Origin of the sequence: Synechocystis sp. FACHB-383, from assembly GCF_014698605.1 — a bacterium.
Lineage (GTDB): Bacteria > Cyanobacteriota > Cyanobacteriia > Cyanobacteriales > Microcystaceae > Synechocystis > Synechocystis salina.
In genome coordinates this window covers 1-41,351 of the sequence record NZ_JACJTJ010000064.1, presented here as the reverse complement: position 1 = coordinate 41,351, position 41,351 = coordinate 1, and the positions used below count along the sequence as shown (strand labels likewise).

The following is a 41,351-nucleotide window of genomic DNA, read 5'->3' as shown; positions in this document are numbered from 1 at the left end:
GAATCTGTTGAAAAGTTAGCAGAAATTGGTGTTATGCTGAATTCTGCTACAACTAGACAGAACTATTTTACTCATTGTTGTTACTGTGCCAGCTAGATGCGGAATCCGCCGTATCACAAAGCGACCAGGACGTTGTTGAACCCAGAATAACAAGTTATTGTCCGTCGCAATCTGCATCAGTTGGTTGTCATCAATCCCTTGAATATAGCCACTGAAAATAGTCTTAATTGGACAGGAAAATTGATCAAAATCGGTAGGAATAGCAGCTAGACTCTTCTCCTGTGGTTGGTTTAATGTGCTCCGTCCAATTTTTTCAGGAAAGAGCCGATCAATCGCAACATCAAGATCATTTCCCACTTGTTTAATGACCTGATTGACCTGAATCGATGAGGCTGAATGATGAATAAAATAAATCAATACACCAACGCTAGCGATCGCCAAAGCAATGCCGATGGTTACTGCTAGGTGGGGGACAAACTCATCTTTTTCTACCCCATTAACTGTTCGTAGCACCATCAAGCTGTATACAAAAGTAGAAATGAAAGTTCCCAATACAATTTGGTTGCCCGTGTCTTGCATGAAGTTCCGCAGCAAGCGCGGCCCAAACTGGGAAGAGGCTAGCTGAAGTGCCACAATCGTAATAGAAAAGGCAGTGGTGGCCACAGTCACCATTGAACCGGCGATCGTAGAAAGAATAGCCCGTGAACCACTAGGCCCTAGAGAATAAGCCCAGTCTATTTTTTCGACAATAGTGACTTTTTGGTTATGGTCAATCCAGATAGTAATAAACGAAAGTGCGATCGCCAGCATCACCATCAGGGTTGGCACAAACCAGAAGCTGGAATGTAATGAGTCCCACAGTTTAGCGAACTTAGGGTATTTCATCGATGGTAATGTCAATAAGTGAATTGATTTAGCGTTGCCATATTAGTCATTCTCAAGCATTATCTTTACCTTTGAAAGCTCTTGATGTTGCTCTTGGCTAAGCGTCGGATACTTGAGATTCAGTTCCTTTAACTGGGTGTAAATGATGCTCGCCACAACTAGACAAGTAAACCATTTGTGATCGGCGGGGATAACTTAGATTTTTATTGGGAGCGCACTAAGATGTGTTTGCCCTAAGATTGTGTCCGAGGTATTTGAACAATTATTAATCGCCCTTGCCAAAAAAGATTCAAAAAATCTAACAAGTGGTTCTCATTTAACAAGTAGTTCCCATTTTTCGTAGCCAACGATAATGGGATAATAATCCTGACCAGAAAGAAGCATGTTGGTTATATTTTACTCCATATTCTCGACAGGTCTTCTCCACGACTTTAGATAGTTCAGGATAGTTAATATGGCAGATATTGGGAAATAAATGATGCTCGACTTGGAAATTCAATCCACCCAGTAGCCATGTCATCAAATGGTTATGCCGAGAGAAGTTTACCGTCGTTTCAATCTGATGCACTGCCCACTCTTTCTCAATGAGACTTGCTCCGGCAATTGGTAATGGAAAATCGGCTTCTTCGACCACATGGGCTAGTTGAAATACGACGCTCAGCACTACTCCCAAGGTAACAGCGACTAATCCATAGCTCCCTAAAACTTGCCATAGCCCATGAAATTGTAACGGAATCGCAAAGGCAAGTGAAAAAAATACCAGTTTGCCACCAAAAAATATGACTAGATTACTGGACTTAGGACGTAGATAGCGACGATCGCCAATTTTGCCAGTGATTAGACAATGAAAATCATCATAAAAATGCCACTTAATCGCTAGTAATCCATACAATAACCACAAATAATAATGTTGCCAATGATGGAAGGCTAATTGTGGATGAGAAGGAGAAAGTCGCCCAAAAACCCCCACGTCCACATCCATGTCATAACCAGCAATATTGGTATAAGTATGATGGAAAAAATTGTGCTTCCAATGCCAAATATAAGAACTGCCGCCAATCAAATCTAAGCTCATCGCCATAAGCTTATTAACCCATAGCGAATCGGAATATGCGTGATGTGCGCCGTCATGTTGAATACCAAAACCAATGCCTGCGGTAACGACACCGAGCATGATGCACAAGGGAATTACCTGCCACCACGTTTGAGCCACAAAAACTAATAGAGAATATAATCCGAAAAAGCTAAGCAACAAGATAATGGTTTTCGCATACATTTGTGGACAATCACGAGCCTTGCGACTAGGATCTTGAAAAAGTTCGTCAACCCTTCGTCTCAGTTCCGTCTTAAACCCACTATTCTTAGCAAACTTTAATTTTTTTGCTGTCTCTTTTTCAAGAACCATAGACTGATGAGATTCATTGACTTGCATCCTTTTGTCCCATACTTAACACTCAATCTTGGGTAACCGATCAAGAAGCTCTTTTGTAGTAAATCTAAATCAGTTGTGAGAAAAGCTGTATTCAAAGCCCCACTTTATTAAGGGGGGGGATCTCATTTAAAGTTGTTATTCTTCCATTTTATCAATATTTCAACACCATTTCAATATCGTTTTTTTCAGAAATAAATTAAACCTACTTGTTCTAATACATTTAAACGTACAAATATATGCGTCGTAACAACATGGCATTAATTGAAACAATAACCGTCGAAATACCCATTTCTGGACAGACATAATCTAGTGAAGGGTGATCACCTAAAAATCACAACTAACAAAGTCGGAGACCGTCATTTCCCCACGATGCACCTTATCAGTTTATTTGTCTTAAACTTCGTTGGCGATCGCCGCAAATTCATTACTTAGCTTGTTCTTTAAAAACCTAAACTTAAGTTGTAGCTAACTGCGGGGAAAGCTGAGGTTTACTGGAGCTACAGCGGAGTGCGTAACAGTATGGGAAAAGTTTAACTCCAAAAATCTCCGCTGGTGGAAGATTAACTATCCAACATAGTCTCACAATCCACTGTAATCCCAAAAAACGATCGCACTCGCACTCATTTAAAGTCAACAATTTAGTTGTGTTCCTAGGCATTGATCTATAAAATAATCAAGAGTTGCTGTTGTGGTGAATAACCTACTGTTATGACAATTTCACTAGTCTGAAAGGCAGTTTTCGGGGAGTTTTACATCATATCCGTTACTTTGATCAATCATAGCTTGGGTACATTCTTTTTGCTTAAAGTAATACTCCATTTCGGAAACAATTGCCGGATCAACATCAACACGGTCAGGTTTATAAGTTTGACGCCAAAGAATCAATGAGAATGTGATCATGCTAAGAATAATTGCAATAATATAGAGTTTTTTCATAGTTTTTAAATGGATACAGCGGAGTGGATAACAGTATGGGACAGGTTTAACTCCAAAAATCCCCGCTAGTGGAAGATTAACTATCCAACATAGTCTCACAATCCGCTGTAATTAGTTGAGCAACTCGATAGGCGGAATCAATTGCCCCTCCATGCAAGCCATCACCAAGATAGGCTCCCGCGTGGTAAGTATTATTTTCGCCATTCGTTTCAATCACTTCATTACGGTATCGAAAAGACTCAGTAGTATAAAAAGGCGTGTGATGTTCCTGTGTATGAATGATGCGATCTTTTGCGATCAATTCTTCCAATTGGAACGATAAAAAATGATGTTGGTAGGACGAAGAAATCGCGCAAAGTTGATTCAAATAGCCGTTATAACCCCAGCCATTTTTTGTCTGAAAAAAATCAAATTCTGAAGGTGTCTTAACATCATGGGGAGCATACATAGAACTATCGCGATGAACAATACTGGTTATATAATTTGCTTTCCATGCAGAAAATCGTTTCGCTTCCGCCTCAGATGGGTCTGCTAATAAAGCCATTACTTGGTCTGGCGGTGTCGCAAATACGACTTTATCAAATTCCTGCATTTCACCTGTCGTTCGTACCACTTTCACCGCATCCAAACTTCTGGAAATATGAGCAATCTCTGCATTCAGTAAAATCTCACCTTTAAATCGTGCCAAGATTTTTTCGATGTAAGTATATACACCGCCTTTAACCCTGATCCAATCGACTGAAATGTAATCGAGTAACATCGGAATTGCTAACTCTGCGGGGAAATCATCAATCAGTTCAAACGGCATAGAGTAGCTGTACATAACCATTAATTTCAGCCAAGTATTGCGGCTGCAAGGACGTCTTAAGTAAGCCGATAGCGGTTGATCATGGAAATCTCGTGTCTTAGCAAATCGCACTTTTAACCAGACTCCAGCAGAACGGGCGTAGATAGTATCAAGGCGTAAATGTTCGATTAGGGCGTGGAAACCTGAAAAATTCTTATCGATCGCCACTCCCGATAAAAAGTGGTTACCATCTTTGCGAAACATGCCAGAACCAGTCCTGACAGGTTCTAGATCCACCTCTAGCTCTTCCATCAACGTCATAAAGCTATGAAATGCCGTTGGAAATTCAAGCACTCCACTTTCTAAAACTTCATCGCAATCGGCTTGGTTCGGCTTCAGATTTTTGTTCAGTGTCCGAATATGTCCTCCCAATATCGGCTGCCTCTCAAACACAGTAACCTTATGTCCTTCTTTATCGAGTAAATAGGCTGTAGCCATGCCACTAGCTCCGCCACCAATTATCGCGATTTTCATAACTGACCTCCAAATTAATAATAAAATAATTCACAAATACTTATCTGTTTTAATGTTGCTATTTAGCGATCGCCTAAGATTTGATCGTCAGATAATCGTTGATAGAGCAATGCGCCTGTCCAGACTGTGGGAGCAAAACCCGGATAGCCAGATGAGGCATTACAAAAATAGAACTGTTTGAGGGATGTTTCGTAATTTAATCGCCCCAACCCCATATTTTTGGGAGTTAACTTAGAGCCGTAGGAATTGCCACTAGGACTCCAACAAAAACGCTCATTTGTAGTGGGGCTGCCCGTGATACCAAAAACCATGTATTTTCTGAAATTTGGCACATAGTTTTTTTCTACAACATCAAGAATAGAATCCAAGATTTCTTGTTTTTTTTGCCGATAAGCTTTGGGATCGCTATCCCCTAATTGATTAAAGTAATCATAATTTGCTACAGTCAAAAATTCTACAATCTGGCAATCTTCAGGGCAGTCCCGACTCGCTTTGGTCAATAAAGTGGGCGTTGTAATCGCAAAACTAGGATTAGAAAAATCATGGCGATCGTACATTTGGGCGAAGGCTGCATTTAGATCCTGATGCCCCGTATGAAAGAGATTCCACTTGCCAAAACCGTAGTCCCGCAGATCAAGATCTTTCACAACGCAGTACGCCATAAAGTTTGATGCCGAATATTCATAGTCCAGTTTGCGACGCACAGTTTTCGAGAACTTTTCGATCCCAATCATCTTGGCGGCTCTTTTGGGATCAATATTGCAAATCACAGTTTCACCCGTAAATTCATTGGTTTGGTGGGTGGTGAGATTGATTGCCTTAACGCCAGTCACCGTTTTATCTGTAATTCTAAAATTCGTGACTTCATGGTTGAGCAGCACCGCGCCCCCGTGGGATTCGATCACTGTAACCAACGCATTGATCACACTTTCAAACTGTTGGGTGGGATAAAAAGCCCCTGCTTGATAACCTCGGAATAAGGCGACCCACGCATAAAATGAGAGTTGATTTGGTGGCAGTAAAAAATCTGGCCATTGTAGAGCTAATAAGGTTTGGGCAGCTTGGGGCAACTGAAACTTATCAAATACATCTTGAAGAGTGCTATGGAGATACTGGACAGCACACAATACCTCACTTGGATGTTGGAGTAGCTCCACGGGCTTGATTGGCGGCGATAACTTTTTTAAACCTGCACCAGTTTTTTCTACATCATTGATGAATTTGCGCAGGCGATCGCCATGGTCAGGGAACAGTGTAGACAATCGTTGGATTAGTTCTTCTGGTTCCGAGGGAATGTCCAAGGCATAACCCGGCATTCGCATATGGTCAAAGCCCTTGGGGTCGTACCGCTCAAAGGTTATTTCTTGATCCAAGCCCAGTTTTTTGAGGACTTTGTTAACCGTTTGCCCTGCGCCGCAATCCCAGACATAGTGAAATTGCGCGTTAAACGTATATTTCTTCGCCATCGTAAAGGTATGTCCATAACCCCCTGGATGCTCATGGGCTTCGAGAATTTGCACAGTTTTGCCAGAGTTTGCCATCAAAGCCCCAAAGGTCAATGCTGATAAACCACTGCCGACAATTAGATAATCTGGTTTCATCTCTCGATTTCCTCAAATAAATATTAACTAGCTAGATGGCCAATCTTTAGCAATAAATTGTGATTTTATTTGCCCAAACATCATTGGCGATCGCCACTAATCCATTGCTTAGCTTGTTCTAGTTCCCCATTCGGAAACAATTTAAATTTAGTGGGAATTAGCCATTTAAAAGCCCAGGTCATGGCGCGCAACCAACCTACATCGGTGACCACCGCAATTTTTTCCCATTTATTCCAATGCGCTAACCCAAATTTGCCATCATCCCAAAGCGCCATCATCGAAAAGTTACTGAATTTATTGCCAACATGATAGAGAATACGTATTTTTCATATTTGGTGATCTTTTCTTCCACCATCGGTATATGTCGGATGTGCTGGTGAATCGTCTCGTCGTAAAGGTTGTCATTCCCCAATGTACTGGCCAAAATCTGGCGTGGTGACCAGCATTCTTGCAGTGTCTATTAGTCTTGGACATACATAGCGGGTTGCTCCACTCTGTAAGGTCTTCACGATGCTATTCAATTGGCAAAGTGTTGACGAATCATTGCTACGAGTTGAGGCTCGGTCAGATTATCAACCGTTTCAACCCCAACAATCTTTGCGCCGATGTGATTTTTTTCCAGACGCTTTTGCAGTTCATGCTTAGCGACACCTGGCCCTACGATCAAAATCGAACTTGCATCACGAATATATCGAATGATCTCGTCGTAGTAAGTATTGAGTTCTGCGGTCAGCACCTTCTGACGGCTGTAATCTGCGGGTACTTGAAGGGCTTCATAGGAGCCTTTCAGGGGTGAATCCCCAGTCCGTTGGAGCTGTTTTTCCGCATCTGCGAGGATCTCGCTGATCTTTTCTCCTTGCTCTGTAACCGTCACGATAGTCGCCTTGTTTTGGTCGATCCATAGTCCTATTTTTGTATTCATTTGAGACAGAGGTGGGTCAGTCCGATGACTCGCTTCGTGCTCTAGTCGCCCCAGGGTGTGCTCGATCACGTGGGCTAATTTCTCGGCAGCCCCGTCAACAGCATGGTCTAGGGTCTCTGCCTGATGGCTTGCCGCGAGGGGTTGGTGTCCTGTGAGACGGGCTTCGATCATGCAGCGCATATTGTCATGGCCGTCCTTCTTGTCGCTGTTCTCATCGCTTAGGTGAACATCAACGTTAGTCAGGCGATCGCCGAATTGGCTTAGACTCTCTTCCACCACACCAGTGAAATGAGTGGCCAGTGCTTCGTGACTTTCGATGTTATGGCCGGTATGAATTTGGATTTTCATGATATTCTCCCGCTTGAATTTTGATTGGCTTAATATTCAGAGTGAGTGATGCGATCGCCATTTTTTTTATAAAAAGAAACTGAAATCAAATTATCTCAAACCCAGTCAACGCTTCGACATTTTGTCGGAAAGCGATTAAGGCATGATTAGATTGATACTCGACCAGACCGGAGAAGATATCCTCGGAGACTTCCCGGGACACAACGGTTTTGATTTCAAAATTAGTGTTATAGCTGACCATATCTCCCCGACGGCTGCCATGGCGACCTACGCCCTGAGCTTGGGAGATAGTATAACCAGTTACTTCTAAGTCTTTCAGCAGATTGATAATACGACCTTGCAAGACGTTTTCACCAATGATGATAACCAATACAGCAGTTTCAATGGATGGGGATGAGGCGGACATAGGTAATTCTCCAAAATAAAGATTTAATTTCGTCACCGAAGTGGCTTTCAATAGCGCAAGATAGCAGCGATCGCCTCTTGCGTAGATAAACCAGCTTCCAAGTCGGCTTCTGGTTCAGATGGAATTTCAAAGCCATGATTCAACACTGTTACCTCCATATTTCAATCCGTCACCGAAACGCCTTAACCCGTCAAATTTCACCTTCATGGATTTGTCCTATCGCAGCTTATTTTTCTGTAATTCCCACAGCGGCTTCAGCATCGAGTCGGGCGGCGATCGCCGCTAAGGTTGCTTCTTCGGCTTCATCCATCGCCGCCATTGCCAAGAAGGTCATGGTAGCGGCATAGTCTTCAGCTTTATCGGCCCGATGTTCGAGTTTCTCCGCTTCACGATTAGCTTTCCATTCTTCAATATTCGACATCAGCTCAGATTCTTTTTCTTCCAACTGAGTTTTGAGCTTTGCCCGGTAATCATCAAATTCTTGTTTTTTTTCATCCAGATTTATCTTTGCCTTATCGAGGGTAGATTGAATCTCAGTTTGAGTTTTTTTCGGTAAAGATTGAATATTTTTCTTTAGTGAATTCAGGCGATCTTCCACCGCTTCTAAATTGTCATGGAGTTGCTTGGTAAAGTTGTCAATTGCAGTACTCATGATGTTTCCTTTAGTATGTTAAATCGATCAAAATAGCGGATTTCTTTGGCTTGTTTTAGGTCAGTACAGGCATTTTTCCTCGCAAAGGTTTGGCTGGCAATGTTGAATCTGGACTCCATTTCCAGTTACGAATTTCTGGCAAGTCTTGGCCATTCTGGTTAATGTATTGCCTGTGGTGGATTAGTTTGGCCTCCATCATTTGCTTTAGTTCAGCGCCTTTAAAGGCTAATTGCGGCAGGCGATCAATCACGTCCATGACCAAATGAAAGCGATCAAGGTCGTTGAGCACCGTCATATCAAAGGGCGTGGTGATTGTGCCTTCTTCCTTATAGCCCCGCACATGGATGTTGCCGTGGTTGGTGCGGCGGTAGGTCAATCGGTGAATTAACCAAGGGTAGGCATGGAAGGCGAAAATCACGGGTTTATCTTGGGTGAAAAGCGCGTCAAAATCCTCATCACTCAACCCGTGGGGATGTTCCCTTTCCGGTTGTAGTCGCATCAAATCAACAACATTCACCACACGGATTTTTAGGTCGGGCAAATGCTCCCACAGAATCGAAACGGCGGCAAGGGTTTCTAGGGTCGGCACATCGCCACAGCAAGCCATGACCACATCGGGTTCACCGTCGGTACTAGCCCAGTCCCAAATGCCAATGCCTGCGGTGCAATGTTTAACAGCTTCCTCCATCGTTAGCCATTGGGGAGCTTGATATTTGCCTGCAATTACCACATTGACGTAGTGGCGACTGCGCAAACAGTGATCCCACACCGACAACAAGCAGTTGGCATCGGGCGGTAGATAAACACGCACGACGGAAGCTTTTTTATTGACCACATGATCGATAAAGCCGGGGTCTTGGTGGGTGAAGCCGTTGTGCATTTGTTGCCAAACATGGGAAGCCAGTAGGTAGTTTAAAGAGGCGATCGGTCGTCGCCATGGTAGTTCTGCCGTTACTTTCAGCCATTTGGCGTGCTGGTTAAACATCGAGTCGATGATATGGATAAATGCCTCGTAGCAGTTGAATAGCCCGTGTCGCCCTGTGAGCAGGTAGCCTTCTAGCCAGCCTTCACATTGATGCTCGCTCAACATTTCCATCACTCGACCATCGGCAGCCAGAAATTCATCGTTAGCTTGGGTTTCGGCATCCCACTGGCGATCGGTCACTTCAAATACCGCGTTCAATCGGTTGGAGAGGGTTTCGTCGGGACCAAAAATTCTAAAATTGCGCTGCTCTTGGTTGAGCTTGGTTACGTCTCGCAGGAATACACCCAGTTCATGGGCATCGGCAGCTTGAACCGATCCGGGGGCCGGTACATTCACCGCGTAGTCCCGAAAGTCTGGCACGATCAGGTCGCGTAGCAGCATGCCCCCGTTGGCTTGGGGATTTGCACCCATACGGCGATCGCCTTTCGGAGCAAGTTCAGCCAGTTCCGGTTTCAGTTGCCCTGATTCGTCGAAAAGTTCTTCGGGTCGGTAACTCCTGAGCCAGTCTTCTAATAGTTTGAGATGTTCGGGATGCGATCGCGGATCGGAGAGCGGTACTTGATGGGAACGGAATGTGTCTTCGATCTGAACGCCATCCACCCATTTTGGCCCCGTCCAACCTTTAGGCGATCGCAGCACAATCATCGGCCAGCGGGGGCGTTTGGTATTGCCGTTGTCACGAGCTTCATGCTGGATCTGTTTGATGTCGGCGATCGCCTGATCAAGGATTGCCGCCATCGCTTCGTGCATTAATTCTGGCTCATGGCCTTCGACGTAATAAGGAATCCAGCCATTTCCCCGCAGCAACTGGTCTAATTCTTCTGGCTCAATGCGAGCGAGGATGGTTGGATTAGCAATCTTGTAGCCGTTGAGGTGCAGGATCGGCAGTACCGCGCCATCGGTGGCAGGGTTGAGAAACTTGTTGGAATGCCATGCCGTCGCCAGCGGGCCAGTTTCTGCCTCACCATCGCCCACAACACAGGCCACCACCAGATCGGGATTATCAAACACCGCCCCAAAAGCATGACTGAGAGAATAGCCCAACTCGCCGCCTTCGTGAATTGAGCCGGGGCATTCCGGTGAGGCATGGCTAGGAATACCGCCGGGAAAGGAAAATTGTAAAAAGAGCTTTTGCAGTCCCTCTGCATCCTGACTAATGTTGGGATAGATCTCGCTGTAAGTGCTTTCCAAATAGGTGTTCGCCACAACCGCCGGGCCACCGTGTCCGGGACCAGAGACATAGATCATATCGAGGTCATACTTTTTGATCACCCGATTCAGGTGGACATAGATAAAATTCTGCCCCGGCGTAGTGCCCCAGTGACCCAGCAGCATCGGTTTAATATCTGCCAACGTAAGCGGACGTTTGAGTAAAGGATTGTCAAACAGATAAATTTGCCCCACCGATAGATAGTTGGCAGCCCGCCAGTAGGCATCCATTTTGCTCAGAAGTTGTGGCGTAAGGGTTCTGGTTTTTATCTGTTGCATAACTTAGGGAGGAGTTAAAGAGAGATAACTAATCAAATGGCATTCGGGACATTAAATTGTATTTGTACAGTTTGAATCGAGCGTTCACAACATAAAAATTTGCTACACGGGATTATTTTTGAACAGTAAGAGATCGCCATTCTTCAACTACAGCAGGAGAAACATTGAGGACTATCTCTTGTTGGTCTAGGGTCAATCTGGCAAAGGTTGGGCAGTTTCCTCTTGCATATCTCCAGGGACATCAACGTACATTTCTGTCTCGACTGCATAGTTATTGAGTAAGCCTTCTTTATCCACCGTATAACCATGGCTTACTTCACTCAATTCACCATCGGCTGTGACATGGGAGGTATGGCCAAAGTCTTTACCTTCTCGATGCTGACGTGCGGCGGATTCAGCCGGAATAATATGGGCATCATATTGGGGGATCGGATCTTGGGAATTACTTTGGTTATTCACTGCAATAGTCCTTTATAGTTTTTATTCAATTAAGTAGGGGCTTTCAATCTAGAAAAGTTATGACAAAACCCTTGATACATGGAAATTTCAGGGTGCTAAAAAGTACTCACTGTAGGGATGTAGTCCAATTGCCAAAAAATCCCCTCATTGGGCGATTAGGAAAAAGAAATGCCAGTAGAAGTATAAATATTAATGACTGTATCCATGCCAGTTGTAAGGTGATTTCATGTGGCAAAAGTGACAGCGTGAGCTTGGTTTAGGCTGCCAATAATACCGACAATGAAAATGAAAGACGTTGCAACAACGACCATAGATTTGGTCAATCAAGAAATCATATTAAAGACCCTAAAAAGAATGACTTAGCTAATACATATATTTTATTTTGTTTAATTGATTTTGTCTGCATGATTACGCACTTAGTCTAAATAAAACCTAAAAGATCTTGTTCTATTATCTGCAACTTGCTCAGCTTTATTTATTATATTTTTATATAAACGAGGTAATTTATAAAGGCTGTAAAGCTTTGCTTATAAGGGTTTTGCTATATTTCGCACAACCAAAAATTGCTATAGTTTTTATTCAATATTTTGAGGGATGATCTTAATTGACGCTTCTAAAACTCATAACATGCTCCATGAATAAAATGAGAAGATTTCTTGTAAATTAATCACTCTGGCCTTCTCCGTTATCTGTAGCGACTCGGAATCATCGGTATTTTGGGACCAAATTAAATGAAACTATAAATTTTAGAGGCTGGAACCCAGTTACTGACTTACATTGGCAATCCAGCACTCAGCATTGCTCGAGAGTGATCTAAATTTTGTATAAAGAGGAAAATTTAGATCACTCACTTTGTAATTGACGCTTAATAGCATCTTAATGACTTCGGGATGCACGTCATCATTAAGATGAACAGCTATAGTGCGACACGCCACCAGTGTTAAAAAATGTCTTAGGCCTTAGAGAATAGTATTTATCTTCTATTTCTTCTGACTGCTCATCATATGGACGGCTAAGTACTTCTTGCAACTCTCTAACCAAGGTGTAGTCACCTTGCATTGCTTGTTGGTAAGCAGGGACAATCAACCACTCCCGCCATGTATATTTGGGATTGACTTGTTTCATTTTCGCTGATATTTCAGCCAAATCATTATCCTTAGTGACGAGGTCACGCCAGCTTTTTAGCCAAGATTGCCATTGCTCTTCAAGTTGTTCTGAATTTTCTACGTAGAAGCTCTTTTTCAATAGTGAAATATGGTCTGGTATATGAGATAATTCTCGGAAGAAAATAGTGTAATCTACCTGTGATTTAGTCATCAACTCCATTAGTTTTTTAAACAGATTTGGGTTATATTCAGTCAAGCCAAGTTTTGCTTTCCACATTTTTTGAACTTGCTCTTGCATTGTTTCTGCAAAGCCATGACGTAGTTGATCAAAAGATTCTAAAGCCTTAGCATCTTCTGTGAGTAGTAGCCTAACTGATTTCCAAAACATATGATAATTCGCCTCTGCTGCAACTGGCTGATTGAAGAATGAAAAGTGTTGTCCGCCCCCAGTCCAAGGCTGAAACCCAGGGTTAAACATTTCACAAAACCCAAATGGTCCATAATCGAGGGTAAAGCCACCAGCAGCGCAGTTGTCACTATTAAAATTACCCTGACAGTAACCAATCCGTAGCCAATTGGCCACCAGGGTCGTGAGACGCTGCCGAAATAGCTTAGTTAACTCAACCAATTGATCTGCAAAACTAAGACTTTGATTAATATCGCTTTTGTATTCTCGCTCAATTAAATGAGACACTATCATGCGTAATTCTTCTAATGCTTTTGGATGAGCATTGTTGCGAGCGCGGCGGGCGAATAATTCCAGTTGACCAACGCGCAAAAAGGATGGTGCAACACGAGTTGAAATGGCTACAGGATTGTCTACTAAAATATCAGGGTCAATGGAGCAGGAATCTTGGGAATACCAAGGCCGGGTAACGGTCTCACATTTAGAAACATAAAGTGTCAAAGAGCGTGATGTTGGAACACCCAAAGCCTGCATATATTCTTGTGCTAAAAACTCACGCACACTTGAACGTAATACTGCTCGACCGTCCGCACCACGGCAATAAGGCGTTGGCCCGCCACCTTTCAATTGCATTTCCCAGCGCTGGCCATTGATTATTCCTTCAAATACAGATATCGCTCGACCATCTCCATAACCATTACCAGTACCGAATGGACATTGTTGAATATATTCAGTGCCATAAATCGACAGTGCATAACCAGTCGCCCAGCCAACCTGACGCATAGGCTCATGGGCAACAGAAATATCACCAGAAAATATATGGCGAAATTTGTCGTCAAGTGCCAGTCTATCGTTTAACCCAAGTTCCTTAAAAAAAGTGCTGCTATGGGTTACATATTCTGGTTCCGCAAGCGGTGTGGGTGTTACCGGTACGAAATGACCAGAAAAAACCTGCCGGGCACGGCGATCGTCTCCATCTCCCATGGCATCGGGATCAGCATTTAAGGTGTCCATCAGAGAGTAATCAGCTAATCGCACAAACTCATCAAAGGTCGTTATGGAGCGCTCAGCAGATGGTTGAGATGGATATGACATTCTTGCACCCATATTGTTTGGAAAGATTCAAGTTTAATTGAGGACTTTATAGAGGCTAGCATCTCATTACGGGGACAAAAGTTGAAGAGCCTGGTCAAGCTCATAAGGACGTAATGACTGTTCTTATCTATTTGTGGGTTCATCCCAACAGTAGGCGATCACGGGGAGTCAATAATCCCACCGTAAAAAGGTCATGTAATTCCTGCCCTGTTAATACCTTTGTTTGGCCCTGACGGTTAATTTTCATTCAATCATTCCTAAAAAAAATGTTGAATAGCTCTCACAAACCTAATTGTATCGTGGAATTTTTCCAACTCTCCATCGCTCAACACAAATTATTACTAATTATTATCAATTAATAAATTCTGAAAATTACCACCATGTCCCAAATCGTCTGATACGGGGCTTTGCTGAAGAAAATGATTAGCTATCCTAAAAAGTCAGATATAAAGATTACAGACGATTCTCAAGAGTGTAATTTGTACTGTATTGCGATTCATCTTCAAAGATTGGGAAAAAAGTCACTTTGCCCAGTAATCCCAGCAATCCCCCCACTAGGGCAAAGAGGATGCCAATAATCCAGCCTGTCAGACTGCCAACTCTGGTTTCAATGGAGTCAAGGCGTTTGCCTGTGTCGGTCACCTTCTAGTCAATGGTGGCGATCGCCGTTTTCATTTCAGCTTGACCAGCTTCCAACCGTTCTAAGCGGGAATCTACCTTCTCCAGGATTTTGACTGGATCTACTTCAAAGGTTGCCATGGTGTAAAAGGAGAAGGATTTCTCCTCTAGGGTAATCTAAATTGCTTCGACGTTGAATTGGCGATCTTTTCGTTCTGGGTTAGGAGATCTAGCCCGTTTTATGCTCCCCAACATTTAATGGAATATTGCCACTCGGTTAAAAAGCTATCATCTGGGTGATGACCAAAAGCAAGAGTTTGTTGTGAGCTGGGGGTAGTGGATGGCTAATTTAATTGTCCGCAATATTGATGAGGCAGTGGTGGTAGCCCTGAAAAAGCGGGCGGGGCAACATGGCATCAGTGCCGAAGCAGAGCACCGCAGAATCCTAGAGCAGGCCCTATTGCAACTTCCTCGAAAGCCCTTTGCGGAGGTGCTTCGCCAGATTCTCGATGTGGGCAATGACTCAGATTTTGAGCGAATACAGGATGACAGAGCCAGTCAAATATTTGATTGATACCAACGTTATTACCTACATTCCGCACGTAGTACACCTTCGTCTAAAATCGAGTACGACGGCAAGCCTATTTCGGGGTTTGCCTCTTGACTCCCAGTCAATTAATACTAGAAAACTACGCTATCTGTAGTGTTTTTCCGAAAATTTAGTAACTATTGGTAGAGCCTGCGGAATGTAGGTTATTAGTGAGCTACGGAAGCAAGATAGGGCTGACCCCGGCGTACTAGCATTTTTTCAGCAAGCTCAGCATCTCTATTTGAGTATGATTACCATTGCAGAATTGCGGCGGCGTGTGGAATTAATCAGGCATCGAGGGAATAATCAACAAGCTAATTTACTGGAGGAGTGGTTGGAAATTGTAATTGCAGATTACGCTGACCAGATCCTAGATTTCACCATCTTTGAAGCTCAGATTTGGGGAAAATTAGGAGTCCCTAATCCCCATAACGCCCTAGATAAAAAAATTGCTGCTACTGCTCTCAGTTATGGACTGACCCTAGTTAGCCGTAATGTTAAAGACTTTGTTGGCACTGGGGTTTGTTTGCTCAATCCTTTCGTGGGCGATCAATAATCAGCAATTGCCCATGGCAGCAGAAACAGCAAAAAGTTGACCTCCACATTAGTCAAGATTAGGGAAAGATCGCCAGCTTAGAAACCCCTAGTAAAAGTTACTGGGGTCTATTCCCTTCGCTAAAATTCCCTACTTAGATTGGTAAATATCGTTACATTTCACAATTAATTTAAACGGCATCCCCAATAATCAACTCAGCAGTTAAACAGAGTTGACAGAGCATTAGTGGACAAATTAAGAAAGCTTTAAAGAAAGTTAAATTTTTTAATCTTTGTGGTTATCTTTCTTTTATATACAAAATTTGTTCAGTTCCACTGAGCAATGTTTCAAAGCTTTAGTTAAGCAAGCTATAGATAGCTAGAATAATTTCAATTACAATCAAAATAACAATATACCATTCAACTCTATGACTACTATCTCTTTGTAGAATTGCTAGGGCTGTTTCCATTGTTCTACTAATTAAGGTTAGTTTTTTTTCCAACGCTAGCCAACGTTCTCGCAACTCGTATTCATCTTCTAGGCGCAAGTAGAGGCGGTCTAATTCGGGAAAATCCCAAATAGGATCAGGTTTTTCTCCCACTTCAACAATACCAAAAACTTTTTGCTCAATTAACAATAAACCACCAATATAGCCCAATAATTCTTTTTCTTTTGGAGGACGGGGATTTTTACCTTGAATGGCTGTTGTGAAAGGTTTAATTTTGTCAAATAAGCTAGAAACTTCGCGCTCATAATAATCTAAAACAATACTTTTTCCTAATGCTTCAGCAATAATTTGCAAACGTTCTGTGGTGCATTCTTGGAGTGACAAATATCCAGATTCTAGCCGTTCTTTAACATTTGGACGGATAATCATTGGCAAGACTTCTAAAAGTTTTTCGGGAAAAGATTCTTGAACATGAGGATTAATTTGATGTAGAAATTCTAATTCTTCCGACTCAGTACAATTAAATATCACCACAACACCGTAGCGCAACAAAACGGCACATCCATCTGCCCCAGTCCGAAGGATTAGAGGATTAGTAGCTAGGGGGTCTTGCACTTCAATGTTTTTGATGGCAATGCGTTCGCCAATCAGATAGGCTCGGGTCAGAATTGACTCCTTGCTTGTCCAGTCAAGGTCTGTTGAGGAAATAAGAGTTTGTGATTCAGTATTAATCGGCATCAAATCAGGAGATAAAGTCATTATTATTGAATAATATATAAACTAGAGATGGGCAAAACTAGGTTTTATTAAAGAATGATACTAACGCTTTTAATTAGATTTTAGGTTATCAGCTTCATGCATGTCTTCTTTATTTTACGCATTTTTGAGTTCACAACGAGCATTTTGCAATCTTTGACAGATCTTCATTTGCTGATATAAAGGACGCCAATTCCACAGAGCATTGGCTAAGGCTTCCCAAATTGTGAGCCAGCTAAATACAGTCACGCCTTGATTAACCAAGGAAAAAGCAATTTTGATATCTTGGGGTACAGTCTGTGATTCTAATAAAATAGATAGAGCTAAAGTTCCTGTCCCAGCAAATCCGAGTAAAATAGCGTCACGGGCTAGTTGTTGTAGGTTTTGCCAGCGAATATTTTCTAGATAAGAAAAATAACGATGAATGACAATACATAAAATTTTTTCAGAAAAATTTGTTTCAGGAGGAGATTGCTCGGCGAGAGTAAACTGGAGAATAAACTCATCATTTTCAAATTCTGTTAGGCAGCTAAAAAGATAGTTAACAAGGTCCTTATCAAGATTAAACACCAAGGAGTTTATTTCATCATAATTATAATTTGTTGGGAACCGCTCAAAAGGCATCAATAAGTCCGTTGGTGAATCAAGGTGCAAACGAATAATGGTATCTCCGTCAAGAGAACGGGAAAAATGTTCCAGTCCTGGTGTTCGTTGAATAAATGTCCGTCGCCAAGGAAATAATTGAATAACCCGTTTCATAATTTAATAATTAATATTAGAAATCGGAAGTTAGACACGACAAATTTAATGGTAAATAAGGCCATATATGACAAAAAATTTAACTATGAAGAATAAGCATAGACACTAATCAGTAATAGCGTTATGGCGACTAGCAGATCAGTGTGAGACAGCAGTTGACATCCTCCAACCCGGCTAAAGCCGGGGGATTCCTAGACCTCACAATCTAGGTTTTCTGCTTCATAGCCAGTTGACTAGACCCTGTTACCAGAATCCCCGTCACCTCAACTCCACAGACATTTTCTATTCCCCGTTGCCCACGGGTACAAATTACTTGGGCGGCGGCAATATCCCTTGGTTTAATCGAGCCACATTCAGGACAGTGGTGTATTCTCACACTCAAGTCCTTTGAGACCCTAGCCCCACAATCAGGACATTGTTGACTTGTCCCTTTGGGGTCTACCTTGCCGTAAAAGACTCCTCTTTGAAAACAGACCCAAGGCAAAATCTGATTAACAAATTGTCCTAGTCCAGCATCGAGAGTGTGCTTTCCCAGCATTCCTTTAGCCGTGATGCGGAAGTCTAAATCTTCTACAAAAATGGAGTCTCCCTGGTCACACAACTGGTGAGCTAACTTAAAATGCCAATCCTTACGGGTATCAGCAATTCTTTCATGAAGTCTTGCTATTTTTCGACGGAGTTTAGCCTCATTGGCACTCCCCCTTTGCTTAGTTTTGAGCCTTCGTTGTAGCAATTTAAGCTGACGTTGAAGTTCACCGAAGAAACGGGGACGTTTTACCTGTACACCGTCGGATGTGGACAGGAAATATTCCAATCCCACATCAACACCGATGGGATGGCCGTGGAAAGGCACATCAGGAATACTTACATCCAATTGCAGAGTAAGCATCACAAAATAGCCCGATGCTTTTCTGACCACCCTTGCCTGTTTCACCCCAAAACCTTCAGGAATAGGACGGGAATAGTACCACCCCACTATGCCAATTTTCGGAAGTTTGATCCCTTCTGCGGACACCGGATTTTTCCCTAACTGAGGGAAGACAAATGAACGCAGATTGTGCCGCTTTTTAAAGCGAGGAAAACCAAAACCTCTTTTGTGCATATCATCCCAAGCCCGATCCAACTGCCTCAAGGTTTGTTGAAGTATTTGGGAATGGGTGTTAGCTAATTCAGGAATGTGTTTTCTTGCCTCTGTCAAGCGTTTTGCTTGGATATGGTAATCAGGAAAGGGCTCGTCGGCAGAGAGGATATATTCACCTCGAATCGAGCAAGCATTAACCGGAGACTTACGAGAAGCACACCAATCCTTGCGTTCTCGCAGGGCATAGTTCCACACCTTGCGACAGACATTGAGGTTTTCCTCTATGTCTAACACTTGTTGTGGAGTTGGTTTCAGCTTGTAGGCGTAGGTCATAGTTAACATACTTAAATTTTAGCTTACACAAGATATTTTGTATGTAAAACTTGCACCTGCCAATTAAAGCCTTCCTGAAGGACGGCGTTTTAAACCCATTTTTCAGATAGGCAGTATGACAGACGGGAGCATCTCAATTTGGCATTAAATACAAATGTTTGTAAGCAGGGGGTGCTGATAGATTTGTGATTCTGTTGCCAAGCCTGAGCCTGTAACCCAAAATTGAGTTGTAACGCTGTTTCAATACCGCCTCGATAAGCAACCTTGAAGTCTGTGACGGGATCGTTTTTAATGTCGCCAAGAAAAAATGTGAATACTAAAAAGACATTTCTGGAACTGGAGGATCTGGGCATTGTCATCATCTACAAACCCATCAAAAACGTTCGTCTAACCGTACACCCCCCCGACGGTGAGGTGCGGGTGTCAGCCCCCTTGACCATGAACCCAGATATTGTTCGTGCTTTTGTTTTTTCCAAACTGAGTTGGATCAAGCGACAACGGCAGAAAATACTAGCCCGAGACAGAGAAGCACCTAGGCAATACATTAACGGAGAAAACCACTTCTTCTGTGGACAAAGCTACCTATTGAAGGTCATAGAACACCAAGGTCCACCGGAGGTCAACTTGACTCCCCAGATTCTAAAGCTTTACGTTCGTCCCCATACTTCCCAGAACAAGCGCCACCACCTAATCAGTGAATGGTACCGCCAACAGTTGAAGTTAATCATTCCAGCCCTTATCGCCAAGTACGAACCTATTATGGGGGTTGAGGTGCGTGAGTTTGGCGTTAAACGTATGAAGACCCGCTGGGGTACCTGTAACTCTAGAGCTCAGCGTATTTGGCTCAACCTAGAGTTAGCAAAAAAGCCGCTAGCGTGCTTGGAGTACGTGGTAGTCCATGAAATGACCCACTTGCTGGAACATAGGCATAATGACCGCTTCTGGGGATTGATAGATACTTTTTACCCACAGTGGCGGCAGCATCGAGAAGAGCTTAATCGCTTACCCTTGGGCTAACTAGGACAAGAAATGGCTACCAATCAGATTTAAAGCTCTATAGTCCATGAAGATTCGCCTTTATCAGGAAGTTGATCAGGCTGCACTGCTGACGGTGTGGTATCGAGCAGCGGCGATCGCCCATTATTTCCTACCAGCCAACTACTTCCAGCAAGAGCGATCCGACATTGTCGATCTTTATCTGCCAATGGCCGAAACCTGGGTTTACGAACATCAGGGAGAAGTGGTGGGCTTCATTTCCCTGCTAGGGCAAACCGTCGGCGGATTCTTTGTGGATCCAGAAATGCAGGACAAAGGAGTGGGGCGATCGCTGATGGATCATGCAGTACAACTCCGAGGCGCTCTGAACGTGGAAGTGTTTGAGCAGAACGAGGTCGGGCGACGATTCTACAGCCGCTACGGTTTTGTTCCAGTGAGCAGTTCTCACCACAATGCGACGGGGCAGCCCCTAATCTTAATGAAGTTTGTGCCGAGGCGCTGACTTATCGACAGAGAGATCTGAGGTGGACACTTTAGCCTTGTTCAGGTAACGATTATGGTAATTCCAGATCTTTCCTACATCTGTCATCAAGACCCATATAATGAAAGTTTCTGCCCAGTTATTTCCTATCTAATTACATTTACTTTGCTATGCTTCCTGAATGGATAAAGTTGAGTTTAACAAAAATGTTGCTTCCGATAAATTATTTTCTTTCAGCCAATCAAAAGAGTTAACGGCTGATTATATTTGTGTTTTTCGGATTTATTTATTTACTATTGTTCACTATTAGAAAAAATGAGTACTTACTTAGTCACAGGGGCAAATCGAGGCATCGGTTTAGAATATTGTCGTCAACTAAAAAAGCGAGGGGATCACGTCATTGCTGTCTGTCGCTCGACTTCGGACGAATTAAAGAATTTGGAAGTGTCAGTCGAAACAGATGTTGAGCTTACCTCAGAAACAGATATTGCCGGCTTAGTGGAGCGACTTGATGGCCAATCGATTGATGTTTTGATTAATAACGCTGGTATTGCAGAAAGCTTTGGGTTAGACAATTTAAATATTGATAGTATTCGTCGGCAATTTGAAGTGAATGCCCTTGCTCCTTTAAGATTAACCCGTGCGTTAGTACCTAATTTAAAAGCAGGTTCTAAGATTATTATCATGACCAGTCGCATGGGGTCAATTGAAGATAATACTTCAGGTGATTCCTATGGTTATCGAATGTCAAAAGTTGCACTTTCAATGGCAGGTAAATCTTTATCTATTGACTTAAAACATCGTCAGATTGCGGTGGCGATTCTTCATCCTGGCTTAGTCAAGACTCGTATGACAAATTTTAATACACAGGGAATTACACCCGAAGAATCTGTTAAAGGACTACTTAGTCGTATTGAGCAATTAAATCTAGAAAATACGGGAACGTTTTGGCATTCTAATGGAGAAATTTTGCCTTGGTAATCTATGAATTTTTAAAAATCAAATCATCAAATCGTTCCTGTGTACTATTCAAGAGATTTGTTGCTTGTTGTGAGTGAAATATTTGCAAAACAATTTACCAATACTTTTTCGATGTGCTTGGATAACCATGGTCATAAACCCCAATATGTAAGCTGCTGGGTTTACCGCAGCGTTTTTGAAAACATTGGGAGACTCTGGCATTAGTTGCAATGTAGTGGCTGGTGCTCATCATGATCATGTTTTTGATCGCTGATGAGAAACAAAGTCCGCCCAGCTTTCTGTGGGATGTATATTTGATAGCATCGTGGATTACCATCGTGCATTGAGGATGTAGGCGATCGCCAAAAAAGTGGGGGGGAATTTTATCAGGCTTGAAGAACAGACCGTTGTAACAAAAAGAAAAAAGGCTGGGGGATGAGCTTATAATCCATCAAACCAAATACGGAATTATCGTCAATTTTCTTAAAAGAATCATTAATTGGTAAATAATCGTAAATCATAGTGGCGGTAACTACACCACGATTTTCCATCATTCGCAAACGTGCTTGGCTAACTTCAGTTTTAAAGAAACGATTAAACCAACGCAGACCTGGAGCTACCCATGGATAACGATTGATATGAAAATTTAGGGAGAGTGCCATTACAGTGGGATCTGGCTTCAGTTTGAAAATTTCTCCCTCGGTATTTTGAAACAACAAAGGATGAACAGTTTCTGAATCAATAAACTCCTTACCATACCAACAAATCATTTCCAATATGCCATCCATAGGATGATTAGTGGAAATTCCCTTGCCCTGCCAACGCCCTGTCATAAAAGCCAAATTCACAGGTTCCAAGGAATCATAAACAGACAATGCTTCGGCAGTAGTCATTGTGGGAGCTGACAAGAGAGATTGTAAATCGGTTTTAGCTATCATCCTGGCTCCTAATCAAAATAAAGAGGATTTTCAACTCAACTGGGGGGATAAACTTTAAAATCAGAAAGACGACAATAAAGATATGGTTCCAGCTCTTTATTGTCGTAGTCCCTTCCATTTTTACTGCCTCCCCACCCCTGCTGGACAAAGGCTAACTAGTTCAGGCCCAAGGTTTGACCCTGACCAGAGGCCCCCTGAGTGGAAGCAAAAAAATCAGCAGAGGTTGGAGGAGTCTAATGATGTTAGCTTGTACACCCCCTTTGTAATATTAACTGTTATGGATAAGCTCTTTTTCTCTCTATTTATCAGCATCTTTTACGCTGTTGGGTTTGGTCTGCTTTGGTCTGGTATCAACTCTGCCAAGCAATCAGTCGAAGCATCTAATTGGCCATCTGTAACCGGCACAATTACCAATCTGTCTCTTCGCGAGAACTCAGACAGCGATGGCACAACTTATGGGGTAGAGGTGGAGTATCGTTATTCTGTCATGGGCCGGACATATACCAGTTCCAGATTGGCATTTGGATATGCTTCCAGTAGCGGCAGACAGGCACACCAAGATATTCTCAATAAATTAGAGCACGCTTCATCAGTAAAGGTTCGATATAATCCAGAAAATCCTGCAACATCTACTCTTTCATTTGGGATTCATCGCTCAGTAAAATTTGTCTTAGCTTTTGCTATTACATGGTTAGCATTTGTTTTTGGTTTTACCTTAATTTGGTGGATAGCATCTCAACCAGATGATGTTCTGCTCAAAAATATGGAAGTAACCTTAAAGCGATAATTTTACTAATTGTTTCATCCACAGAAATGAAGGATTTGACCCTGACTGAGCTTAATTTGCAATCCACACTGATGAAAGATATTGCCTCTACCTATGCTAGTTTAGGCAACTATGACCAAGCCATTGCCATAGTCAATGACATCACTGACTCTGAATTCCAGTCCTTAGCAATGGTAGATATTGCCTCTGCTTATGCTGCTGCGGATAAGGATTATCAGTCTCTTTTCGACATGATTAGCAATCCCCAAGCGAAGTTGTTGACTAAGATTAATTTTTATTTGCTGAAAGCAAGATAAATGGCTTCTCTTTAAGCGGTCAGGTTTGTTTGAAAATTCAAAAAATGCTGTACCATCAAACCAAACTTACAACAGCTTCATTACCACACGAGTGATTAACGATTGCGATGTAAACTATTGCCAATCTTAATGTGTCATTATTTTTACCACAGTCATTTTTCATCAACTAGACTTGAAGGTTATTTACTCTGCCGTTGGGGAGCACCACATTCTTTACAGTGGGGTAAATGTTGATAGGTAAGAGCATGACAACTTAGGCATTCAACATATTGATAATAACCACAGTGGGGACAATGGGAATCCTGGGGGCGAATTCGCTTCGCACATTTTACACAACTGGATTTTTGAAACCGTTTAGCTGCTTGACCTTTAGGATTAAAAACAAATCTTTGGAAAAATTTAATAACGCCAAATCCCACCAAAGGAATAAACAAAATATATAGATAACTAATGGCAAAAATTAATCCACCAAAAACAGCTTCAATAAAATTAAAGACGAGATCAAAAATAAGACCAAATTGTAGAAATTCAAAGACCTTTAAAATTAGGGGAATAAGAAAAATAACTAGCAAGTGCCAGCTAATCAAAGCCACTAATCCATAGCCTTTTTTGACTGCAAAACTATGAACCCAAAGGGCAGTTACAATTAAAGGTATTAAAAATAGACTTTGGAAAAGAAACCGAATAGTCGGATACCAAAATATCGCATTGAGATAACTCTGATTTAAGTCCGCCCAGACCTCTTTTTGATTAATAAAATTAAGAAAATTGACGCTTTCTGGTTTTGCCAAAAGTTGTTGTTCTAGGCGGGTAATTTCCTGCTTTAAACTGGCAATTTTAGCAATATTTTGATTTAATTGTTGCTTGGCTTTTTCTGGAGGGGTTTGATTAATTGAATTTTCCTTCCCTTGACCAGCAATTTTTTCTAATAATGTCGAGTCATACTGGGAGCGGATGGTATTATTGGATTCTTCTAGATCATTAATTTGAGCTACGGTCTGATTAATCTTAATAATAAGATTTTGATTATCGGTGGTTTGAATTTTATCGTGATACTGGGCATAGGTTAAACAGACTTCACTAACTTGCCCAAGATGCCCATTTTCTGACTCTCTAAAACTTTGCTCTAAATTGTATTGCTCGATAGGGTCAGTGGCAATAGCTTCCTGAATAATTTGAAAATTTTTGCCAGCAGTTGTTTGGGTTTGATAATTTTGCCAAGCAGCATGGCAAGGATAGACTAAATTTGGTTGAAGATACCATTGGCCAATGTCTTCTATGCCGGTAAAAACATTGACAAGAATAAAAATGTCAATAAAAATAATTACAATTAAGCTGACCTTGTTTAGGGGTTCATTCTTAACTGTTCTAGATTTATTCCAAAACTGGTCAAATAGCCGGCGTATAGAAGTAAACATTTAGATAATAAATTTTTACGTTAAGGTTTTAAATTAAACACCGAAAGCTCTGATCCAATATCAAAAATAAAAATTAACAATACCTTAGTAATATTATTGAACAAAGTGGGAATAGAGGCCTTAATTTTTGCCCCGTTGCAATTGCTAAAACTAATTATTTTGTTAATTATGCCATTTAACTTGTTGGCATTGTCTGCTTAGGGAGTGAGAGCTAGAATTGTTACGCAGTATAAGGTTGAAAAAAATGAACTGTATCTATTGTGAAAGTGAACGGGTAGTGAAAAATGGAAGAAAGAAGCTGAAGACGAGACAGATAGTGCAAAGTTATTTGTGTAATGAATGTGGTCGTCGATTCAACGAGCGTAGTGGAACCCCCATGGCTCGATTGAGAACACCAGGGTCACAGGTAGAGATGGCGCTCAGGGTAAGAGGGGAAGGACTCGGAATCAGAGCCACCGCCAGAGTTCTAGGGAAATCGCCCAGCAGTATTACAACCTGGGAAAAACGCTTATCAAATCAGCTAGGAAAATGGTCACCTAAAGCCCCAGAGGGAGGGGAAATAACGATAGAAGGAGATGAACTCTACACCAGAGTGGGTGAAAACCTTCCCCCCCGAAAAATCAGAAGGTTGGACAATTAGTTTCATGGAGAGAGAAAGTCGATACTGGTTAGAAGCCAAAGCCGGAATCAAGGATAGGAGGTTGTTCGAGCAGGGAGTAAAGACTGCTTGGGGGTGGGGAGAACCGAGTCAGTGGATGCGGTGGTTCACCGATGGTGAAAGACGATATGGGAAGGAATTATGGAAATTAGCGAGTATTTATTTGCCCGGTAAGATGACCACAGATGCTTACCCCTACAAGAAGGTATGGCGTGAAGGGGTAGAAGTGGCGATGAAGATTAAGGGGTCTCAGGGCAAACCAAGGGTCGAATGGGTATTTCGAGAGCATCCGTTTACGGCAATTAGTCCATCATCAGAAGTACATGCCAATCATTTAGAGGCATTAAACAGCGCCCTGAGACGTCGGGGGACCGCCTACCGCCGGCGACAAAACCACTATGCCAAGGAACTAGAGGGATTGCAGAGAGCCCTTAACGTGCAGAGGTTACTACACAACTGGTTCCGTCCTCATGGAAGTCTGGGAAAAAATACCACTCCGGCTATGGCCATGGGCTTCATTGACCGCCCTGTCGAAATTGCAGAAATACTTACCTGTAGAGGCTTTTGCCACTTCACTCCTTAAAAGGACAGTGCCAAGAGTTAGTTGGCGATCGCCTAACGCTGGATTTACTCTTATGAAGTTACATTTTCGTGAAGATTGTTTGCGGGTTAAACCGGGAGAGAAAACTAGAGCTAAATTCATAGCAGCATCGCCCACTCGTTTTGAATTCTAATCTTCCAAATTATCCACAACCCGATTGATTGCCTTAAGTGATTCATCACACCATGCTACCCAGTCCTCTTGATAGCGAATTGCCCGACGGATGACGAGGTGCATATACAGATCTTTAAGTTCGAGCAAATCCAAATTTTTGGCAAAGTGTTCGTCCATTTTTTTCAAATGCTGCGCCATTTCGCGATGCAGTTTTTGTCTGCGTTCAATTTCGCGAACAACCATCTGACTAGGCACGAGATGCCCCGCTAATCCTATAACACCCAGATCCTCACGGATGGCAGTGGGTTCCGTGGGTTGGGTTAACCAGTCAATCAGTTCTTCTTGCCCTTTGGCAGTGATGGAATAGATTTTTTTATCTAAGCGTCCGGGCTGGGGAATCGCCTCATAGATGACGCGATCTTGTTTCTCTAATTTGCTCAATTCGGCATACACCTGTTGCTGACTCGCCTTCCAAAAGCAACCCCCAAATCCTTCAGCAAATTCTTTTGCGACTTCATAGCCACTCAGGGGTTGTCGCGATAGAAATGCCAGGATCGTATGTTTGAGAGCCATAAATGCCAGTTCTAGAAAAAATGGGACTAAAAATCGCTTGACGGATTTCGTGATCTGAGTATATCTTAGTTCTTGTACTCAAAAAATTGAACACAAAAACATGAGTTAGCATGGGAAATTTGCAAAAGCGACTAAAGACCCGATATGGTCCTTGGGCTGTCGTCACAGGCGCATCCTCCGGCATTGGTCGAGAAATGGCACTGAGGTTGGCTCAGTCGGAATTGAATCTTGTTTTGGTGGCGCGGAGGCAAACGATTTTAAAGCAGATGGCTCAGGATTTAAGCGATCGCTATGGGATTGAGGTGCGCTTGGTAATTCAGGATTTATCGGTGGAGACGAGCATGGAAATCCTTGCGGCGCAAACTCACGATTTAGATGTCGGTTTACTGGTGGCAGCGGCAGGTTTTGGGACATCGGGGGCGTTTCTCAATTCCCAACTGGAACAAGAGATGGAGATGCTGAATGTTAACTGCCGATCACTCTTGGGGCTAACCTGGCACTTTTCACAGCGGTTTGCCAAGCAACGACGAGGCGGCATCGTATTGATGAGTTCGATCGTGGGGTTTCAGGGAACACCATTTGCCGCTCACTACGCAGCGACCAAGGCTTATGTGCAAACACTGGCTGAAGCCCTGTATGTGGAACTTGCACCTATTGGTGTTGACGTCATTGCCTCTGCCCCAGGCCCCACTAACAGCGGTTTTAGCGATCGCGCCGGGATGAAGATGGGAAAAGCTCTCAGTGCTGGCGAGGTTGCCGAAGGGACTTTGAAGGCATTGGGGCGAAAGTCCACAGTGCTGCCGGGATTTTTATCAAAACTCCTCACTTATTCCCTTGTACCTTTGCCACGATGGGCGCGGGTGCGAATCATGGGCGGTGTGATGAAAAGTATGACGAAACAATGAACATGCCGATATCTTGGCTGCCTTCCCCAAGACCAAAACCTTGATTAACTTTGTTTGTTGGATGAATCAAGAGAATGCCTCGTGGCGATCGCCAGAAAAGGCTTCAACTGCCTAATGCTTCAAGCACCTCATCACACCAATCCACCCAACTCTCCTCAAAACGAATTCCCCGTAACAAGGTTAGATAGCGGTACCGATCTCGGGCTGAAGGGGGATCATCCTTAAACTGCCCATGCTCTAAATAATGCGCCTGCTTTTCCCGAAAATGTTGCAAATGCTGTTGGTGTAAAAGCTTACGTCGTTGGATCTCCCCCAGAATAACGTCAGATTTCACATAGGGAAAATCCATAATTCGGACCAATAAATCCTCCCGAATCGGCGTTGGTTCCGTCGGCTGTAAACACCAGTGCAATAAAATTTGCTTGCCTTCTGGGGTGATCGAATAAATTTTTTTATCCGGTTTTCCCTTCTGGGGCACCGTATGCTTAGACACCCAACCAGCCCCTTCCATTTTGCCTAGTTCTCGATAAATCTGTTGTTGACTAGCTTGCCAAAAACAACTGATACCGTCTTCAAAACGTTTGCCAATGTCGTAACCACTGGCGGGCAACTCAATCAAAATCGACAGGATGGTGTGGGCAAGGGCCATAGCAATAAAAAACCCAGAACGGGCGATTGACATATCCAATTAGTTGAGTATAGACTGACGGCAGCTACTCAACAAATTGTCTAAACTTTGTTGTTAAAAAAGAGTTTTGTATGACTGTTGATCCCCGTGTTACCGCTTCCCTTGTCCCATCTCCGACAGTGATTGTTGAAGCAACTCCGTTCATGATCGCCGAACCGCCTCAGCAGAGAAATACCGGCGGACGTTGGCGGCGGTTACTTCTCTGGGTGGCGATCGCCATAGCTGCGGGGGGAGTGGGCTGGTGGTGGTTGGGGCAAGAACAAAGTACCTCCAATGTCACGGCCATGGCCTCGGCGGTAAGCGAAAAAGCGCCTTTGCCCGTTACGGTGAGTCCCGTTGAGCCGGTTAGGGGTTATCAGGTAAAACGCACCTATACTGGCGAAATTGTTCCCCGCAAGCAAAGCGACTTAGGGTTTGAACAGGGGGGAACTTTGGCGGAGTTGCTGGTGGATAAAGGGGCGGAAGTCATGGAGGGTCAACCTTTAGCGCGGCTAGATACTCGGACGTTAAAAGCGCAAAAAGCAGAATTAGAAGCCCAGCGCTTAGAACTACAAGCGGGATTGGCAGAGTTGAACAATGGCTCCCGTTGGGAAGATATTGCGGCGGGGCAGGGGGCAGTGGCAGAATTAGAAGAACAGTTGACCTTGGCAAGCTTGAAAACCCAACGGCGGGAACAGCTTTATGCGGAAGGGGCAATTTCCTTGGAGCAGTTGGATGAGGAACGGGTGGCAGAGGCTTCCCTCAAACGTCGTTTAGAAATCGCCCAAAGCAATTTAGACAAACTCAATAACGGTAGCCGTCCCGAACCGATCGCCGGCCAACAGGCTCGTATTCAAGGGTTAGACGCACAAATTCGCCAAATTGAGATTCAAATCTCTAAAGCGCAACTTCTAGCGCCCTTCTCTGGCACCATTGGCGATCGCCTGGTTGATCCGGGCATGGTGGTGGGGGCGGGCAGTCCAGTGTTTCGTTTAGTGGCGGCGGGCATGCCGGAAGCTCACATTGGTATTCCCCCCAATCTGTCCGGCCAAATGCGGGCAGGACAAACCTATTCAGTTAACGTCCGGGGTCAAGGTTACAGCGGTACGGTAACAGCTCTCTTGCCTGCGCTCAATAGTAGTACCCGCACCACCACCGCCATTCTGCAGTTAAACGATGCCCCAACCCGACTGCGGGCGGGGGAAACGGCCCAGTTAGACGTTACTGAAACCCAGCCTTTAGAGGGATTTTGGGTTACTTCCACTGCCTTGGTGCCGGGGGAACAGGGTTTATGGTCGGTCTATGTTTTGGGAGCAAAACAGCCCCAACCCCATCAGTACATTGTGTCTCGCCAAGATGTAGAAGTGCTCCACACCCAAGGAGATCGCAGTTTGGTGCGGGGGCTATTACAACCTGGCGATCGCCTGATTAGCAGTGGTAGTCATCGCCTGGTGACGGGGCAAACAGTAACGGTGCAGTAGGGAAAATGCCCATGTTTAGTCTTTTTTATCGCAATGGCCGGCTGTTACTATTGACCCTGATTCTGGTGCTGGTATGGGGCGTTACTGCTTTGTTTACCCTGCCCCGCATGGAAGACCCGGAACTGGTACAGCGTTTTGGTACCGTTACCACCAGTTTGCCCGGTGCAACCCCGGAACGGGTGGAAGCGCTGATTACCGAAAAAATTGAAGATAAGCTCCTGGAACTTGAAGAAATTTCCGTCATCGAATCTACGTCGAGTCGAGGCTTATCCATCATTGAAATTGAATTGGACGAGGCCATTCAAAATGTTGACCCAGTCTGGTCAAAGGTGCGTAGCGAGTTAAACGATGTGGTGCCCTTGCTGCCGTCAGACGCCAGTGAACCAGAATACGAGGCGGGTGACCCCGTTGCCAATGCCTTAATTGTGGGCTTGACCTGGGAACTGGACAGTCCCGCCAATTTTAATCTTCTTCAACGGGTCGGCGATCGCCTAGTGCAGCAACTCCGGGAGTTACCGGGGACAAAGCAAGTGGAAATGGTGGGGGATGTGCCGGAAGAAATTCAAGTAGAAATACAACCGGCGGATCTGGTTCGTTTAGGCCTGACTCCCAGGGCCTTAGCCCAGCAAATTGCTGCCAGTGATGCCAAAGTGTCCGCCGGACAACTTCGTAGTCATCAAACCAATTTGTTAATTGAAATCGATAGTAATTTGCAAACCCTAGAGCAAATTCGCCAAATTCCGATCAAAGTTGCTACTAACGGCGAAAGCCAACGGTTGGGTCACATCGCCCAAGTCAGTAAAGGGGTACAAGCTCCTCCCTCCTCCTTGGCCTTGATTGGTGGCAAACCGGCGATCGCCATTGCGGCTACGGTGGAATCTTCAGTCCGGGTGGATCAATGGGCCAAGCAGGCCCAAAAAGTGTTAATGACCTTTGAACAGGATCTGGGAGCAGGGCTGGGGCTGACGGTGGTGTTAGACCAAAGCCAGTATGTACAGCAACGGCTCAATGGGGTCTGGCAAAACTTGCTGGTCAGTTCCGGGTTAGTGATTGTCGTGTCACTGGCAATGTTGGGACTTAAAGCGGCCTTGGTGGTGGGAACGGCGTTACCCCTAGCTACGTTGATGGTGTTTGGGGCCATGGGGGCGTTGAACATCCCCCTACACCAAATGTCTGTCACCGGCTTGATCATTGCCTTGGGGTTATTGATTGATAATGCCATTGTGGTGGTAGATGAAGTACAGCACCACCTCCAGCAGGGGATGCCACCGGAAAAAGCTGTTGCCGACACAGTGCAACACCTCTGGATTCCTCTTCTGGCTTCCACATTAACCACAGTCTTGGCCTTTGTGCCCATTGCCTTTTCCCCCGGTGCCACAGGGGAATTTATCGGGGCGATCGGGGCAACCGTCATCCTCGCCCTGGTCAGTTCTCTACTGTTATCCCTCACGGTGATTGTCACCTTTGCCGGCAAAATGGCACCGTGGCAACCCTTTCAGCGCTACCCATGGCTACAAACCGGGGTGAGCCATGCCGCTTTGGCCCGTGCTTACCGTTGGAGCTTGGGGGGGCTTTTTCGACGACCTTGGTTAACCATTGGTCTCTGTTTAGTTTTACCTCTAGGGGGATTTTGGCAATTTTCCCAGCTAGAGCAGCAATTTTTTCCCCCCACCAACCGCGACCAGTTTCAAATCCAATGGACGTTACCCGCCGCCACTGCCATTACTGCTACCCAAGCCCAAGTTCAACAGGCCCGGGACTTAATCCTGGAATATCCTGATGTAGCTGATGTTCACTGGTTTCTGGGGGAAAGCGCCCCCGCCTTTTTTTATAACGTTATTCCCGACCGAGAAAATGCGGCCAACTATGCCCAAGGTATTGTCCAACTCCGCTCTAAGGACAATCTCCGCAACCTTATCCAAAACCTTCAACAGGCCCTAACCCAAGCTTTTCCCGAAGCGCAGGTACTGGTGCGACAGTTAGAACAGGGCCCGCCCCTGGCCGCTCCCATTGAATTGCGGTTATCTGGGTCAAATTTACGGGAATTGAGGTTACTCGGCGATCAGTTACGGCGGGAATTAAGCACGATAGAAAATGTGATTCACACCCAAGCGAATCTCTCGGAAGCTTTGCCGAAACTCGCGTTACAGGTGGATGAAGTCCAAGCCCGTTTGGTGGGGTTAGATCACCAGGCGATCGCCAATCAATTACAGGCCACGCTAGAAGGGGTAACTGGGGGATCTGTTTTGGAAGCTACCGAAGATATTCCGGTTCGTGTCCGGGTCAATTCTTCTACCCGTCAAGATCTCGCTCAGATTCGTTCCTTGGATCTACTCACCCCCAACGGTGAACTGCTCCCTCTCACGGCGATCGCCGATATGACGCTAGTGCCAGGCGTGGCGCAAATCAATCGCTATAACGGTAAACGAATTAATACCGTGCAAGGCTTTTTAACCGCTGGAGCTTTACCTTCTAATACTTTGGCGCAATTGCAGGAACAACTGCAAGCTCAAAATTTCTTGTTACCGCCAGGGTACGACCTAGCTTATGGCGGCGAAGCCGATGCCCAGGGGACAGCGGTGGCTAATCTTTTGGGCTTGGTAGGAATTTTAGTGGTGACCATGGCTGCGACGTTAATCCTATCCTTCAATTCCTTCCGCTTAGCCGCCCTGATTGGCTCGGTAGCCCTATGGTCAGTGGGTTTAGCCGCCCTTGCCCTGTGGCTGTTCCAAGCACTTTTTGGCTTTACCGCCATTTTAGGAACGTTGGGCTTAATCGGCTTAGCTATTAACGATTCCATTGTGGTTCTGGCTGCGTTGCAGGAAAACCCCTTAGCTCGCGTGGGCCATGCCCAAGCCACCTCCACCGTTGTCTTGAAAGCCACCCGTCATGTCCTTGCTACCACCTTTACCACCATTATTGGCTTCACTCCACTGCTGTTGGATGAAACTGGATTTTGGCCTCCCTTGGCGATCGCCTTAGCGGGGGGATTGGGGGGCGCAACTTTACTGGCATTGTACTATGTGCCTGCGGCCCATCTTTTGCTGATGAGAAGCCATCATCCACTTAACAAACCATTGTCAAATTAGGACTACCATGTGCATCTTGAACAAAACCTACAATTACAGAAAATTTATTTTCCAAAATCCTTACAGGATAAGCATTTCAAGGGTTGATTTTTTGAGCAAAGAAATTTTTAGAGGCTGGAATCCAGTAATCAGTATTTGGACATTCCCCTTAGTTTTCGACCCTTCCGGATTGTCCACTTTTTCACTCAGGTTCACTTTTTGATAAAAAACAATGTCTCCCCTATCTTGGCTTTCATTTTTTCAGACCCCTGGTCGCCTAACCTCTGCGTATCAACACCTGATGGCACTTCATTGGAGTATGTCGTGGTGTTACTTCTGTTTATTTCCCACAGGGTTGATTATGGCGGATTTGTCACGGGAGGTTCCCATTCGCTCTGGTCTATATGATTTTCATAAAGGATTGGGAGTTTTTGTCATCGGTTTACTGCTCTGGCGCATTCTAGTTTTGTTGCGAGTCTGGTGGAAAAAGTATTCCCGTCGCACTCCTCGTTTCTCAACGGCATGGTGGCGCAAGGTGACCCTACATTCTCTGTTGTATTTATTCATGCTGGCTGTTCCCCTCAGTGGCTTATTTTTTTCCAACTCTTTCAAAAGCAGTAATGTTTTTTTTCTGGGAATGACCGTTCCCGATTTATTTTCAGAAAATGAAGCTCGTGTTGACCTCGGGCGATCACTCCATTTTTGGTTGTCCTATCTCTTCCTCACCGTTGTCGTTTTACACGTTTTTCAGCAACGGAAAGTCGTCAGAGCAATTTGGCGGCGGTGGACAGAATTTTTAACCCATATTCGCGCTTAGACGAAAGGACTAGAAGTGGACTTTTGGAGGCCATCTCATAGCACCGAAAACATCTATTTAGTTTATTGACCTCAACTCATTGGTAAATATTTTTTATGACTTCTTTACTTGACATCTATCAGCTTGGTGATCTCTCCCTGAAAAATCGGGTGGTATTGGCTCCTATGACTAGAGCTAGAACCGGGGATGATCGGGTTCCCACGTCCCTAATGGTGAAATATTATTGCCAACGGGCCAATGCGGGTTTGATAATTACCGAAGCTACGGTAGTTTCTGAAATTGGCATCGGTTGGAATAACACCCCTGGTATTTATAATGATGCCCAGGTTCAAGCTTGGAAGGCGATTGTACAGGGAATTCACCACGCAGGATCGAAAGTCTTTCTGCAACTCTGGCACTGTGGCCGGGCTTCCCATCAATCTTTTCATCCCCATTTGGGTTTACCCGTTGCTCCCTCGGCGATCGCCATCAACGGTGACTATATCCACACCCCGGATGGAAAACAGGCTCATCAGACACCCCGGCCATTAACTGTCCAAGAGATTACTGCCACAGTAGAAGATTATCGCCAAGCCGCTGTGCGAGCTAAGGAAGCCGGCTTTGATGGGGTGGAAATCCACGGAGCCAACGGCTATTTAATTGATGAATTTTTGCAGTCTAAAACCAATCAACGTAATGATGCTTATGGGGGTAGTTTAGAAAATCGGTTCCGTTTTTTACAAGAAGTGACTGAAGCTGTTTTAACGGTGTTTCCGTCCCAACGGGTGGGGGTTCGTCTATCTCCCAATGGGGTTTTTAATGATATGGGATCCCCCGATTATCGAGAAGCTTTTCCCTATTTTGCACAACGCTTAAACGTCTACAATCTGGGCTATTTGCATATCGTAGATGGTCTAGCATTTGGCTTCCATAACCTGGGAGAACCATTAACTTTGGCTGATTTTCGAGCAGTTTATTCCGGAACCTTGATGGGGAATTGTGGTTATACCCAAGCTACTGCAGAAACGGCAATTGTCGAAGGAAGCGCTGATCTAATTGCCTTTGGTCGTCCCTATATTTCAAATCCAGATCTGGTACAACGCTTTGCCAATGGCTGGGCTTTAGCTCCAGACCCTGATCCCAAAGTTTGGAATGGGACAGAGGGAAATTATTCAGCAGGATACACGGATTTTCCAACCTATCTTAGCCAAAGCTGATCACGACCGCTGCTCTGAATAGGCTAGTTTTTGCTGGCCACTAATGGGAACTGGAGTCCGCCCGGCTAAAGCTGGGCTTTCTGTGGGGTTCAAATTTGATGACACCGTGGATTACCACCGTGCATTGAGGATGTGGGGAATCTATCCATACTCAATCCTATATTTCAAAGACTCAATGAAAATATTTTGAACGCATTCTTATACCCATTATAAAAAATGTGTTTAAAATGTTTTGCCCAATCCCTTGCTCAGCAAGCATTTGAGCATATTTTTAGTTTTATTTAACCCAAAGAAAAAAGAATTAATTTTGATAAAAAAATAAACTTTAATATCAGGAAGGCAAAAATAAAGATGTGATTCCCGGCACCTTATCGCCGTCTTCCCTCCCTTTTTTTACTGCCTCCCCACCCCCCCGCCGGACGAAGGCTAACGACCCATACCCAAGGTACTGACCGGCGGACCCCCAATGTGGGAGCATAAGAACCGACTTTACTTAAGGGTTATCTAGGGGTTTAAAGGCGATCGGCATCATTGACCAGAAAGTGACCGATACCGGAAAACGACTCGACTCCATTGAAGCCAGGATTGACAGTTTAACAGGTTGGACAAGTTTTACAATTCCTAAATCACGATCGCCTAATTTCAAAATTCCCGACTAAACTCTAAACATCCGGGGTATTTCAACGATACCAAAAGGATTCTAAAGTAATCACCTTTTTCTCTCTGTCGCGTCCTATGTCTCTACCCTCTGAGGATATTGAACTCATCCTAGAAACCCGCAAGATTGCTCTGGATGCCCTCAATCATCGCAATTTTGACCAAGTTAAACCCTATCTCCATCCCGATTTCACCATTACCACCGTAGATAATCAGGTGTTTCATGGCGTGGAGGATTTTCAACGTTATTGGGAAAATCAATTTCAGACGAACATTAAGAGCATCACCATGACTCTGGATGAACACACTGATCGCATCCTGCTCGCTCCCAATTTAGAAGTAGCCTATGGGGCCGCCACCTCGACCTTTAACTTCAAAGACGGGAAAAACAATGATATGCCTCTGCGTTGGACGGCGGTTCTGCAAAAAGCAAATCACCGATGGCTAATTCAAAGTTTGCATTTTTCCGCTAATCTCCTCGATAATCCGGTACTGGCGGTAACCCAAAGTGCAATGCGATGGAGTGCTTTAGTGGCAGGGGTTGTTGGCATTATTGTTGGGGCGGCGGTTATCTGGTTTTGGAAACCCTAACCCTCAGGCCTGGCCTTTCAGAACCTTTTTAATTATGAACCCGAACTTCAGGTGCGATCGCCGTCTCCCGTTCACACTGATGGTGCTGTCCGTCTGGGCCTTTGTGAGCTTGCTCCATTGGCAACCCTGGAGTAATGTCCTGTTCTTTGGTGTTGTAGCGATCTTTGCCCTCTATGGCGGACGACTGATGAGAGCGCAAATCCCCACCCCAGCCGTAAGCGACCCCACCAACCTGCCCCCCTTCACCGTCTCGATTTTAATTCCAGCACGCAATGAAGCCAATGTACTTAATCGCATCGTAACAAGTATTTTTGCCTCTGATTATCCCGCCTCCCAACTAGAAGTATGGGTCATTGACGATGGCAGTCAAGATCAAACACCGCAACGGTTAGAACAATTAACGACCCAATTTCCCCACTTAAAAGTACTGCGTCGCGCCAAGAGCAGTGGCGGTAAATCGGGGGCATTAAATGCCGTTTTTCCCCAGACCACTGGCGAAATTATCGGAGTTTTTGATGCGGATGCCTGGCTTGAGCCTAACGTGATCCGCCGCGCTGTACTCCCCTTTCATCAGCCAGAGGTGGGAGGCGTTCAACTGCGAAAAAAATTGCTCAATGCTGGCATGAACGATTTAACCCAATTTCAACAGTGGGAACAGAGTTTTGATGCCGCTTTACAGTGCCAACGATCAGCCGCAGGGGCCTGGGTTGATTTGCGTGGAAATGGCACATTTATTCTTCGCCAAAGCCTACAGCAGTGCGGTGGCTGGAATGAAGACACCCTCGCAGATGACCTAGACTTGACTTTTCAGCTTTACTTGGCAAGGTTTAAGATTGTTTTTCTGCCTGATACTTCTGTTTACGAAGAAGGGACAACAAATTGGCGGCAATTTTGGCAACAACGCTGTCGCTGGACAGAAGGTGGTTATCAGCGTTATATAGATTACTTTGCCCCGCTTTGCCAGATTCGAGGGTATGCGGCCATTGATTTATGGATGTTTTTGATATTGCAGTTTTTGCTACCGCTAGGACTATTAGCCGATGGCGCGTGGTCACTAACAACGGAACAATTACCTGTTTTGTGGCCATTGCAAACCATTTTAGGGCTGATTTTAATGGTAGAGATGGGGCGGGGATTAATTAAATTTGAGAACCGACGCGGCTGGGGATTACTCAATAGTACGGTGGGGGGATTATTGTATATGGGGCATTGGATTCCAGTGATGCTGGTAACGGTATTGAAGCTCTGTATTGTGCGTCAATCGCTAGTGTGGCATCGGGTGGAACATGGGCAAATGGTGGGAGGAGGTGAAAACTAATGTGGGATCTGGTCATTCAAAATGGACTCGTTTTTGATGGAAATGGGTCACCTCCTATCTTGCAAGATGTTGCTGTTGCCCAGGGCAAAATTGTCGCCCTGGCCCCCCAGTTAAACCTACCAGCGAAAAAAGTAATTGATGCCCACGATCACTGGGTTACACCTGGCTTTTTAGATATTCATACCCACTACGATCTGGAATTAGAAGTCGCACCTGGGTTAACAGAATCAGTGCGGCATGGGGTCACGACGGTTATTATTGGGAATTGTAGTTTATCCATTGCAATTGGTGAGCCAGTCATGTTGGCTGCCATGTTTCAACGAGTAGAAACCCTACCCCATCGTTTTCTGCAAAAATGGCTAGAAAAGGCGATCACTTGGGATAGTCCTGGGGAGTATTTAGCCCATCTCCAAACCTTACCCCTCGGCCCTAATGTAGCCCCTCTCCTCGGTCATAGCGGTCTCCGTGCTCACGTTATGGGACTAGAACGTAGTTTAACTGACCAACCAACCCCCCTCGAATTGAAAACCATGGGAAATATCCTACAAAATGCCTTAGAAGCAGGTTTTTTAGGGTTTTCTATTGATATGTTTCCCTGGCATTGGATGAGTGGTCAATGGTCGGCCCATACCATCCCTTCTCAACACGCCCAATTTCCAGAATATGACTATTTAGCGAATCTGTGTCGTCAAGCCAATCGCGTTTTACAAGTAACTCCCAATCCCCAAAATTTAGCTTCTTTCTGGCACGTTTTTTGTTTAGGCATGGGACTGGGCCAAAAGCCCTTAAAAATGACTGTGCTATCAGCTTTGGATTTTGTTCATGCACGGCAATTATGGCGAGGGTTTGCTCCTTTATTGGCTCTATGGAATAATTTATTAGGCGGTAACGTGCGGTTTCAAACCTTAACAGAACCCTTTACGGTCTATGGAGAAGGGCCAATGACTCCCTTATTTGAAGAGTTTGCAACGGGGGCCAAGTTAAATAGTTGTACAAGCCGAGTCGAGCGGCAAAATCTGTGGCGATCGCCCCTTTTTCGAGAGCAGTTTCGTAACGATTGGGAACGAAGTAAAAACAAATCTTTTCATCGTCAATTAGAGCAAATGATCATTACCCGTAGTCCGATTGCGGACTGGGAGGGACGAAACATTGCTGAGGTGGCAGCCAAGGAAAACCGAGATCCCCTAGGCTTTTTTATAGAAGCCCTAGTTGAATACGATACCGATCTACACTGGTTGACCACTGCCGCCAATGATCGTCTCCAACCTCGACTAGAGCTAATGAAACATCCCTATATTTTCCCTGGGTTTACCGATGCAGGGGCGCATATGCGTAATTTAGGCTATTACGATGGCGCACTGTCATTATTAAAACAAGCTATGACCACTGGATTTTTAACTCCTGAAGCTGCAATCCATCGCGTTACAGGTGAACCAGCCCAATGGCTTGGATTAAATACGGGTGTTCTTAAAATTGGTTCTCAAGCTGATTTACTCATCCTTAATCCCCAAGCATTGCACGCAGAAATTAGTCCGATGGAGGCGATCGCCGATCCCAATTTAGATGGTGAATTACGGATAGTCAAACGCGGTTCGGAAACGATTATTGATGCTGTTTACATCAACGGAGAGTTAGTTGTTCAAAGAGGGGAAGTAAGCAATCAATTAGGAAAGCAAGCCTATGGCTCTTTATTGTTTCCCCATACTCATTCTTAACCAGTCAATGCTCAGGAAATCAATTACTTTAGAGTCTCAATTAGCCAACAACTAATTTTAATATGCCCTCTCCTAGTCAAAGAAACAAAATTAACACTCATATTCTTGATCATCCTTTTACGGACTATTGGGATATTTTTGTTTTAAAGCACCAAAATCCTCTCAATATCGCGTTGCATTTAGTGGGTATTGTCATCTTCTATGGACTTCTATTAAGTGCTTGGCAATTACACCAACCTTTACTCTTATTTGCATTGCCCTTAAGTCAGTTAACAGGATTACTGGGACATTTTTTCTTTGAAAAAAGTCATATTGACTTACAAGATGCCATTTTTTCTTGGCGAGCTTCATTTTGCCTTGGTCGCTTATTTTGGCAAGTGCTCACTGGCAAATATATCCACACTATCGAAAGTCATTTAGAAGAATTGAGTAAGATTTATCCTATTCAAAATAATACGTTAAGGCTTAATGCTCAAAGCCCACCTTCGGAGGAGATCGTAAGATTTAGCACGTTATCGCATCCTATGGATGTCAGATAGGTCAAAAATAATAAAGACAAGTCACGGACATTTTCTTTTGCTTATCGTCTGTTTTTTCCCTTTTGTTACTGGCTGACTACCCACACCCAAGGTTACTGACCGGCAGACCCCCGAAGGCATAACAATTAACTTCACTTAAGGCTTATCTAGAAGATTAATGGCGCAGGCTGCGTGACGGATCTATAGGCGATCGCCCCATCAACTAAAGGTAGGCTGTCTGAGCTATTCACCATCCTATGAAAGAAATCCAGAAAATTAGTCAGCTAACTCCCGCCCAGGAAGACCAGCTCACCGATTACCGGAAGAAGTGGCGAAAATTGACGTTTTCCACCGACGCTTCGGCTGAGGCAGCAATTCAAGTATCAGTCGGTAAAGCTTACAGCTACCTGAATCTGCCGACACCTGAGATTTTCGTCGTTGAAAGTCTATTTGATATTCCAGATTCTTTCTGGGTAAGTTCTCACTGGCAAAATCCAGGCAATGCGGTTTTCTTACACGACAAGCTGTTGCAGCCTTTAATCGCAACAGTCTCTAGCCAGGTTGCCGGCCAGCTCTGGGGAAAATTATGGAATATTGCACCACCATTAGACTATAGCTTTATTACCCCGCTTTACCAAAGGGGATGGAGCCGGGATGACTGTGAGAAGATGCAGATTGATGCTTTCTTCAAAAGCTTATATGGGCTGCGCCACTGCGGTCGTATTGACTTTTGCCAAGGGGCTTTGGGCTGCACCCTGGACGTTGATGCCTGGGAGGCGCTGTATGGCTTGGTTCAACTGGGGTGCTGGCTGTTTCCCTACGAGCATCTCTGCCTCGCAGTCCAAAAGCGCCTGATTCGTTCCATCAGTGGTCCGTTCGGAGCTGAGAATAAAGCTCTTGTTGATAGCTTGACTCAGCCTAGCTCTCAAGTCCTTGCGAGTTTGCAATTAGCTGCTCTTGAAGCAGTTGAGGGTCATCCGAAACGTGCATACGAGCGTTGGCTCGATACGATTTCTATCGCTCAAGACCAACTGTCGGAAACAACGCGAGACCGCGTTTTCTTGACCATTGTTCAACAAGCGAAGCCGATTACAACCTATACCGACAAGGATGAATATCCGTTCCGTGATGCGTGTTCACCCTTCGCATCTGAGATTTGGGACAGATGTCAGCAGATTGTTCAACTCATAGAGACACCGGAATTACAAATCCAGGCTCAGTCGATGCTTCCAGCAACCTAACAATCGTGGTGCAGCGGGTTGAAGCAAGCTGCTGATGCTGAGTTTGAGGGCGTTAGCAACCGCTGACCTGAGGTGGCCCCCAAAAACTGGACAGGGGAGAAAGCTCTAAACTAAAACCGAAATAGAGGAAAGTTTATGAGCCAAACAAAAAAACGATATAGCCCCCAATTCAAGGCCAAAGTAGCCTTGGAAGC

The 41,351-nt window shown here is 44.4% G+C and carries 37 protein-coding genes; 18 read left to right on the top strand and 19 right to left on the bottom strand.

The genetic code is table 11. From position 1 onward, the window contains the following. Nucleotides 1-15: 15 nt before the first annotated feature. From H6G45_RS18790 to H6G45_RS18730, 12 genes are all read right to left on the bottom strand, one after another. Nucleotides 16-885 carry a DUF2254 domain-containing protein gene (locus H6G45_RS18790; RefSeq protein WP_199309868.1) on the bottom strand — a complete coding sequence of 290 codons (870 nt, stop codon included), beginning with the start codon at nucleotides 883-885 and terminating at the stop codon, nucleotides 16-18. Nucleotides 886-1,201: 316 nt separating this feature from the next. Next, nucleotides 1,202-2,317, bottom strand: a complete 1,116-nt coding sequence (locus tag H6G45_RS18785; protein ID WP_190599899.1) for an acyl-CoA desaturase — start codon at nucleotides 2,315-2,317, stop codon at nucleotides 1,202-1,204. Between the two features lie 720 nt (nucleotides 2,318-3,037). Then, the gene (locus H6G45_RS18780; protein WP_190599898.1) at nucleotides 3,038-3,253 is read right to left on the bottom strand and encodes a hypothetical protein; all 216 of its coding nucleotides are present in this window, start codon (nucleotides 3,251-3,253) and stop codon (nucleotides 3,038-3,040) included. 76 nt (nucleotides 3,254-3,329) lie between these two features. Next, nucleotides 3,330-4,574: an FAD-dependent oxidoreductase gene (locus H6G45_RS18775; protein ID WP_190599897.1), complete on the bottom strand. Its 1,245-nt coding sequence runs from the start codon at nucleotides 4,572-4,574 to the stop codon at nucleotides 3,330-3,332. Nucleotides 4,575-4,636: 62 nt separating this feature from the next. Beyond that, on the bottom strand, nucleotides 4,637-6,175 hold the full coding sequence (locus H6G45_RS18770; protein ID WP_190599896.1) for an NAD(P)/FAD-dependent oxidoreductase: 1,539 nt from the start codon (nucleotides 6,173-6,175) through the stop codon (nucleotides 4,637-4,639). An 80-nt stretch (nucleotides 6,176-6,255) separates the two neighbouring features. Beyond that, on the bottom strand, nucleotides 6,256-6,492 hold the full coding sequence (locus tag H6G45_RS18765; protein ID WP_338116568.1) for an STAS/SEC14 domain-containing protein: 237 nt from the start codon (nucleotides 6,490-6,492) through the stop codon (nucleotides 6,256-6,258). 200 nt (nucleotides 6,493-6,692) lie between these two features. After that, entirely contained in the window at nucleotides 6,693-7,445 is a 753-nt protein-coding gene (locus H6G45_RS19710; protein ID WP_242018262.1) for an HPF/RaiA family ribosome-associated protein, read from the bottom strand. An 85-nt stretch (nucleotides 7,446-7,530) separates the two neighbouring features. Continuing rightward, the gene (locus H6G45_RS18750) at nucleotides 7,531-7,851 is read right to left on the bottom strand and encodes a hypothetical protein (RefSeq protein WP_190599894.1); all 321 of its coding nucleotides are present in this window, start codon (nucleotides 7,849-7,851) and stop codon (nucleotides 7,531-7,533) included. 226 nt (nucleotides 7,852-8,077) lie between these two features. Continuing rightward, nucleotides 8,078-8,503, bottom strand: a complete 426-nt coding sequence (locus tag H6G45_RS18745; protein WP_190599893.1) for a hypothetical protein — start codon at nucleotides 8,501-8,503, stop codon at nucleotides 8,078-8,080. A gap of 55 nt (nucleotides 8,504-8,558) precedes the next feature. Further along, the gene (locus H6G45_RS18740) at nucleotides 8,559-10,976 is read right to left on the bottom strand and encodes a phosphoketolase family protein (protein WP_190599892.1); all 2,418 of its coding nucleotides are present in this window, start codon (nucleotides 10,974-10,976) and stop codon (nucleotides 8,559-8,561) included. Nucleotides 10,977-11,168: 192 nt separating this feature from the next. After that, a complete protein-coding gene (locus tag H6G45_RS18735) occupies nucleotides 11,169-11,435 on the bottom strand; it encodes a hypothetical protein (protein WP_190599904.1) in 267 nt (88 codons plus the stop codon). A gap of 903 nt (nucleotides 11,436-12,338) precedes the next feature. Then, on the bottom strand, nucleotides 12,339-14,042 hold the full coding sequence (locus tag H6G45_RS18730; RefSeq protein ID WP_190599902.1) for a protein adenylyltransferase SelO family protein: 1,704 nt from the start codon (nucleotides 14,040-14,042) through the stop codon (nucleotides 12,339-12,341). Nucleotides 14,043-15,000: 958 nt separating this feature from the next. On the opposite strand from H6G45_RS18730, the gene H6G45_RS18720 reads away from it, so the two are divergent. Together H6G45_RS18720 and H6G45_RS18715 are read left to right on the top strand one after the other, a co-directional pair. After that, complete coding sequence (locus H6G45_RS18720; RefSeq protein ID WP_190599891.1) at nucleotides 15,001-15,234, top strand: DNA-binding protein; 234 nt, start codon at nucleotides 15,001-15,003, stop codon at nucleotides 15,232-15,234. Between the two features lie 181 nt (nucleotides 15,235-15,415). Then, entirely contained in the window at nucleotides 15,416-15,805 is a 390-nt protein-coding gene (locus tag H6G45_RS18715) for a PIN domain-containing protein (protein WP_190599901.1), read from the top strand. Nucleotides 15,806-16,139: 334 nt separating this feature from the next. Here the strand turns inward: H6G45_RS18715 and H6G45_RS18710 are convergent, their stop codons facing one another. The 3 genes from H6G45_RS18710 to H6G45_RS18700 all read right to left on the bottom strand — a co-directional run bounded on the left by H6G45_RS18710 (nucleotide 16,140) and on the right by H6G45_RS18700 (nucleotide 19,161). Next, a complete protein-coding gene (locus tag H6G45_RS18710; protein WP_190599890.1) occupies nucleotides 16,140-16,991 on the bottom strand; it encodes an RMD1 family protein in 852 nt (283 codons plus the stop codon). 114 nt (nucleotides 16,992-17,105) lie between these two features. Next, nucleotides 17,106-17,747, bottom strand: coding sequence for a hypothetical protein (locus H6G45_RS18705; RefSeq protein ID WP_190599889.1), 642 nt, complete (start codon nucleotides 17,745-17,747; stop codon nucleotides 17,106-17,108). A 205-nt stretch (nucleotides 17,748-17,952) separates the two neighbouring features. After that, nucleotides 17,953-19,161 carry a transposase gene (locus tag H6G45_RS18700; RefSeq protein WP_242018260.1) on the bottom strand — a complete coding sequence of 403 codons (1,209 nt, stop codon included), beginning with the start codon at nucleotides 19,159-19,161 and terminating at the stop codon, nucleotides 17,953-17,955. Between the two features lie 309 nt (nucleotides 19,162-19,470). On the opposite strand from H6G45_RS18700, the gene H6G45_RS18695 reads away from it, so the two are divergent. The 3 genes from H6G45_RS18695 to H6G45_RS18685 all read left to right on the top strand — a co-directional run bounded on the left by H6G45_RS18695 (nucleotide 19,471) and on the right by H6G45_RS18685 (nucleotide 21,619). After that, nucleotides 19,471-20,178: a YgjP-like metallopeptidase domain-containing protein gene (locus tag H6G45_RS18695; protein WP_190599888.1), complete on the top strand. Its 708-nt coding sequence runs from the start codon at nucleotides 19,471-19,473 to the stop codon at nucleotides 20,176-20,178. 46 nt (nucleotides 20,179-20,224) lie between these two features. Continuing rightward, nucleotides 20,225-20,659, top strand: coding sequence for a GNAT family N-acetyltransferase (locus H6G45_RS18690; protein ID WP_190599887.1), 435 nt, complete (start codon nucleotides 20,225-20,227; stop codon nucleotides 20,657-20,659). A 294-nt stretch (nucleotides 20,660-20,953) separates the two neighbouring features. Next, nucleotides 20,954-21,619 (top strand): SDR family oxidoreductase, encoded by a 666-nt coding sequence (locus H6G45_RS18685; protein ID WP_190599886.1) that lies wholly within the window; start codon nucleotides 20,954-20,956, stop codon nucleotides 21,617-21,619. Between the two features lie 365 nt (nucleotides 21,620-21,984). Here H6G45_RS18685 and H6G45_RS18680 read toward each other — a convergent pair whose 3' ends face one another. Beyond that, nucleotides 21,985-22,491 carry a DUF4334 domain-containing protein gene (locus H6G45_RS18680; RefSeq protein ID WP_228017352.1) on the bottom strand — a complete coding sequence of 169 codons (507 nt, stop codon included), beginning with the start codon at nucleotides 22,489-22,491 and terminating at the stop codon, nucleotides 21,985-21,987. A 322-nt stretch (nucleotides 22,492-22,813) separates the two neighbouring features. Here H6G45_RS18680 and H6G45_RS18675 point away from each other — a divergent pair, with 322 nt between their 5' ends. Both H6G45_RS18675 and H6G45_RS18670 read left to right on the top strand, forming a co-directional pair. Beyond that, nucleotides 22,814-23,323 carry a DUF3592 domain-containing protein gene (locus tag H6G45_RS18675; RefSeq protein ID WP_190599885.1) on the top strand — a complete coding sequence of 170 codons (510 nt, stop codon included), beginning with the start codon at nucleotides 22,814-22,816 and terminating at the stop codon, nucleotides 23,321-23,323. Between the two features lie 26 nt (nucleotides 23,324-23,349). After that, nucleotides 23,350-23,619, top strand: coding sequence for a hypothetical protein (locus tag H6G45_RS18670; RefSeq protein ID WP_190599884.1), 270 nt, complete (start codon nucleotides 23,350-23,352; stop codon nucleotides 23,617-23,619). Between the two features lie 179 nt (nucleotides 23,620-23,798). On the opposite strand, the gene H6G45_RS18665 is transcribed toward H6G45_RS18670, so the two are convergent. Then, entirely contained in the window at nucleotides 23,799-25,037 is a 1,239-nt protein-coding gene (locus H6G45_RS18665) for a zinc ribbon domain-containing protein (RefSeq protein WP_190599883.1), read from the bottom strand. A 244-nt stretch (nucleotides 25,038-25,281) separates the two neighbouring features. Between H6G45_RS18665 and H6G45_RS18660 the strand changes: the two genes are divergently transcribed. After that, nucleotides 25,282-26,278 (top strand): IS1 family transposase gene (locus H6G45_RS18660; RefSeq protein ID WP_190599882.1). Its coding sequence is split into 2 segments (ribosomal slippage): nucleotides 25,282-25,644 and nucleotides 25,646-26,278, totalling 996 coding nucleotides; the frame shifts between segments, so codons are not numbered across the junction. A 147-nt stretch (nucleotides 26,279-26,425) separates the two neighbouring features. On the opposite strand, the gene H6G45_RS18655 is transcribed toward H6G45_RS18660, so the two are convergent. After that, nucleotides 26,426-26,983, bottom strand: a complete 558-nt coding sequence (locus tag H6G45_RS18655; protein WP_190599881.1) for a PadR family transcriptional regulator — start codon at nucleotides 26,981-26,983, stop codon at nucleotides 26,426-26,428. Nucleotides 26,984-27,093: 110 nt separating this feature from the next. Here H6G45_RS18655 and H6G45_RS18650 point away from each other — a divergent pair, with 110 nt between their 5' ends. After that, nucleotides 27,094-27,888 (top strand): SDR family NAD(P)-dependent oxidoreductase, encoded by a 795-nt coding sequence (locus H6G45_RS18650; protein WP_190599880.1) that lies wholly within the window; start codon nucleotides 27,094-27,096, stop codon nucleotides 27,886-27,888. Nucleotides 27,889-27,991: 103 nt separating this feature from the next. Here H6G45_RS18650 and H6G45_RS18645 read toward each other — a convergent pair whose 3' ends face one another. Further along, on the bottom strand, nucleotides 27,992-28,537 hold the full coding sequence (locus H6G45_RS18645; RefSeq protein ID WP_190599879.1) for a PadR family transcriptional regulator: 546 nt from the start codon (nucleotides 28,535-28,537) through the stop codon (nucleotides 27,992-27,994). A gap of 110 nt (nucleotides 28,538-28,647) precedes the next feature. On the opposite strand from H6G45_RS18645, the gene H6G45_RS18640 reads away from it, so the two are divergent. From H6G45_RS18640 to H6G45_RS18600, 9 genes are all read left to right on the top strand, one after another. Next, the gene (locus tag H6G45_RS18640) at nucleotides 28,648-30,036 is read left to right on the top strand and encodes an efflux RND transporter periplasmic adaptor subunit (RefSeq protein ID WP_190599878.1); all 1,389 of its coding nucleotides are present in this window, start codon (nucleotides 28,648-28,650) and stop codon (nucleotides 30,034-30,036) included. Nucleotides 30,037-30,047: 11 nt separating this feature from the next. Further along, nucleotides 30,048-33,125, top strand: coding sequence for an efflux RND transporter permease subunit (locus H6G45_RS18635; RefSeq protein WP_190599877.1), 3,078 nt, complete (start codon nucleotides 30,048-30,050; stop codon nucleotides 33,123-33,125). 211 nt (nucleotides 33,126-33,336) lie between these two features. Then, nucleotides 33,337-33,921, top strand: a complete 585-nt coding sequence (locus H6G45_RS18630) for a cytochrome b/b6 domain-containing protein (RefSeq protein ID WP_190599876.1) — start codon at nucleotides 33,337-33,339, stop codon at nucleotides 33,919-33,921. Between the two features lie 95 nt (nucleotides 33,922-34,016). Then, nucleotides 34,017-35,117: an alkene reductase gene (locus H6G45_RS18625; RefSeq protein ID WP_190599875.1), complete on the top strand. Its 1,101-nt coding sequence runs from the start codon at nucleotides 34,017-34,019 to the stop codon at nucleotides 35,115-35,117. Between the two features lie 735 nt (nucleotides 35,118-35,852). Next, a complete protein-coding gene (locus H6G45_RS18620; protein WP_190599874.1) occupies nucleotides 35,853-36,365 on the top strand; it encodes a nuclear transport factor 2 family protein in 513 nt (170 codons plus the stop codon). Nucleotides 36,366-36,399: 34 nt separating this feature from the next. Continuing rightward, nucleotides 36,400-37,683: a glycosyltransferase family 2 protein gene (locus tag H6G45_RS18615; RefSeq protein WP_190599873.1), complete on the top strand. Its 1,284-nt coding sequence runs from the start codon at nucleotides 36,400-36,402 to the stop codon at nucleotides 37,681-37,683. Beyond that, on the top strand, nucleotides 37,683-39,398 hold the full coding sequence (locus H6G45_RS18610) for an amidohydrolase family protein (protein WP_190599872.1): 1,716 nt from the start codon (nucleotides 37,683-37,685) through the stop codon (nucleotides 39,396-39,398). The genes H6G45_RS18615 and H6G45_RS18610 overlap by 1 nt, the downstream gene beginning before the upstream one ends. 62 nt (nucleotides 39,399-39,460) lie before the next feature. Then, nucleotides 39,461-39,937 carry an Mpo1-like protein gene (locus tag H6G45_RS18605; protein ID WP_190599871.1) on the top strand — a complete coding sequence of 159 codons (477 nt, stop codon included), beginning with the start codon at nucleotides 39,461-39,463 and terminating at the stop codon, nucleotides 39,935-39,937. A gap of 236 nt (nucleotides 39,938-40,173) precedes the next feature. Continuing rightward, nucleotides 40,174-41,157, top strand: a complete 984-nt coding sequence (locus H6G45_RS18600; RefSeq protein WP_190599870.1) for a hypothetical protein — start codon at nucleotides 40,174-40,176, stop codon at nucleotides 41,155-41,157. The last annotated feature ends 194 nt before the right edge of the window (nucleotides 41,158-41,351 follow it).

What these genes read in the sequence shown, in the direction of transcription:
- H6G45_RS18625 (WP_190599875.1), top strand. Translation starts at nt 34,017, where the DNA reads ATGACTTCTTTACTTGACATCTATCAGCTTGGTGATCTCTCCCTGAAA.
- H6G45_RS18750 (WP_190599894.1), bottom strand. Translation starts at nt 7,851, where the DNA reads ATGTCCGCCTCATCCCCATCCATTGAAACTGCTGTATTGGTTATCATC.
- H6G45_RS18670 (WP_190599884.1), top strand. Translation starts at nt 23,350, where the DNA reads ATGAAGGATTTGACCCTGACTGAGCTTAATTTGCAATCCACACTGATG.
- H6G45_RS19710 (WP_242018262.1), bottom strand. Translation starts at nt 7,445, where the DNA reads ATGAAAATCCAAATTCATACCGGCCATAACATCGAAAGTCACGAAGCA.
- H6G45_RS18745 (WP_190599893.1), bottom strand. Translation starts at nt 8,503, where the DNA reads ATGAGTACTGCAATTGACAACTTTACCAAGCAACTCCATGACAATTTA.
- H6G45_RS18740 (WP_190599892.1), bottom strand. Translation starts at nt 10,976, where the DNA reads ATGCAACAGATAAAAACCAGAACCCTTACGCCACAACTTCTGAGCAAA.
- H6G45_RS18785 (WP_190599899.1), bottom strand. Translation starts at nt 2,317, where the DNA reads ATGCAAGTCAATGAATCTCATCAGTCTATGGTTCTTGAAAAAGAGACA.
- H6G45_RS18775 (WP_190599897.1), bottom strand. Translation starts at nt 4,574, where the DNA reads ATGAAAATCGCGATAATTGGTGGCGGAGCTAGTGGCATGGCTACAGCC.
- H6G45_RS18690 (WP_190599887.1), top strand. Translation starts at nt 20,225, where the DNA reads ATGAAGATTCGCCTTTATCAGGAAGTTGATCAGGCTGCACTGCTGACG.
- H6G45_RS18675 (WP_190599885.1), top strand. Translation starts at nt 22,814, where the DNA reads ATGGATAAGCTCTTTTTCTCTCTATTTATCAGCATCTTTTACGCTGTT.
- H6G45_RS18780 (WP_190599898.1), bottom strand. Translation starts at nt 3,253, where the DNA reads ATGAAAAAACTCTATATTATTGCAATTATTCTTAGCATGATCACATTC.
- H6G45_RS18650 (WP_190599880.1), top strand. Translation starts at nt 27,094, where the DNA reads ATGGGAAATTTGCAAAAGCGACTAAAGACCCGATATGGTCCTTGGGCT.
- H6G45_RS18610 (WP_190599872.1), top strand. Translation starts at nt 37,683, where the DNA reads ATGTGGGATCTGGTCATTCAAAATGGACTCGTTTTTGATGGAAATGGG.
- H6G45_RS18730 (WP_190599902.1), bottom strand. Translation starts at nt 14,042, where the DNA reads ATGTCATATCCATCTCAACCATCTGCTGAGCGCTCCATAACGACCTTT.
- H6G45_RS18665 (WP_190599883.1), bottom strand. Translation starts at nt 25,037, where the DNA reads ATGTTTACTTCTATACGCCGGCTATTTGACCAGTTTTGGAATAAATCT.
- H6G45_RS18720 (WP_190599891.1), top strand. Translation starts at nt 15,001, where the DNA reads ATGGCTAATTTAATTGTCCGCAATATTGATGAGGCAGTGGTGGTAGCC.
- H6G45_RS18685 (WP_190599886.1), top strand. Translation starts at nt 20,954, where the DNA reads ATGAGTACTTACTTAGTCACAGGGGCAAATCGAGGCATCGGTTTAGAA.
- H6G45_RS18655 (WP_190599881.1), bottom strand. Translation starts at nt 26,983, where the DNA reads ATGGCTCTCAAACATACGATCCTGGCATTTCTATCGCGACAACCCCTG.
- H6G45_RS18770 (WP_190599896.1), bottom strand. Translation starts at nt 6,175, where the DNA reads ATGAAACCAGATTATCTAATTGTCGGCAGTGGTTTATCAGCATTGACC.
- H6G45_RS18705 (WP_190599889.1), bottom strand. Translation starts at nt 17,747, where the DNA reads ATGAAACGGGTTATTCAATTATTTCCTTGGCGACGGACATTTATTCAA.
- H6G45_RS18710 (WP_190599890.1), bottom strand. Translation starts at nt 16,991, where the DNA reads ATGACTTTATCTCCTGATTTGATGCCGATTAATACTGAATCACAAACT.
- H6G45_RS18615 (WP_190599873.1), top strand. Translation starts at nt 36,400, where the DNA reads ATGAACCCGAACTTCAGGTGCGATCGCCGTCTCCCGTTCACACTGATG.
- H6G45_RS18635 (WP_190599877.1), top strand. Translation starts at nt 30,048, where the DNA reads ATGTTTAGTCTTTTTTATCGCAATGGCCGGCTGTTACTATTGACCCTG.
- H6G45_RS18700 (WP_242018260.1), bottom strand. Translation starts at nt 19,161, where the DNA reads ATGACCTACGCCTACAAGCTGAAACCAACTCCACAACAAGTGTTAGAC.
- H6G45_RS18630 (WP_190599876.1), top strand. Translation starts at nt 33,337, where the DNA reads ATGTCTCCCCTATCTTGGCTTTCATTTTTTCAGACCCCTGGTCGCCTA.
- H6G45_RS18600 (WP_190599870.1), top strand. Translation starts at nt 40,174, where the DNA reads ATGAAAGAAATCCAGAAAATTAGTCAGCTAACTCCCGCCCAGGAAGAC.
- H6G45_RS18645 (WP_190599879.1), bottom strand. Translation starts at nt 28,537, where the DNA reads ATGGCCCTTGCCCACACCATCCTGTCGATTTTGATTGAGTTGCCCGCC.
- H6G45_RS18640 (WP_190599878.1), top strand. Translation starts at nt 28,648, where the DNA reads ATGACTGTTGATCCCCGTGTTACCGCTTCCCTTGTCCCATCTCCGACA.
- H6G45_RS18620 (WP_190599874.1), top strand. Translation starts at nt 35,853, where the DNA reads ATGTCTCTACCCTCTGAGGATATTGAACTCATCCTAGAAACCCGCAAG.
- H6G45_RS18790 (WP_199309868.1), bottom strand. Translation starts at nt 885, where the DNA reads ATGAAATACCCTAAGTTCGCTAAACTGTGGGACTCATTACATTCCAGC.
- H6G45_RS18605 (WP_190599871.1), top strand. Translation starts at nt 39,461, where the DNA reads ATGCCCTCTCCTAGTCAAAGAAACAAAATTAACACTCATATTCTTGAT.
- H6G45_RS18680 (WP_228017352.1), bottom strand. Translation starts at nt 22,491, where the DNA reads ATGACTACTGCCGAAGCATTGTCTGTTTATGATTCCTTGGAACCTGTG.